Origin of the sequence: Mycobacterium sp., from assembly GCF_039583785.1 — a bacterium.
In the GTDB taxonomy this organism is placed as follows: Bacteria; Actinomycetota; Actinomycetes; order Mycobacteriales; family Mycobacteriaceae; genus Mycobacterium.
On sequence record NZ_JAVKSG010000003.1, the window covers coordinates 57,672 to 106,023 of the forward strand.

Below are 48,352 nucleotides of genomic sequence, written 5' to 3' on the forward strand. Positions count from 1 at the left end.
TCACCCGGGCCGCGGTGATCCTGGTGGGTCGAGCACTGGGTGCCGATCCGCGGGCGGGGGAGAGTCACTTGTACGCCCCGCAGCGTGATCGGCCGGCCACTTCGTCAACGACCACTGCGTGACCGCGCGGGCCGGGGTCCAGCCGGTGAACGACCCGACCGGCGCGGCGTGCTCGACGTGGATGCGGGTGAGCTCGCCGCCATGCTCGGCGTAGGCCGCGGCGAGCAGCCCCTCGGTCTGTACCGTCACCCCGTGCACGACGAGCCGCCCGCCGCTGGGCAGCGCGTCGAGGCAGCTCTGCACGACGCCGGGCCGACTGGCGCCACCGCCGACGAACACCGCGTCGGGAGAAGCCAAGTCGTGCAACGATTCCGGAGCTGTGCCGTAGACCACGTGCAGCGCGGGCACACCAAGCGTCCGCGCGTTGCGGGCGATCCGTTCGGCCCGCCGCGGATCGGCCTCCACGGCAACGGCCCGGCACGTCGGATGAGCGCGCATCCACTCGATGCCGACCGAGCCCGCACCGGCGCCGACGTCCCACAACAGCTGGCCGGGCGCGGGCAGCAGGCGGGCCAGGGCGGCGGCGCGCAGATCCCGCTTGGTGAGTTGACCGTCGTGCTCGAAGGCGTCGTCGGGCAAACCGGGCGCCCACCCCGTCAGCAGTGGTCCGTTCAGTTGCAGCGCAACGACATTGAGTCGCGGCGCGTCGCCGGCGAAGTCGCCGGCCGTCGACTCTGCGACCGCTTCGCCGTCGCAGCCGAGGTTGCCCAGCACGATGAACCGGCTCGCGCCGTATCCGCGAGCGACCAGCAACGCGGCAAGGGCCGCAGGGGTTTTCTCATCCGACGACAGCACCAGCACCCGGCGCCCGGGGGCCAGTTCCCGCAGCACCGCGTGCACGTCGCGGCCGACAACGCTGACCACCGCGGTGGATTCGGCGGACCAGCCGAGCCGCGCCCGGGCGAGCGTCACCGACGACAGATGCGCGATGACCGTGACCCGGTCGGCGCCCAACAGGTCGACCAGCGTGGTGCCGATGCCGCTGCACATCGGGTCGCCGGATGCCAGCGCGACCACCCGCCGGCCGGCGAATTGGGTCAGGAATTCCGGCAGCGCAGCGCTCAGCGGGGACGGCCATGGTTGGTGGTTCCGGCCGGCCGCGGCGGGCAGCAGACCCAGCTGACGCGGACCGCCCAGCACCACGTCCGCGGAGCCGATGACGGCCTGCGCGGCCGGCGTCAGGCCTGCCCACCCGTCGGCGCCGACGCCGACGACGGTTACCCGCAGGTCAGAGGTCGGCACGGCGGCGATGCTAGCGTAAACGCCTCGCAACCACGAGCGGAGTCGCACTGTGCCCCCTGCTAGTCCGCTGTACCCGTTTCCCGCCGTCGTCGGGGGCGACCCCGATGCCCCCGGTGGGCTCGACGACATGGCGCTGGCGCTTGTCCTCAGCGTCGTCGATCCCGGCATCGGCGGTGTGCTGGTGCGCGGCGAGAAGGGCACCGCGAAGTCGACCCTGGTGCGGGCGCTGACCCAGATCCTGCCGCCCATCGACGTCATTGCCGGGGACCGCTTTTCCACCGACCCGGCCCAGCCGAGTCCGGCCTCGCCGGATGGGACGTTCAGCGTCGACGCGCCGGTGCAGACCCGACCGGTGCGACTGGTCGAACTTCCGGTGGGCGCCACCGAGGACCGGGTGGCGGGATCGATCGACCTCAAGCAGGCGCTGAGCGACGGCGCGGTGCACTTCGAACCCGGCCTGCTGGCCAAGGCGCACCGCGGAATCCTCTACGTCGACGAAGTCAACCTGTTGCACGACCACCTGGTCGACCTGCTGCTCGACGCAGCCGCGATGGGCGCCGTCACCGTGGAACGCGACGGCATATCGGTGACGCATGCGGCGAAGTTCGTGCTCGTCGGCACGATGAATCCCGAAGAGGGTGAGCTGCGGCCACAACTGCTCGACCGCTTCGGCCTCACCGTCGAGGTCGCCGCGCCGCGGGACCCGGCACAGCGCGCCGAGGTGGTGCGCCGACGCCTGCAGTTCGACGCCGACCCGCAGGCCTTCCGCGCCCGATATGCGAATGCCGAAGAGCGGCTGCGCAATCGGATTCGGCAGGCGCAGTCGATCCTGCCCCGGATTCAGCTGACCGACGCGGCACTGCTCACCATCGCCGAAGTCTGCTCGGCCGCCGGCGTCGACGGCATGCGCGCCGACATCGTGATGGCGCGGGCGGCCGCCGCCCATGCGGCGTGGCACGACCGCGAACACCCGAACATCGACGACCTGCGGGCCGCCGCGAAACTCGCATTGCCACATCGCCGTCGGCGCAATCCCTTCGACACGCCCGGGCTCGACGACGACGAACTCGACCAGCTGCTGCCTCCCGACACCGGCCCAGGCCCCGAACCCGACACCGATCCCGACCACCCCGGCGGCGGGCAGGATCCCCGCGACGTCGAACCACACTCTGCCGGCGGCCGGCAGGGTCCGACATCGGCGCCACCCGTCGGAGCCGGCGAGCCCTACCGGACAACGCTTTTCGCGGTCCGCGGCGTGGGGGACGGGCATGCCGGTCGTCGGAGCCGCGCCCGGACGACGACGGGCCGGCGCACCGGGGCCAGTCCACGGTGCGAGTCGGGCATCCACCTGGTGGAGACCGTGCGGGCCGCCGCGCCGCATCAAGTCGCTCGCGGCCGCGGCGGCGGTCGGCTCCTCCTGCAGCCCGGCGATCTTCGTGGCGCCGTCCGCGAGGGACGCGAAGCCAACCTGGTGATGTTCGTCGTCGACACCTCCGGGTCGATGGCCGCCCGCGAGCGGATGCGTCAGGTCAAGACGGCCATCCTGTCGCTGTTGCTGGACGCCTACCGGCGTCGCGACCGGGTCGGTGTCATCACCTTCCGCGACCGGGCAGCCGAGATCGCTCTTCCGCCAACCGGTTCGGTCGACGTCGCGGCCAAGCGACTGGACGGGCTGCCGGCCGGTGGTCGGACACCGCTCGCCGAGGGGCTGATGAAGGCGGCCGAGGTGGTGCAACGCGAACGGCTGCGTGATCCGAGTCGGCGGCCGCTGCTCGTCGTCGTCACCGACGGCAGGGCCACCGCGGGCCAGGACCCGGTGGGTCGGGCTCAGCAGGCCGCGGCGCTGCTGGTGAACGACGGAGTCTCCAGCATCGTCGTCGACTGCGAAAGCGGCCGGATGCGAATGGGTCTGGCGGCCAACCTGGCTCGGCATCTGCGCGCCGAGCACGTGCCGCTTGCCCAGGTGAACGCGCAGGCGCTGGCGGACATCGTCCGCGGCGCGACAACCCCCGGGGCGGCGTGATGCCGCAGGGGCAAGTGTCGGCCGTACCCGACGACAAGCTCACGACACGCCAACGCCGCAACCGGCCGCTGCTGATGGTGCACACCGGCGACGGCAAGGGAAAGTCCACCGCCGCATTCGGATTGGCGTTGCGCGGCTGGAATCAGGGGTTTCGCATCGGGGTGTTCCAGTTCGTCAAGTCGGCCAAGTGGCGCATCGGCGAGCAGACCGTGCTGGAACGACTGGGCGCGCTGCACGCCGAGACCGGCGAGGGCGGTCCCGTCGAATGGCACAAGATGGGGTCGGGCTGGTCGTGGAGTCGCAAGGCGGGCACCGAGGTCGACCATGCGCAGGAAGCCGCGGCCGGCTGGGCCGAGATCAAGCGCCGCCTCGCCGCCGAAACCCACGACCTCTACGTGCTCGACGAATTCACCTACCCGATGACGTGGGGCTGGGTCGACATCGACGACGTCGTCGACACCCTCGCTACCCGGCCCGGCCACCAGCATGTCGTCATCACCGGCCGCAATGCCGACCCGAAGCTGATCGAGATCGCTGACCTGGTCACCGAGATGGCCAACGTGAAGCACCCGATGGACGCCGGCCAGAAAGGCCAGCGGGGCATCGAGTGGTAGCCGTCGCGCTTCCTCGCATCGTCGTCGCCGCGCCCGGATCCGGGCACGGAAAGACCACTGTCGCAACCGGGTTGATGGCCGCACTGGCTGCGCGCGGCTTGACGGTGTCCGGCCACAAGGTGGGGCCTGACTTCATCGACCCCGGCTACCATGCGCTGGCCACCGGGCGGCCGGGCCGCAATCTCGACCCGTTCCTGGTCGGCGAAGGCCGGATCGTCCCGCTGCTGCTGCACGGCGCACGGTCGGCCGACGTCGCCGTCATCGAGGGCGTGATGGGGCTTTTCGACGGGCGGTTGGGTACCGCCGGCGAGGCATCCACCGCCCACGTCGCCACGCTGACGAAATCTCCGGTGTTGCTGGTCGTCGACATCTCGCACGCGGCGCGCACGCACGCGGCGGCGATCGCCGGTATGGCGGCGTTCGACCCGTCGGTCCGCATCGCGGGCGTGATCCTCAACAAGGCGGGCAGCGCGCGACACGCCGACGAGGTCCGCGACGCCTTGGCCTCGACCGGGATTCCGGTGCTGGGCGTCCTGCCCCGCGACGACGGCATCGAAACGCCGTCCCGGCACCTGGGCCTGGTGCCCGCCGCCGAACGCGCCGAGTCCGGGCAGACCCTCAAACGGATGGCGGACGTGATTGCGGTGCATGTCGATATCGACGCGGTGCTGGGCCTCGCTCGTGCCGCCGCGGCGTTACCCGAGCCGCGGTGGGATCCGACGCGGGAAGTCCAGCCGCCCTCACCAGGCCGCCGTGTCGTCGCGATCGCCGGCGGACGCGCCTTCACCTTCCGCTACGCCGAAACCGAAGAACTGCTGCGGGCTGCCGGATGCGACGTGGTCGAATTCGACCCGCTGGTAGACGCGACTCTGCCCGCGGGCACCGCCGGCATCTACCTCGGTGGCGGTTTCCCCGAGGTGCACGCCGCCGAACTCGCCGGGAACCGTTGCCTGACAGCGGAATTACGGTCCGCTATTGCTTCGGGGGTGCCGACGGTCGCCGAGTGCGCCGGGCTGCTCTACCTGTGCCGCTCGCTGGACGGCACGCCGATGGTCGGTGCGGTGCCCGCCGATGCCGCGATGACGCCGCGGCTCACCCTCGGCTACCGCACCGCCGCCAGCCCGGCGGATTCGGTGCTCGCCGAAAAAGGCACGAAAGTCACCGGACACGAATTCCACCGCACGAAAACCTCCGCGGCGCAAGGCCGGCCGGCGTGGCAGCTGCCCGCGGGCCCCGACGGTTTCGGCACGCCGACACTGCACGCGGCCTACCTGCACACCCATTGGGCCGGCTATCCCGCGCTGGCGCAACGCTTCGCGCGGGCCGTGCACAACCTATCCGCGTAGCCAATGCACGGCGTCCTGGACACCGGACACCATCGGTACGCCCGCCGGAACCGCGGGCCGGCGCACCACGACGACCGGGATGCCCAACTCCTCGGCCGCCTGCATCTTCGGCCAGGTGTACTCACCACCAGAGTCCTTGGTGACCAACACATCCGCGCGATGCTCAGCCAGCAGCCCCAACTCGCCCGGCAGCGCGTAGGGCCCGCGATCGTGAATCAGCTGCCACGCCGGGGGCAGCGCGACGTCCGGTTCGTCCACGACGCGCGCCGCCACCGCCAACCCGCCGAGCGCACCGACGAAGGCCGCCAACTGCTGGCGGCCGACCGTCAGCAGCGGCCGGCTGCCCAGCCGTCGGGCCTCCTCGGCGGCCGCCGAGTGTGAGCTCACCCAATGCCAGGACGGCGTGGCCCGATCGGCCCAGCCGGGTCGTTGCAGGCGCAGCAGCGGCACCGCTTCGTCGGCGCAGGCTTGCACCGCGTTGGCGGAGATCGTCGTCGAGAAGGGATGGGTGGCGTCGACCACGACGTCGAAGTCGCGCAACGCCTTTCGCAGCCCGTCGACACCGCCGAACCCGCCGACCCGTACCTGACCGTCGGGCATCCTCGGCCGCGCGACCCGGCCGGCCAGTGAGCTCGTCACGTCGACCCCGTCGGCGACCAGTCGCGCGGCCAGCGCGCGCGCTTCCGCCGTCCCGCCCAGCAGCAGCACGCGGCGAGACATCAGCGCCGTCGCAGCAAGTAAATGTCCATTACGAAGCCGGCCGCGGCGCGAGCCTGCGAACGGGCGTCGGCAATCTGCCCGGTGACATCGCCGAGCCGCCCCGAAGCCAGACGCTCGCCCGCAGCTCCCAGATTGGCCGCCCACCACACCGACCAGTCGTCCAGACCGGTGAGGTCGAGCCGCTCCGGCGGCGGGTTGAGCATGGCGACAATGTTGTCCTGCCCGGCGGCGACGGCCTCCTGCAGCAGCCGGCCGGTGGTGAGGTGTACCGAGCGGCCCACCTCGTGCAATACGATGCCGTGCCGGGCAGCGAGCAGTTGCGGGGCGCTGATTCCCGGTAACACGTCGAATTCGACAGGCACACCCAAGGTTTGAATCTTCTCGACCACCCGGATGGTCGAGTCGTACAGCGACGGATCGCCCAGCACCAGGAACGCCGCGCTACCGCCGCGTGCCCGCAGCACCTCGGCGTAGGCAGTGGCGCGGGCATCGTGCCAGTCGGCCACCGCGCGCTGATAGCCTTCATCGGTCAGCCCGGTCGATCGATCACGCTCCGGATCAGGCACCGGCACAACGTCTACCGAGCCGTCGGTGTGCGCGTCGAGGATTGCCTGTCGCAGCGCCAGGAGTCCGTCGTCGGAGCCCTTGTCGGCGGCCAGCACGTAGTCGACCGACCGCAGCGCCTCGGCCACTTCCGGGGTGACGTGCGCCGGTCCCATGCCGACCCCCAGGATGCGCACCCGGATGCGTTCAGGCACCGGCGCGGTCCTCGATGTCGCCCTCCACCTCCAGGTAGGCCTGCCGCAACGCGGCGAGCGTGTCCGGCGACGGATCGGCCCACAGTCCGCGGTCGGCGGCCTCCTGCAGCCGCTCGACCATCCCGTGCAACGCCCACGGGTTGGATTTGTCGAGGAACTCCCGGGTCTGCGGGTCCAGAACGTAGGACTGCGCCAGCTTTTCGTACATCCAGTCGTGCACGACGCCCGCGGTGGCGTCGAAGCCGAACAGGTAGTCGACGGTGGCGGCGAGTTCGAAGGCGCCTTTGTAGCCGTGTCTGCGCATCGCCGAAATCCAGCGCGGGTTGACCACCCGGGCCCGGAACACCCGCGCGGTCTCCTCGGCCAGGCTGCGGGTGCGTACCGCATCGGGTGTGGTCGAATCACCCACGTAAGCCTTGGGATCAGACCCGGTCAACGCGCGCACCGTCGCGATCATGCCGCCGTGGTACTGGAAGTAGTCGTCGCTGTCCGCGATGTCGTGTTCGCGGGTGTCGATGTTCTTGGCCGCCACCTTGATTCGCGCGTAGTTGGTGCGCATGTCATCGGCAGCGGCGCTGCCGTTGAGGCCGCGTCCGTAGGCGAACCCGCCCCAGGCGGTGTAGACCTCGGCCAGGTCCTTGTCGTCGCGCCAGGTGCCCGCCTCGACGACCTGCAGGATGCCGGCTCCGTAGGAGCCCGGCTTGGAACCGAAAACCCTGGTGGTGGCGCGTCGCTCGTCACCGTGGTCGGCGAGATCGGTGCGCGCGTGGGCGGCCACGTAGTTGTCCTCGTCGGACTCGTCGAGCAGCGCCACCATCCGCACCGCGTCGTCGAGCATCGTCACCACGTGCGGAAAAGCGTCACGGAAGAAGCCGGAGATGCGGATCGTCACGTCGATGCGCGGGCGTCCGAGTTCGTCGAGCGGAATCACCTCCAGCCGGCTGACCCGCCGCGACGCCTCGTCCCACTCCGGCCGAACGCCCAGCAGCGCCAACACTTCCGCGATGTCGTCGCCAGAGGTGCGCATCGCGCTGGTGCCCCACACCGACAGCCCGACCGATTCGGGGTAGGTGGCGGTGTCGTCGAGGTAGCGCTGAAGTAGCGATTCGGCCATCGCCTGACCGGTCTGCCAGGCCAGTCGGGACGGCACTGCTCGCGGGTCGACGGTGTAGAAGTTGCGGCCGGTGGGCAGCACGTTGACCAGACCCCGCAGCGGTGAGCCGGACGGGCCGGGCCGCACGAAGCCACCTGCCAGAGCTTGCATGACGGCGTCCAACTCACCCGCCGTGCCCGACAGCCGCGGCACGACCTCGGTCGCGGCGAATCGCAGCGACGCCCGAACGTCCGGCGCCTCGTGTAGCGCGTCGACCGCGGCGGCGTCCCAGCCGGCGGCGTCCATCGCCTCGACCAAGGCGCGTGCGCGACTCTCGATCTCGTCGACCGCGGTGGTCTCGGCGCCGTCTTTCAGCCCGAGGGCGGTGCGCAAGCCGGGGACGGCATGGTCCTGGCCGCCCCAGACCTGGGCGGCCCGCAGGATGGCCAGCACCAGGTTGACCCGTGCGGGTCCGGTCGGCGCTTTGCCCAGTACGTGCAGCCCGTCGCGGATCTGGGCGTCCTTGATCTCGCACAGCCAGCCGTCGACGTGCAGCAGGAAGTCGTCGAACTCCTCGTCGTCGGGCCGGTCGTCGAGCCCGAGGTCGCGGTGCATCTCCGCGGCGCGCATCAGGTTCCAGATCTCGCCGCGGATGGCCGGCAGCTTGGCCGGGTCCATCGCCGCGATGTTGCCGTACTCGTCGAGCAACTGCTCGAGCCGGGCGATGTCGCCGTAGCTTTCGGCGCGGGCCATCGGCGGGATCAGATGGTCGACGATGGTGGCGTGCGCACGCCGCTTGGCCTGCGCGCCCTCGCCGGGATCGTTGACCAAAAACGGGTAGATCAGCGGCAGATTCCCCAGCACCGCATCGGTGGCGCAGGCCGCCGACAGCGCGGCGTTCTTGCCCGGCAGCCACTCCATCGAGCCGTGCTTGCCCAGATGCACCACCGCGTGCGCGCCGAAACCGTGTTCCAGCCACCGGTACGCCGCCAGGTAGTGATGGCTGGCCGGCAGGTCGGGGTCGTGGTAGATCGCCACCGGGTTTTCACCGAATCCGCGCGGCGGCTGGATCATCAGCACGACGTTGCCCGACCGCAGCGCGGCGATCACCAGATCGCCGGCGTCGTCGACGAACAACCGTCCCGGCGCCGGGCCCCACTTCTCGGCCATCGCATTGCGCAACTCGACGGGCAGGGCGGAAGTCCACTCGGCGTATTGCGCCGCCGTCACTTTCACCTGCGCGCCGTCGACCTGCCGGGTGGTCAGCCACTGCTCGTCCTGGCCGCCGGCGTCGATCAGCGTGTGCATCAGCCGGTCGCCGGCCTGCGTCTCGTCCTCGAGGCCCAGCACACCGAAGCCATCGCCGACGTCGTAGCCGTCCTGCCTGAGGCGCCGCAGCAGCCGGACCGCGGACGCGGGGGTGTCCAGGCCGACGGCGTTGCCGACCCGGGAATGCTTGGTGGGATAGGCCGACAGCACCAACGCGAGCTTCTTGTCCGCGTTGGGTATCCGCCGCAGTTTCGCGTGGTTGACCGCGATGGCGGCGACCCGCGCGCAGCGCTCCGCGTCGGCCACGTAGTGCGGGAGGCCGTCGTTGTCGATCTCCTTGAAGGAATACGGCGCGGTGATGATGCGCCCGTCGAACTCCGGGATCGCGATCTGTGTCGCCGAGTCGAGCGGGGTGACGCCCTCGTCGCCTGCCTCCCACTCCTCGCGGGACGACGTCAAGCACAGACCTTGCAGCACCGGGATGTTCATCGCGGCGATGCGCTCGATGTCCCATGAGGAGTCGTCTTCGCCCGCGCCGGCGGCGGCCGACTTCGACCCGCCGGCCGCCAACATGCTGACCACGACGGCATCCAGAGTGGCCAGCGCGCCGAACAATTCGTCGGGTGCATTGCGCAGCGAGGACGCGAAAATCGGGACGCCGACCGCGCTGCCGGTGGCATCGATCGCGTCGGCGAGCGCATGGGCGAAGCCGGAGTTGCCGCTGACCTCGTGGGCCCGGTAGTACAGCACGCCGACCCGCGCGCCGCCTGCAACGGTGGGCCGCTGGGCGTAGCCCCACTCGGGGATCACCACCGGCTCGTCGAATCCCTGGCCGGTCAGCAACACGGTGTCGCACAAAAACGCGTGGAGCGCAGCGAGATTGGCCGGTCCGCCTTCGGCAAGGTACGAGTGCGCTTGCGCCGCAAGCCCGATGGGGACCGTCGAGCATTCCATCAATTCGGCGCTGGGCGCGCGTTCGCCGCCGAGCACGATCAGCGGCAGACCGGTGGCCCGCAGGGCGGCGAGTTCTCCGGCCATCTCCGCCGAAGAGCCCAGCACCCGAAGCACCACCACCTCGGCGTCGCCGAGTGAGTCCTCGATGCTCTGACGCGCCGGGTTGCCCAGGTTGTAGGCGGCGAGCGACGCGCGCGCCGAGAGCAGGTCGGTGTCCGAGGTGGACAGCAACGCGATCCGATGATTCACGAGGTTCCGTTCCTGTTGCCACGACACGTGCGCGCATTAGCTTAGTGGCGATCGCAAGCGCAGCGGAGCTGCGTGCTGCGGGTCGTCGCGGATGAGCCCAGTGGCGATCGCAAGCGCAGCGGAGCTGCGTGCTGCGGGTCGTCGCGCATGAGCCCAGGCGAGCCGGTTGGAATCGCTGAGCGTGCCGAATAGGGTGAGCCCGATGAACGCGATCCTCAGCTGGTGGGACGGCGTCGAGCTGTGGCTGTCTGGCCTGGGGTTCGTCCTCCAGGCCATCGTGGTGATACCGGTGGTGCTGGCGTTGGCCTACGTGATCGCGGCGGGACTGGACGCGGCGTTGGGGCGCGGGATCACCCTGATGAAACGAGTGCGCCACAGCGAAGACGGGTCGGGATGAGCGCAAACACCGGAATGCCCCGATCGCGGGTCACCCTGATACTGGTTGCGCTGGTCGTATTGGTCCTCGTCGCCTGGTTGTTGACGCGCTGACCTGCATCGGCTTCGGCTGCTGGGGCACAGCATTCTGTTACGATGCGGCCATGCACGCAGCGTCCGGCAGTACCGAGTGCCACATCGTGGCACTGATTGCCGTGGGCGATTGCGCCGTCGCTGACGTGCATTGTTGTCGCTGACATTCTGCCCGCGCGCCGAAAATCACGTGATATTCGCAACGGGATCGCCGTCAGACGCCAAGCACACTTTCCGAAAGGTCGACCATTGTTCGACGACAACAACAAACCTCCTGCGTGGCGGCATGTTGTCGCGTTGACCCTCAGTGCTGGCCTGATCGTCGGGTGTCACGGAGGTGCCGGCGACGTCGTCGGCGGCGGCGGCACCGGTGCGAACACCAGCATCACGCTGGTCGCCTATTCGGTGCCCGAGCCCGGCTGGAGCAAGGTGATCCCGGCGTTCAACTCCTCGCCGGCAGGCAAGGACATCCAGGTGGTCGCCTCCTACGGCGCCGCAGGCGACCAGTCCCGCGGCGTTGTCGACGGCAAGCCGGCCGATATCGTCAACTTCTCGGTAGAACCCGACATCACCCGACTGGTCAAGGCGGGCAAGGTCGCCAAGGACTGGGACTCCGACGCAACTAAAGGAATCCCGTTCGGATCGGTCGTGACGCTGGTGGTGCGACCGGGAAACCCGAAGAACATCAAGGACTGGGACGACCTGCTACGGCCCGATGTCGATGTCGTCACGCCCAGCCCGCTGAGTTCCGGCTCGGCAAAGTGGAATCTGCTTGCGCCGTACGCCGTCAAAAGCGGCGGCGGCCGTGATCCGCAGGCAGGTCTCGACTTCGTCGACAAGCTGGTCAGCCGGCACGTCAAACTGCGCCCCGGGTCTGGACGCGAAGCCACCGACGTGTTCGTTCAGGGCAGCGGTGACGTGCTGATCAGTTACGAAAACGAGGCGATCACCGCCGAGCGGCAGGGAAAGCCGATCACCCACGTCAATCCGCCACAGACCATCAAGATCGAGAACCCGGTGGCCGTGGTGATCAGCAGCCAGCACCTGAATGCCGCTGTGGCATTCAAGAACTTCCAGTACACGGCGGACGCCCAAAAAATCTGGGCGGCCGCCGGCTTCCGACCGGTCGACCCCGCGGTTGCCGCCGACGTCCGCGATCAGTTCCCGGCACCGGAAAAGCTTTGGACCATCACCGATCTCGGCGGCTGGTCCTCGGTGGACGCGCAGCTGTTCGACAAGAAGACGGGCAGTATCACCAAGATCTACACGCAGGCCACCGGATGACGGCGGCGGTCATCGCCGGAACCGCCGGTCGCGGTAAACCGTTGGGCCGCAACAAACTTGTCAACAACGGCACGTCACTGCGGGTCGGGATTTCGGTGGTGTGGCTGTCGGTCATCGTGCTGCTGCCACTGGCTGCGATCTGTTGGCAGTCGGTCGGCGGCGGCTGGGACGCGTTCTGGCTGGCGGTCAGCTCGAACGCCGCCATCGAATCCTTCCGGGTGACGCTGACGATATCTGCGGGCGTCACCGTGCTGAACATGTTCTTCGGCCTGCTGATCGCCTGGGTCCTGGTGCGCGACGACTTTCCCGGAAAGCGGCTTGTCGACGTGATCATCGATCTGCCGTTCGCGTTGCCGACGATCGTGGCCAGCCTGGTGCTGTTGGCGCTCTATGGAAATCACAGTCCGGTCGGCCTGCATCTACAGCACACCGGATGGGGTGTGGGTGTGGCGTTGGCATTCGTGACGCTGCCGTTTGTGGTGCGGGCCGTGCAACCGGTGCTGCTCGAGATCGACCACGAGACCGAAGAAGCGGCCGCGTCACTGGGTGCCAACAACGCGACGATCTTCACCACCGTGGTGCTGCCGTCGCTGACACCGGTCCTGTTGACCGGTGCGGGGTTGACATTCGCGCGGGCTGTCGGCGAATTCGGCTCCGTCGTGCTGATCGGCGGCGCGGTGCCGGGTAAGACCGAAGTCTCCTCACAATGGATCCGTACCCTGATCGAAAACGACGACCGCACCGGCGCGGCTGCGATATCGCTTGTTCTGCTGTTGATCTCGTTTGTGGTCCTCTTCGTGCTGCGCACTTTTGGATCGCGTGCGGCCAAGCGTGAGGAGTTGTCGGCGTGAACCTCTCGCCCTCGGTTCGCTACCTGCTGCGGCTGCTGGCCCTTGCCTATGTGGCGGTGCTGCTGGTGGTTCCGGTCGGGCTGATCCTGTGGCGGACCTTCCAGCCCGGCATCGGCCAATTCTTCGACTGGATCAGCACGCCGGCGGCGGTATCGGCGCTGAACTTGTCTTTGCTGGTGGTGGCGATCGTAGTCCCGCTCAACGTGCTCTTCGGCATTCCGACCGCATTGATGCTGGCGCGCAACCGATTCCGCGGCAAGGGTGTGTTGCAGGCGATCATCGACCTGCCGTTCGCGGTGTCACCGGTGGTGGTCGGTGTGGCGTTGATCGTGTTGTGGGGATCGGCGGGACTATTCGGGTTCGTCGAAAAGGACTTCGGCTTCCGGATCATCTTCGGCTTGCCGGGCATCGTGCTGGCCAGCATTTTCGCGACGCTGCCGTTCGTCGTGCGCGAAGTCGAACCGGTGCTGCACGAGTTGGGTGACGACCAAGAGCAGGCCGCCGCGACGCTGGGTTCGAATTGGTGGCAGACGTTTTGGCGGATCACCCTGCCGTCGATCCGGTGGGGTCTGACCTACGGCGTCGTGTTGACGATCGCCCGCACGCTGGGCGAATACGGCGCGGTCATCATGGTGTCGTCGAACCTGCCGGGGCAATCGCAGACGCTGACGCTGCTGGTGGCCGACCGTTACAGCCGGGGCGCCGAGTACGGCGCGTACGCGCTTTCGACGCTGCTGATGATGGTTTCGGTATTGGTCCTGTTCGTTCAGGTGATTCTCGATGCTCGCCGCACCCGGACGGCCGAGCAGCCATGACAGGGGAGCAATGACTAACGCAATCACCGTGCGAGGCGCCAACAAACGCTACGGCGACTTCGTCGCACTGGACAACGTCGACTTCGACGTGCCGGCCGGCTCGTTGACCGCACTGCTCGGACCCAGCGGATCGGGTAAGTCGACCCTGCTGCGGGCCATAGCCGGACTCGATCAACCCGACAGCGGAACGGTCACGATCAACGGCCGCGACGTCACCGGGATCGCGCCGCAGCGCCGCGGAATCGGCTTTGTGTTCCAGCATTACGCCGCCTTCAAACACCTGAGCGTTCGCGACAACGTGGCCTTCGGGTTGAAGATCCGTCGTCGACCGAAGGCCGAGATTGCCGAGAAAGTCGACCATCTGCTCGAAGTGGTGGGGCTCAGCGGATTCCAAACCCGTTACCCCAGTCAGCTTTCCGGCGGTCAGCGCCAGCGGATGGCCCTGGCGCGCGCGCTGGCCGTCGACCCGCAGGTGCTGCTGCTCGACGAACCTTTCGGGGCCCTCGACGCAAAGGTTCGCGACGACCTGCGCGCCTGGTTGCGCCGGTTGCACGACGAGGTGCACGTCACCACCGTGCTGGTCACCCACGACCAGGCCGAGGCGCTGGATGTGGCGGACCGGATCGCGGTGCTCAAAGATGGACGCATCGAACAGATCGGATCGCCGCAGGCGGTGTACGACGCCCCGGCCAACGCGTTCGTGATGTCGTTTCTCGGTGCGGTCTCGTCGTTGAACGGCAGTCTTGTTCGACCGCACGACATCCGGGTGGGTCGCAGTCCGGATATGGCGATCGTGGCCGACGACGGCACGGCCGGATCCACCGGCGTCGTCCGGGCGACCATCGACCGGGTGGTGATGCTCGGCTTCGAGGTGCGGGTCGAGCTGACCAACGCCGCCACCGGAGGGCCGTTCACCGCTCAGATCACCCGTGGTGACGCCGAAGCGCTCGCTCTGAAGGACGGCGACACCGTCTACGTGCGTGCCACCCGGGTGCCGATCATCCCGGCAGATGCGTTGGCGCACAACAATGCCGAAGTTGACCAGATTACGGTGAGCTCCAGCTGAAAGCCGGTCGGAGTTTGATCGAGCCGACGCGGTCGGCAGTGAAGTGCGCCACTTCGTGCCCGGCGACCAGGCGTCCAGGTGTAACTGCGGGTCAGGCCGCGGCGCTCAGCGCGACCGCCGTGTCGAAGCGATCCAAAACCGCTTCCGCGACAAGGCGATGCCCACCGAGCGGCGCTGCCATCGGCATGCCTTCCGCCGCAGCGAACGCCGCGACCCGATCGGTCAGCCGGCCGTGCGCCAGGAACCACGGCGCGATGACCACCCGACGGGCGCCACGGCGGCGCAACTCTGCAGCAGCCTCGGCCGGTGTCGGCCCCTTCCCGGTAGCGAATGCCGTTGTCGCAGCAGCCCACTGAGTGCCCACAGCGAGCTTGTCTGCAACCGTCGCGGTCCGGGCGTTCGCCGCGGCGTGCGTCGAGCCGATCGCGACGACGGCCACACCCAACTCCGGGTCACACCTGTCGACGCCGAGTTCGGCAAGCCGCTCACGCAACACGGACACCAGACGGTCGTCCTCGCCGAGCACCTCGGCCTGCCGCACGGGCATACCGCAACTGGCGATCTGGTGCGGGATGTCGATCCGCGCGTGATGAGCATCGGCCAGCAGGAACGGCGTGACCACCGCGTCGGGGGTGAGCACGTCAGGCAGGCGAGGCGTGTTCAGGTCGCAGAACGCGACACGCACCCGCAGGCCGGGCCGCATGAAGCGGATCTGATTGGCCACGGCCCGCGCATTGGCGGCCGATCGCGGATCTGCGCTGCCATGCGCGGCCAGCACGAGGGTAGTCAGCGCCACTCCTCCTGCTCATTTCGGATCGCACTGCCCTGTCGATCGTCGCCGGCGCGGGTAGTCACGACGCGTGCAGCCCGCATTCGGTTTTCGCCAACCCCTGCCAACGCCCGCTACGCGGATCGGCGCCCTCGACCGGCTTGACCGTGCACGGCGCGCAACCGATCGACGGGTAACCCTCGTAGACAAGCGGATTGACCAGTACATCGTTGTCGTCGATGTAGGTCTGCACGTCGTCGTCAGACCAGGCGGCCAGCGGGTTGATCTTCACCAGCCCGAACGCCTCGTCGAAGCTGATCAACGGGGCGTTGGCCCGAGTCGGTGCCTCGACCCGCCGCAGACCGGTCACCCAGGCGGAGTAGCCGCGCAGCGCCTTACCCAGCGGCGCGACCTTGCGCATCCGGCAGCATTCGCTGGGCTTACGGGCGAACAGGTCTTTGCCGAACAAGTCGTCCTGCTCCGTCACGGAGTGCTCGGGCGTGACGTTGAGCACCCGGATGTCGTAAACCGCCTCCACCGCGTCGCGGGTGCCGATGGTCTCCACGAAGTGATATCCGGTGTCCAAGAACAGCACTGGCACCCCGGGACGGACCTTGGCCGCCAGGTCGACCAGCACGGCGTCCTGCATGTTGGAGGCCACCACGTAGTTGCAGGTGGCAGACGACCGGGGCCCGCCGACACCGCCGAAGTTCTCGTCAGTCCAGCGCAACAGATCGCGGGCGCTGGCGCCTTTCAGCTCTGCGGCCCCGTTTTCGGCCAGCTCGCGTAATTCTGCTTCGGTCGGGTTGGTCATCGCAGATCTGCCTCCTCGGCGCGCAGCGCCCAGTTCGCGAAACGCTCGTTACCGTCTCGTTGCTTGGCGAAGTTGCGCACCACGCGTTCGATATAGTCGCCCAGCTCGTCGCTGGTGACCTTGTGCTGCCGTAGTTTTCGCCCGAAACCACTGTCGAGCCCCAGGCTCCCGCCAAGATGAACCTGGAACCCCTCGACGGAATTCCCGTCGCCGTCGTCGACCATCTGGCCCTTGAATCCGATATCGGCAATCTGGATGCGAGCACACGAGTTCGGGCAGCCGTTGATGTTCACCGTGACCGGCACGTCGAGTTGCGCGTTGAGGTCTTCGAGTCGGTTCTCCAGTTCGGGCACCAGCGACTGAGAACGCACCCGGGTCTCGGCGAAAGATAGCTTGCAGTATTCGATTCCGGTGCAGGCCATCAAGTTTCGACGCCAGTGCGACGGCCGCGACGGCAACCCCAGCGCGTCCAGGCCGGCGATCAACGCGTCGAGCTTGTCGTCGGCGACATTGAGGACGATCAGCTTCTGGTACGGGGTGAAGCTCACCCGGTCCGATCCGGCCTGTTCGGCGAGGTCGGCGACCGCGGCCAGGATCGTGCCGGACACCCGGCCGGCGATCGGCGCGACGCCAACGGCGTTGAGCCCGTTCTTCAGTTTCTGCACGCCCACATGGTCGATCGGGCGGGCGAGCGGTTCAGGAGCTGGGCCGTCGATGAGTTTGCGCTTGAGGTATTCGGTTTCGAGCACTTCGCGGAATTTCTCGATGCCCCAGTCCTTGATCAGGAATTTGAGCCGCGCCTTGGCCCGTAGCCGTCGGTAACCGTAGTCACGGAACAGCGAGGTGACGGCCTCCCAGACATCGGGGACCTCGTCCAAGGGCACCCACGCGCCGACCCGTTGCGCCAGCATCGGATTCGTGGACAGGCCGCCGCCCACCCACAGGTCCAGTCCGGGACCATGCTCGGGATGGTTGACGCCGATGAAGGCAATGTCGTTGATCTCGTGTGCGACGTCCTGCAGGCCCGAGATCGCGGTCTTGTACTTGCGCGGCAGGTTCGAGAACTCCGGGTTGCCGATGTAACGGCGGACGATCTCGTCGACCGCCGGTGTCGGGTCGAGCACCTCGTCGAGCGACAGACCGGCCAGCGGCGAGCCCAACACCACCCGGGGGCAGTCGCCACATGCCTCGGTCGTCTGCAGTCCTACGGCGGCCAGCCGCTCCCAGATCGCGGGCACATCCTCGATTCGAATCCAGTGGTATTGCACGTTTTCCCGGTCGGAGATGTCGGCGGTGTCGCGGGCGAACTCGACCGAGATCTCGCCGAGGGTGCGCAGCGCCGCGGTCGAGATTGCCCCGCCGTCGCAACGCACCCGCATCATGAAGTACTTGGCCTCGAGCAGGTCGATGTTCTCGTCACCGGTGAAGCTGCCGTCGTACCCCTGCTCACGCTGGGTATAGAGCCCTGCCCACCGCATCCGCCCACGCAGATCGTTCTTGTCGATGCTGTCGAAGCCGGCTTCTGCGTAGTGGTTCACGATTCGGTCTCGCACATTGAGTGCGTCGTCGTCCTTCTTGAACTGCTCGTTGGAGTTGAGCGGTTCGCGCTCACCGAGCGCCCACTGCCCCTGGCTTTTGGTGGGACGGGGTGACGTCATGCGGCAGTCTCCTTGGACGGAGTAGGCGACACGGACTACGCAAACCACCGGTGGCTGTCCCGGCGGCGCAGATCCGGGAGCCAGCTGGAATCAGGTGGTCGGGTCTACGGAATCAAGCCAGACAGCGACAGCTGCAAACACGCTTGAAGTCGACGTGACGGCGCGCCACCAACGCGATACGGTTCTGTCGGAGGTGGGCAACGGTCACGCGCTCCATTGTGCCACGGATGTCGCTGGCCACAGCTAACAGGTGCGAATTTGACTCATACGTTCGACGCTACCGACCAAGCCTGAGTGTTGCCGCAATGCTTTCTCCGATTTTGCTGCACGGATCTCCGAGGCGGCCTGCCCTGGAGGTTGAACGCGAACTCCGGGATATTAGGAAGGCGTGACGCCATCCACTTCGCCGGTCGGTCTTCCCGATCTGCGGTTGACCACCGACGGGCCATTCGGCATCTATGTTCACGTGCCGTTCTGCTTTACCCGCTGCGGCTACTGCGACTTCAACACCTATACGCCGGCGGAGTTGGGCGGCGTCAACCCCGACGCGTGGTTGCAGGTGCTGGCCGCCGAGCTCGAGCTGGCCGCCGGGCGGCTCGACGGACCGACCGTGCAGACCGTCTTCATCGGCGGGGGGACACCGTCGCTGCTGGGCCCGCAGCGCCTGACCCAGTTGCTGCAGTCGGTGCGGGACAACTTCGAGCTGGCCACCGACGCGGAGGTGAGTACCGAGGCGAACCCCGAGTCGGCGTGGCCGGACTTTTTCGCGGCCGCCCGCGCGGCCGGCTGCACCAGGGTGTCGCTGGGCATGCAGTCGGTCGCGCCGCACGTGCTGGGCGTACTCGACCGGATCCACACGCCGAACCGGTCGGCGGCGGCGGCCCGCGAGGCGCTGGCCGAGGGATTCGAGCACGTCAGCCTCGACCTCATCTACGGCACGCCGGGGGAGACCGACGACGATCTGCTGCGCTCGGTCGACACTGCGATCGAGACCGGCGTCGATCATGTGTCTGCGTACGCCCTCGTCGTCGAAGACGGGACCGCGATGGCGCGCCGGGTACGCAGTGGCGAATTGGCCGCCCCGGATGACGACGTGCTCGCGCATCGCTACGAGCTGGCGGACGAGCGTCTCTCGAGGGCTGGGTTCGGGTGGTACGAGGTGTCGAACTGGAGTCGTCCCGGTGGGGAGTGCCGCCACAATCTGGGCTACTGGGACGGCGGGCAGTGGTGGGGCGCCGGCCCGGGCGCGCACAGCTTTGTCGGTGGCGCCCGCTGGTGGAATGTCAAGCACCCCAACGCATATGCGCAGCTTTTGGGCGATGCAACATTGCCGGTGGCTGGCTTCGAGCAACTGGACGCTGCCAGCCGGCACACCGAGGATGTGCTGCTGAGAATTCGGCTGCGTCAGGGACTGTCCACCGAATTGCTGGACGAGGCCGAGCGCGGGCGTGCGGACACCGCCATCCAGGACGGCTTGTTGGTGCGCGAAGGCGAGCGGTTGGTGCTCACCAATCGTGGGCGGCTGCTCGCCGACGGCGTCGTGCGTAATCTGCTCGGCTAGGTCGCATGCCGAGCTAGTGCGATACCAATGCGGGTTTCCATTTTGTTGATCGTGATCGTCGGGGCCCGCGGGGGTGCCGCCGACCGATATTGCGCACCGGATGGTGTACTGAATTGTGCTGTGTGCCTATGATTTTGGTCGGTATCTGGTACGACGCTCCAGCCATCGACCTGTTTGACGTAGTTGCATCGTTCGCACAGGCCCAGGCCGTTGCCGGCCGAGGTCTTCCCGCCATGAGCCCACGGTCGGGCGTGGTCGCGGTGGCGGATCGGTGCATCGCAGTAGGGCGTACGGCAGCGCTGATCGCGGAGCCCGATGAAGGCCGCCAACCCGCGAGGAAACAGCCGGGCTCGTGACTCCATCGCCACCAAGCCACCCGAAGCTGGATGGGTATAAAGCCGGCGCAGCGTGGCCCGGGATCGTGCGTCGGTGACGGCACCCGAGATCAGTCCGCGCGCGACGGCGGCCGGGATCGGGCCGTAGCCGCACATATCGCCGGGCTCAGTGCCGCCGCCCAGCAGCGTTTCGTCGGAGATCACCAGATTGACGGCGATCGGCGTCGGAGCCGCGGCGCTTCGCCCGGTAACGCGCTCGACCAGTGTGTCGGCCATTACCTGGCCCCGAGATCGCCCGTCGGCGCACCTATCGGCCTCCCGTCGCAGTGCCGCGTACACCGAGACACCCTGTGCTACCGGCAAAAGCGCAGTGAGGTAGGTCATCGTATCGGGCGCGGGCCGGATGCTCACCGTCCGTTCGTTTTCAGCTTTGGCGGCGCGGTCGACGACCGCGTGCGGATCGAGGCGGTAGGCGATGGCCTTGGCCGCCGCCGCCACCCGGGCATCGCCCATTCCGTCCAGGCCGGCTGGATCGCCGCATAATTCGGCGTCCAGTGACCGCCGGTCTTCGATGTCCAGGCCGGCGCTTTCGCGCACGATCAGGGTGGCCCGCCACTCCGACAGCTGACCTTGCTCCAAAGCGGCCAACGTATGTGGCATCTCATAGACCAGTGCCTTCGCGAAGCCGAGATGCCGACTGCCGCGGGCCGGCGAATCGCGTCGGGCCAGGGCGATTTCGCTGGCTACGCCGCGGCCCCGCTTCGCGGCCGGCACTCCGGCGCCAGTCTTAGCCGACATCGGCCTCGGGTGAGCGTTCGAGGTACTCGGCCAGAATCTTGCTGACCAACGACTCGATGGTCGTCTCGATCGACGACGCCAAGGTCGCGGTGACCGACGACACGGCCTGGGTCCGGAATCGCACCAACATCGTGATCAGCTCGGCGATTTCGGTGTCGGCCGGCAAGGCCTCCCCGGGTTTGATCCGGTCGGCGACGTGCTCGGCCCCGGCGCGCACCAGCATCTCGCTGATCTGGTCGATCAACGGTGAGATGTTCTCGTGCAGGTCGACGAGTGTCTCCATGGTCATGCCGTAGCCGCGGATCTCGTTGAACGCGTCGATCAGCTTCGGGCGGGTGATGGTGGCCTGCCCGTCGTCGACGTGGATCACCTGCAGAGTCACCAAACGGTCAAAGGCCTCGGTGTCGTTGATGAGTTGTTGCGCGTCGGCCAGCGGCATGGTCCGGGATTTTTGACTAGTCCAGTTTCCGACGATGGCTGTTTCCAGACCGAGGACATCGCCGAGATCCTTGCCCTCTTCCCACGCGCTGAGCATCTCCCGGACGTGAGCGATGGTGTAGCCGCGGTCGAGCATCGAGGTGATCAGCCGCAGCCGGGTCAGATGGGTGTCGTTGAACAGCGCGATCCGCCCGACCCGCAGCGGTGGCGGCAAGAGCCCGCGGTCGCGGTACACCCTGATGTTGCGGGTGGTGGTGCCGGCCAACCGGGCGAGATCTTCGATGCGATATTCCCGGGAACCGAGTGCACCGTGCGGGTAACGGACCGCCGCGTCGAACAACTGCGACACCGCATTTTCGACGACCTCCCGCGACTGGCGCCGGACGCGTTTGGGTGCGCGCCGCAGATTCGTCAAAATGCCGGCGATGGTGCCGGTTTCGGCGCGGGGTGGTCGGTCGGGGGCCATCGCGTCAGGCGGAGGAGCTCACGCGTACGGCGGTGCGCTCGACCGCGTCGTAGTCGGTGTACTGGAAATCGCGCATCTGTCGAAGATACTGGGTGGCGAATCCCGGGTACATCGACACGTTGCGTCCGTCCTTGGTCAAATACCAGCTGCTGCAACCCGACATCCAGGTCGTCTTGGTGAGCCGCTTCTGGATGCGTTCGTTGTAGCGCCGCTGCACGTCCTGGCGGACATCGAGGTAGCGCAGGTCGCTGTCCAAGATGGTTGTGATGCCGCGGACGACGTAGTCGAGTTGGCCTTCGATGAAGACCAGCAGCGAGTTGTGGCCGGGCCCCGAGTTCGGGCCGGTCATGAAGAACAGGTTCGGGTAGCCGTGCGCGCTGGCGCTCTTGTACGCCTGTGCGCCGTCGGTCCATTCGGCGCTCAGCGAGCGTCCACCCAGGCCGGTGACCGGGAACGGCGGGCCGGTCAGGTGCACGTCGTAACCGGTGGCGAACACCATGCAGTCCAGGTGATGCTCGATACCGTCGCTGGTGCGCAGGCCCACCGGGCTCATTGTCGCGATAGGCCAGTCGATCAGCTTGCAGTTCTCCCGCTGCAGGGCGGGGTAGTAGTCGCTGGACACCAGCATGCGCTTGCAGCCCGGGGTGAAGTCGGGGGTCAGCTGGCGGCGCAGCCACGGGTCTTTCACCTGCCGGCGCAGGTGCATCTTGCCCAGTCGGGCGACCACCGACGTCAGCGGCGTGTCCCACACCAGCGCGGTCGCGCTCGCCTCGTGTCCCCAGTACAGGGCCTGGCGCGCAAGCCGTTGTACCGCAGGCACTTTGGCGAAGACGGTCTGCACCGCGGGCGGCGTGGCGACGTCGAAGCGTGGCAGCACCCAACCCGGGGTGCGCTGGAACACCTTCACGAACTCGGCCTGCTTGACTAGTTCGGGGATGATCTGGACCGCGCTGGCACCGGTGCCGATGACACCGATCCGCTTGCCGGCGAAGTCGTAGTCGTTGTCCCATCGGGCGCTGTGAATCTTGTGGCCCTGGTAGGACTCGATGCCCCGGATGTCGGGGAAGCTCGAATCGGGCAGCGGCCCGGACGCCAGGATCACCGTGCGCGCGCGAAAACGCCTGGACCCGGCCGTGGTTGCAATCCACACCCCGGCGTCCTCGTCGAACGACAGTCCGGTGACTTCCTGGCCGAACTGAATGCGGCGACGAATGTCGAACCGGTCGGCCATCTCTTCGAGGTGGTCACGGATCTCGTGGGCCGGCGAGTAGGTCCGCGACCAGGTCGGGTTCCTGACGAACGAGAACGAGTACAGCAGTGACGGGATGTCGCAGCTGGCGCCGGGATAGCTGGTATCGCGCCAGGTTCCGCCGACGCGGTCGCTGCGCTCCAGGATGGCGACGTCGTCCGCCTTGTTGAGGCCGGCCTGGGCCAGCTTGATGGCGGCGCCGAGACCACTGAACCCGGCTCCGACGATCAGGGTCGCGTACGTGTGTGTTCTTGCCATGGTCACGCCGCCGGCTCGTGAGTGATTTCGCGAACCCAGGTGGGCACCGCGGGCAGCAGTGGACGCGGGTACCGGTCGGACAGCCACACCATCGAATTGGCCAGCAGGTGGTACGGGTGGCGCGGATTCGTCACCACTGCGGCGTAGCGCCGCAGGAACCGATACGTCGGTACCCGGCTGGTGTGTTTGCCGCGGTCGCCGAGCTCCTTGAATCGCTTGACGGCCTTATACAGCCGCTCAGGCTCCATGCCCATCGCGGTGATCTCGTTGGCGATCCGGTTGATCAGCGGTGCACCCATGATCGCGCCGATGATCACACCCGGGGTGGCGTGGTGGCCGACGAAGTCGATCAGCAACCGTCGGATCTTCGCCTGCCCGATCAGGTCGAGAACCTCGAAATCGACGACCAGATGCCGTGATTCGTCATTATTGATCTTCTCGAACACCTGGTGGCACACCGGGTCGTGCACCTCGTCGAGGAGGAACTTCAACAGGGCGCCGTCCAGCGCGACTTCGAGCATCGGGATGACGGTGCCGAGCAGCGACAGCGGCATGTCGTCGGCCCAGCGGTCCAGCCAGTCGATGGCCAGCCGGATGTTCACGTTCGGCTCGGGGACTTCACCGTCGTCGAGCATTCCCCAACGCTTCATCAGCGCCAGTTCGGCGTTGGCGTGGCGCTGCTCCTCGGCGTGGAAGTACCGGTAGATCTCACCGATGGTCGGGGTGGGCGCCTTCTTGGCCAGCGCCGCGAACCCGCGGGCACCGATGTTCTCGATCCAGCACAGGTCGGCCATGAACGCCTTGAGCTGTGGCCGCTGCTCGTCGGTGATCGTCTCGGCACCTGGTGCGTCCCAGTCGATGTCGGCCAGCGCCCATTGCCGGTCCTTGATCTTGGCCAGCATCGCTTCGAAATCGATACTCATCGGCGCCACTCCTCCTCATTGCTTTGCGCTGCATCGTCGTTGGCGCGACTCATTGCACATCCTCCTTGAGTTTGGTCTTGTCAGAGCGGGGCGACGCGGTTCAACAGACCGACCGCGCGGGTGTAGGTGCCGGGTGCGAGTCGCTTGATGTTCCAGCCGAACTTCGCTTCGAGCTGCGGCATGCAGTACAGGTCGCCGCGGTCATGGGCATCCAGGCAGGTCTTTGCGACCTTCTCCGCGGTGAATCCGGTCAACCCCATGACCCGGTTCGCGAGTTTGGTCGCGTTCGCCGACATGCGGCCCGATTCGATGATGTTGGTTTTGACGAAGGTCGGGCACAGCACGGTGACTTTGACTCCGCTGCCGGATAATTCGGCGGCGAGGGTTTCCGACAGCATCAGCACGCCCGCCTTGCTGACGTTGTAGGCGCCCATGCGGGGCGCCGCGCCGAACGCGGCTGCCGACGCGACGTTGATGATGCCCCGCGGCACATCGGAGTCGGCGGACCGCAGGATCGGCGCGAAGACGTGGCAACCGTGGATGGGACCCCACAGGTTGATGCCGAGCACCCACTGCCAGTCTTCAAGCGGCAGTTCACCGATCGGGGCGCCTCCGGAACCGACACCGGCGTTGTTGATCACCAGCGTGGGCGGGGCGCCGAACCACGATTGCGACTGGGTGGCCAGATCCTGGACTTCGCCGAAGTGGGTGACGTCGCAGGCGATTGCGACGGCATCACCGCCGCATTCACTGATCGCGGTGACGGTTCGCTTGGCGGCGGCCTCGTCGATGTCGCTGCAAACGATCCGGCTACCGCGCTTCGCGAGTTCGATTGCGAATGCGGCGCCGATGCCGCTGCCGGCGCCGGTGACGACCGCACGCGCGTGGTGGCTCACCTTGGGTGATTTGCCGAACGGCCCGATCATGCTCAGCCCACCTTTCCAGTGAGGTTCTCGATGTTGTTGTCGCGCAGCGCGGTGCCGATGAATGTCGCGGCCTGTGCCATCGCCTTGGCGGCTTCCGGTGTCAGTCGCGGCAAAGCCTGAAAAACATGCACCTGGTCCGGCCATACCTGAAGCGTGCACCGGCCGCCGCCGGTGCGGATGTCGGCGGCCAGGTGGCGTGCGTCGGCGAGCAGCATTTCCGCGCCGCCGGCCTGGATCAGTGTGGGTGGCAGCGTCGGACCGCCGGCGACGTCGAGTGTCAGCCGCTCGTGCGCGGGGTCGACACCTCGGCTGTAGAGCCGGACCAAGCGCGCGGCGTCGGCAGATCGGATCGCCGGGTCGCGGCGCAAATCCTCACGCGCCCGGGCAAGTTCGAGTGTGAGATCGATCAGCGGGGATAACAGGACCAGCGCGGCCGGGCCGTGGGCGGCGACGTCGGATTGCAGCAGCATGTCCACCGACAGGTGGCCGCCGGCTGAATCTCCGGCAACCACAACGCGTTCCGCGGGCACCTGGCTGGTGAGCCAATCCCAGCCGGACCGCACGTCGTCGGCGGCGGTGGGGAAGCGGTAGCGCGGCGCCAACCGGTAGTCGACGGTGAACACCGGCAATCCGGTCAGTCGCGACAGCCACGCCGTCAGCCGACGGTGCGTCCGCGGTGAGCACAACGCGAAGCCGCTGCCGTGCACGAAGTAGATGGCCCCCCGGCTCGTCGAGACGCCGGGGCCGCGCACCCACTCACCGACAACGCGACGCCCATCGTGATGCACGTCGATGTGCTCGATGCGGGTCCCGGCCAATGCAGGTCCGAAGGCATCCATGATGCCGGCGATGATCCGTCGCGATGCCCACAAACCCCAGGCCCGCTCGGGCGGCAGCACCGCGCTGAGCTGCCGCACTGTCGCCATGCTCACCAGCGCCGCCGAACGGGATCGCAGCGATCCGCGAGTCGGCATTGACTCCCTCATGTGGGAGAGTCAACACCCAATGGTGACATTGGTCAATGGCAACGTTGCTACGGGCGTGTCGGCGGTGTTGGTGGATCCGACGCCGTGCCACGTCACACCTATGGACACGTCCAGCGGCTGCGGGCCGAGCGCAGCTAGTCGCCCAACATTTGCGTGCCGAAGACAATTGCCAGCGAGAGCTTCTCGGCGTCCTCGGTATCGGGCTCGGCCCGACACGGTCAGCGCCGATGCTCGCATCGATTGCAATTGATGACCGCTGGGCGCATCTGCACGGCGGCGCTGGTGCGGTCAAAGAGAATGAACAAGGAGTGAGGCTATCTGCCAGCGACCTGGCTCGCGAATCACCGCTGTGGGACGGTACCGCCGAACTACGCGACGTGGAACGCTAAGAGGCCGTCTCCAAGACTCATGCTGGACGGCGACGCCAACGCCGCTCCTGCGCCGAAGATCGCGGCTCCGGTGGCCAACACCGAGAGAGTGATCGACATGACTGACCGCTTCGCCTCAACACGACCGTTTGCCGCTGGAGACTTGCTGTCAATGTTTGCTGCCATGGTCTTGAGGTTAGTAGCGAAAGGTAAGCAATCTCTGTCTGAACTCGGTGAATTTGGCGGCGAATCTTAAGACTGTAATTGCCTGGCGATCGCCTTCTTGTCGACCTTGCCGACCGGCGTGGTCGGCAGCGACGTCATGGCGTTCAGCACATCGGGTCGCGCATGCCGGGCCAACCCTCGTTGGTTGAGGTAGGCGTGGAGAACGGTCTCGCCGCCGCGATGAAGAACGTCCTTGGCCCGACCGGTCCGCGAGAACGTGGCCGCCGGAGACCCGAGCGACGTTTCGACCAATTCTGCCGTCAGCAACGCGACGCCGGCGAGTGGCGGATCCAGGCCGGTTGAGCTTGCGGCCGGACACGCCCGAGTAGGGTCGCCACGGAATGCGCGATGACCAGCAGAATAATTGCGGTATCCGACTCGAAGGGACAACCATGACCATGAAATTCTTCGCCACCGGGGTGACCGCCGTCGCCACCATCGGAGCGGCTGCGGCCGGGGCGGCCGCACTGACCTTCGGCGCCGCGCCGCAGGTAGCGCCCGTCGTCCTCAACGCACCGCTCGACCCGCCGCCTGCTCCCGGCCAGCCCCCCCTGCCCAGCCCCGGACAGCTGGCCGACCTATGCAACCGCGTCACCGACCCCGGTGTGGGATATGAGACCAAAGTCGGCCTGGTGCAGAACGGCATCCCGTCAGGCGAGGGCCACGTGGCCGACCACGACCTGCGCAAGGCCTACCGCAACGGCAACTTCCCGGAGCAGTTCAACGTCACCAACATCCAGCCGGTTCCGGGCAACGGGGCCAAGGCCGACGTCGCCATCAGCGGCCCGAAGTTCGCCGGGCCGGTCGAAAAGACACTCGTGTTCATCGACCAGGGCGGCACCTGGATACTGCAGCACGACTCCGCGCTCGCGCTGATCCAGGCGGCCACGGCCGTCAACTGATCCGCACGGCGGGCTAGCCGGTCACCGCGCTCAAGTCGACCCGCGCGACCCGCTCAGGATCGGCTAGCACGTCGATCGCGGTGATCCGCCCACCGCGGATCACGAAGCCCATGATCGCGGTCGGCTGACCGGCGATGACGATCACTGCGCCGGCGGCGCCGTTGACGACGGCGGGTCGGACCCCGCGTTCCGGTGCGGCGTAGCCCCTGGCCAGTTCGGCGACGTCGGCTGCTCCGCGCACCGAACGCTGTCCACCGGGACCGAAGTCCCCGCGCAGCGACACATCGTTGTGCAGCACGGCAACCAGTCGACCGAGCCCAGCATGCGGTAGGCCACCGCGCCCAGATGCGGACGAGCGGCCTGGAATCGCACTGCCAGCTCTGAGTCAGCGATCATCGCTGGCCAGGGTCGGGCAACGCGCACACCTGGCCCTCGCTGAAACCGGAGGCCCCGATACCCAACGCGATGTTGAACCGGCCGCGAAGGTTGGCGAGTGTGATGATATGTGTCAGCCCGACCAGTTCGGCGTCATCAAAATGCATTCGCAGACGGTCGAATAGGTCGTCACTCACCTCGACCGGCGTGCGGCTGACCGCCGTGGCGCCTCTGCCAGTTCGAGGCGGCCATATGCGTTAAGCAGTTTGGGGATATACGCATACATCTTTAGCGGCTCAAGCATTGTCGCGGTTTCCAGCCCCGTCATCTGCTTGAAGCGCCGTTTGGTGAAGAAGTAGGCGATCTTGGCGCCAAGGCCGGCGTCATGGTCGGATAGTCCGGTGATTCGTGGCATGGTGGGCTCCTTCAAGCTTTGCGGCGGTCTACCTACCTCGACACCGAACCGGCCGGAAACGTGACCGAAAGCGCTACGCCTGGTCGGCGTGCTGGGTGACCGCGTCGAGGTCGAGTAACCGCGCGTGTAGAACGGTGCGATTACGCAGCGCCGCCCGCACCGCGCGGTGCAGGCCGTCTTCCAGGTAGATGACCCCTTTCCACAGCACAGCGTGCGGGAAGAGGTCGCCGTAAAATGTGGAATCCTCGGACAGCAGGCGATCCAGGGCCAGCACCGTCGTGGTGGTGACGATTTCGTCCAGCCGGATCTGGCGCGGCGGAATCCGTGACCAGTCCCGGTAGGACAGGTTGTGCTCCGGGTACGGCTTGCCGTCGCGCACGCCCTTGAAGATCATCCGGGGCTCGTCCCCGAGGCGCGCCTCCCCGATGCGGCCATGCAGGACAGGTTAGTCGCTGGTGGTCCCCGTAAACTGATCGAGGTTAGGAGGGTTGATCGGACATGGGAACTGCCGACGAGCGCCGGCTTGAGGTGCTGCGCGCGATCGTCGCCGACTTCGTCTCGACCAAGGAGCCGATCGGCTCGAAGTCACTGGTGGACCGGCACAACCTCGGCGTCTCGTCGGCGACCGTGCGTAACGACATGGCCGTGCTCGAAGCCGAGGGCTACATCACCCAGCCGCACACCAGTTCCGGCCGGGTGCCGACGGAGAAGGGTTACCGCGAATTCGTCGACCGGCTCGACGACGTCAAGCCGCTATCGGCGGCCGAGCGGCGCGCGATTCAAGGCTTTCTGGAGTCCGGGGTCGACCTCGACGACGTGCTGCGACGCGCGGTGCGGCTGTTGGCGCAGCTGACTCGTCAGGTGGCTATCGTGCAGTACCCGACGTTGTCGACGTCGACGGTGCGGCACCTGGAAGTGATCGCGCTGACCCCGGCCCGGTTGTTGATGGTGGTGATCACCGACACCGGCCGGGTAGACCAGCGCATCGTCGAACTCGGCGACGTGATCGACGACCACCAGCTCGCACAGCTACGCGAGATGCTCAGCCAGGCGCTGGACGGCAAGAAGCTGTCCGCGGCATCGGTCGCGGTCGCCGACCTGGCCGCCCATCTGGACGGCCGCGGCGGCCAGTCCAAGAGCCTCAGTGACGCGGTCGGCCGCTCGGCCACGGTGCTGCTGGAGTCGCTGGTCGAGCACACCGAGGAGCGGCTGCTGCTGGGCGGGACCGCCAACCTGACCCGCAACACCGCCGACTTCGGCGGCTCGCTGCGCTCCATCCTGGAAGCGCTCGAGGAGCAGGTCGTCGTGCTGAAGCTGCTGGCCGCTCAGCAGGAAGCCGGCAAGGTCACGGTCCGCATCGGGCACGAGACCGAGGCCGAGCAGATGATGGGCACGTCAGTCGTGTCGACCACCTATGGCACCCTCGACACCGTCTACGGCGGCATGGGTGTGCTCGGGCCCACCCGAATGGACTATCCGGGAACTATCGCTAGTGTCGCTGCGGTTGCTCTCTACATCGGCGAAGTGCTGGGTACACGGTGAGCCCGCATTCCAGGCACAATTCATAGACGGCCGTTTTCACACGGCGGAACTGGGCCCATGAGCCCAGGAAAGATCAGGAAGGTCAAGCGTGGCACGCGACTATTACGGTCTGCTCGGAGTGGGCAAGAACGCGAGCGATACCGAGCTCAAGCGCGCGTATCGCAAGCTCGCCCGCGAACTGCACCCCGACGTCAACCCCGATGAGGCCGCGCAGGCGAAGTTCAAGGAGATCAGCGTCGCCTACGAGGTGTTGACCGACCCGGAGAAGCGGCGCATCGTCGACCTGGGCGGTGACCCGCTGGCCAACGCGGCCGCCGGTGGCGGTGGCTTCGGTGGGTTCGGCGGCCTGGGCGATGTGTTCGAGGCGTTCTTCGGCGGCGGCGCGACCGCGCGCGGGCCGGTCGGACGGGTCCGGCCGGGGTCGGATTCGCTGCTGCGGATGCGGCTCGACCTGACCGAATGCGCGACCGGTGTGGGCAAGCAGGTCACCGTCGACACCGCGGTGCTGTGTGACCGGTGCCAGGGCCGTGGCACCAACGGCGACTCGCAGCCGGTGTCGTGTGACACCTGCGGCGGTCGCGGCGAAGTGCAAACCGTCCAGCGGTCGCTGCTGGGCCAGGTGATGACGGCGCGTCCATGCCCGACCTGTCGCGGCGTGGGCGAGGTCATCCCCGACCCGTGCCACCAGTGCGGCGGCGACGGACGGGTGCAGGCCCGCCGGGATATCACCGTGAAGATTCCGGCCGGTGTTGGCGACGGCATGCGGGTCCGGCTCGCCGCCCAAGGTGAAGTGGGGCCCGGTGGGGGACCGGCCGGTGACCTGTATGTCGAGATTCACGAACAGCCGCACGACATCTTCGTGCGCGACGGCGACGATCTGCACTGCACGATCTCGGTGCCGATGGTCGACGCGGCGCTGGGCACCACGGTGACCATCGACGCGATCCTCGACGGATTGACCGAGATCACCATCCCCGCCGGGACGCAGCCCAGTTCGGTGACCGTCCGTCGGGGCCACGGCATGCCGCACCTGCGTTCCGGTGCCCGCGGCGACCTGCACGTGCACGTCGAGGTGGTGGTGCCCGAGCGGCTCGACCATCAGGACGCCGATCTGCTGCGCGAGTTCAAGAGCCGACGCAGCCGCGACGTCACCGAGGTCCGCTCGACCCACGCGCCCGCGACCAACGGCGGGCTGTTCAGCCGGCTGCGTGAATCCTTTACCGGCCGCTAATTGGCCGGCCTGTTCTACATCGACACGCTGCCCGAAAACGGTGAGCCGGTCGTCGTCGAGGGTGACGAGGGGTTCCATGCCGCCACCGTGCGACGCCTTCGTGTCGGCGAGGAGCTGGATCTCGGAGACGGCGACGGCGGTGTGGCCCGCTGTGTCGTCGAGAAGAGCTCACGCGACGGGCTGCGGGCCAGGGTGGTCGACCGCCGACTGGTTGCGCCCGTCCATCCGCCGGTGACCGTGGTTCAGGCGCTGCCCAAATCCGAGCGCTCCGAGCTGGCCGTCGAATTGGCCACCGAAGCTGGCGCCGACGCGCTGGTGGCCTGGCAGGCGGCCCACTGCGTGGCCCGCTGGGACGGCTCCCGCGCCGACAAGGGCCTGCGGCGCTGGCGTGCGGTTGCGCGCGCCGCGGCGCAGCAGTCCCGACGCGCCTACATCCCGTCCGTCGACGGTCTCTGGTCCACCGCGACGCTGACCGCGCGGATCGTCGACGTGGTGGCCTCCGGTGGCATCGTTCTCGCGCTGGACGCAGCGGCCGACGTGCGGTTGACGGATCTGGCCCTGGCGCAGGCGAAGTCGGTGATGTTGGTGGTCGGCCCCGAGGGCGGGATCGCTGCCGACGAAGTAGCCGCGCTCGTCGAGGCCGGTGCGACGTCAGTCCGGCTGGGCCCGACCGTGCTGCGCACCTCGACCGCGGCGGCCGTCGCGCTCGGTGCGCTGGGGGTGCTGACACCGCGCTGGGATGTGTCCGACGGCGGCTGACCGTTGGGCCGGCCCCACCGAGCGGCGGTAGACTTTCACCCTAACTCGCTGGATACACCGCAGAAAGCAGGCTTTAGGACCCACGTGACGCCCCGCGAAACCAACGCTGCTGATCCGTCGGTATCCGCGGCTCGCAGCAGCATCGACGTTCCGCCCGACTTCGTCATGGGCCTGCTCGGCTCCGCCGACGAAAATCTCCGCGCGCTCGAACGACTCCTTGCCGCGGACCTGCACGTGCGTGGCAACGCGGTGACGCTGTCGGGGCAGCCCGCCGACGTCGCGCTCGCCGAGCGGGTGCTCGCCGAACTCGTCGCGATCGTCGCCGGTGGCCAGCCGCTCACCCCGGACGGCGTGCGGCACAGCGTCGCGATGCTGATCGGCGCCGGCAACGAGTCACCGGCCGAGGTGCTGACGCTGGACATCCTGTCCCGTCGCGGCAAGACGATTCGGCCCAAGACGCTCAACCAGAAGTGCTACGTGGATGCGATCGACAACCACACCATCGTGTTCGGGATCGGCCCGGCCGGCACCGGCAAGACCTACCTGGCCATGGCCAAGGCGGTCGACGCGCTGCAGACCAAGCAGGTCAATCGCATCATCTTGACCCGGCCGGCGGTGGAAGCCGGTGAGCGCCTTGGCTTTCTGCCGGGCACGCTGAGCGAGAAGATCGACCCGTACCTTCGTCCGCTCTACGACGCGCTGCACGACATGATGGATCCGGACCTGATCCCGAAGCTGATGTCGTCCGGCGTGATCGAGGTTGCGCCGCTGGCGTACATGCGGGGTCGCTCGTTGAACGACGCGTTCATCATCCTCGACGAGGCACAGAACACCACCGCCGAACAGATGAAGATGTTCCTCACCCGGTTGGGGTTCGGTTCCAAAATCGTTGTCACCGGCGACGTTACGCAGATCGATCTGGGGGGCAACAGCCGATCGGGCCTGCGCGCGGCGGTTGACATCCTGGACGGCATCGAGGACATCCACATCTCGGAGCTCACCAGCGCCGACGTGGTACGCCACCGGCTGGTCTCCGAAATCGTGGACGCCTACGCGCGACACGAGCAGCCCGGGCTGGCGATGAACCGGGCCGCTCGACGTGCCCCAGGCCGCCGGTGATTCGATCGTGACCATCGAGGTGGCCAACGAATCCGGATTCGACGTGGCGGAATCCGAATTGATCAGTGTCGCAAAGTTTGTCATCACCGAGATGGATGTCAACCCGGCCGCGGAGTTGTCGATGGTGTTACTGGACACCGCCGCCATGGCGGATCTGCACATGCGCTGGATGGATCTGCCCGGGCCGACCGACGTGATGAGCTTCCCGATGGACGAGCTCGAGCCCGGTGGCCGCCCCGACGCGCCCGAGCCCGGGCCGGCCATGCTCGGCGACATTGTGCTGTGCCCCGAGTTCGCCGCCGAGCAGGCCGCGGCGGCCGGGCATTCGCTGGGACACGAGTTGGCGCTGTTGACAATTCACGGTGTCCTGCACCTGCTCGGCTACGACCACGCCGAGCCGGACGAGGAAAAAGAGATGTTCGGCCTGCAGCGGCGCCTGCTCGAGGAGTGGGTTGCCGATCAGGTGGAGTTCTACCGCCAACAGCGTCAGCAGGATCGCGATCAGCGGTTGCTGGACAAATCAAGGCATTTCGACAATTGAACCACTCCGCTTCGCTACTCGGCGTGATCGTGCTGATTTTTCTGGGCAGCGTGTTCGCGGCCATCGACGCGGCGATCAGCACGGTGTCGATGGCGCGGGTGCAGGAAATGGTGCGCGACGAACGCCCTGGCGCGGTGCGGCTGGCGAAGGTCATGGCCGACCGGCCTCGATACATCAACCTGGTGGTGCTGTTGCGCATCGTCTGCGAGATCAGCGCGACGGTCCTACTGGCTCAGTTTTTCTACCGGGCGGTCAGCCGCGACTGGGGCCTGTTCATCGCGGCGGTCGTCATGGTGGTGGTCAGCTTCGTGGTCATCGGTGTCGGTCCGAGAACGCGCGGCCGCCAGAACGCCTACTCGATCGCTCTGGGTTCGGCGTTTGCGCTGCAAGCGATTTCGGTGCTGCTGACCCCGGTCAGCCGGGTGCTGGTGGTCTTGGGAAACCTACTGACGCCCGGTCGTGGTTTCCGCAACGGCCCGTTCGCCTCCGAGATCGAGTTGCGCGAAGTTGTCGATCTCGCGCAACAGCTCGGCGTGGTCGCCGACGACGAGCGGCGGATGATCCAGTCGGTGTTCGAACTCGGCGACACGCCGGCCCGCGAGGTGATGGTGCCGCGCACCGAGATGATCTGGATCGAGAGCGACGAGTCCGCGGCCGCGGCGATGTCGCTCGCTGTGCGCAGCGGGCACTCCCGCATTCCGGTCATTGGCGAGAACATGGACGATATTGTCGGGGTGGTCTACCTGAAAGACTGTGTGCAGCAAGAATATTACTCTTCGACGAACGGCCGGGAGATGCCCGTGGCCGAGCTCATGCGGCCCGCCGTATTCGTGCCCGACTCCAAACCCCTGGATGATCTGCTGCGCGAAATGCAACGCGATCGCAACCACATGACGCTGCTGGTCGACGAATACGGCGCGATCGCCGGACTGGTGACGATCGAGGACGTGCTGGAGGAGATCGTCGGGGAAATCGCCGACGAGTACGACGCCGCCGAGGTGGCGCCGGTGGAAGACCTGGGCGACAACCGGTTCCGGGTGTCGGCACGGCTGCCGATCGAAGCCGTCGGGGAGCTCTACGGCGTGGAATTCGAGGAGGATCTCGACGTCGACACCGTCGGCGGGCTGTTGGCGTTGGAGTTGGGCCGGGTGCCGCTGCCCGGCTCCGAGGCGGTGTCGCACGGTCTGCGGTTACACGCCGAGGGCGGTTCGGACCACCGCGGGCGGGTCCGGATCGGCACCGTGCTGCTCAGCCACGCTGAAGTGGTGAGTGCGAGCGATGACTGAATTCCATTCCGGCTTCGTCTGTTTCCTCGGGCGGCCGAACACCGGCAAGTCGACCCTGACCAATGCGCTGGTCGGCTCGAAGGTGGCGATCACGTCCAACCGCCCACAGACCACCCGGCACACGATCCGGGGCATCGTGCACCGTGACGACTTCCAGATCGTCCTGGTCGACACCCCGGGGCTGCACCGACCGCGCACGCTGCTGGGTAAGCGGCTCAACGACCTGGTCCGCGACACCTACAGCGAGGTCGACGCGATCGGCCTGTGCATCCCGGCCGACGAGGCGATCGGGGCGGGGGACAGGTGGATCGTCGAGCAGATTCGATCCACCGCGCCCAGAACGACTGTGGTGGCCATCGTCACCAAGATCGACACGGTGTCCAAGGACAAGCTGGCCGCGCAGCTGGTCGCGGTCAGCGAGCTGGTCGGTGACTCCGCCGATGTGGTCCCGGTCTCGGCCGCCACCGGCGAGCAGGTCGACGTGCTGATCGGCGTGCTGGCCGCTGCGCTACCGCCCGGCCCGCCGTACTATCCGGACGGCGAGCTGACCGACGAGCCCGAAGAAGTTCTGATCGCCGAGTTCATCCGGGAAGCCGCACTGGAAGGTGTGCGCGACGAGCTGCCACATTCGCTGGCGGTGGTGATCGACGAGGTCAACCCGCGCGAGGGCCGCGACGACCTGATCGATGTGCATGCGCTGCTTTACGTCGAACGGGACAGCCAGAAAGGCATCGTGATCGGCAAGGGTGGGGAGCGGTTACGCGAAGTGGGCACCGTCGCCCGCGGCCAGATCGAGAAGCTGCTCGGCACCAAGGTGTACCTCGACCTGCGGGTCAAGGTCGCCAAGAACTGGCAGCGCGATCCGAAACAACTTGGCCGACTAGGCTTCTGAGCTACGCACGGCGGATAAGCCAGAAATGAGGGTCGCGAATCGCCGGCGACCGCAGCCGTGGCTTCTGTTTCGTGGAACCTAGCTACTCACCGCTTCGGTTTCGGGGTTCCACCACACGGCCGGCTGCTTGGCGGCCCAGCCGCCCAGCGCCTCGAGTTCGGCGGCCAGCGACACCAGGAGCGGCTCGCTGTTGGCCGGTCCCATCAGTTGCACACCGATCGGCAAGCCCTCGGAGGTGAAGCCGGCCGGAACGTTGATCGACGGCCAGCCCAGCACGTTCCACGGCCAGGTCACCGGGCAAGCGGCGATCATCGCGCGATCGGTGGCCATACCGCTGAGCCCGTCGAAGGCCTCGGTAAGCGGCGGCGGCAGCGCGGTCGTCGGCGCCAGCACCACATCCACGATGCGGAAAATCGAGCCCACCCGACGCTGATCGGCAGCTTCGTGTGCGCGCGCGGCGCGCAGGATCTGCTGCGAGAGCACCCGTCCCATCCGCATGTTGGACAGCGTCCGGTGATCCCAGTCGACACCGTCACCCAGTCGCTCGGCCCAGTCCAGTAGCCCAGATGTTGAGCGCGACAAGAAGTTCCACGACAGCCGCAACCCGTAGTCGGGATTGCCCTCGATCACTGAGTGCCCCAGGAGTCGAAGCTGATCGCCCACGGAGTCGAGCGCCGCCTCGATTTCCGGGTCGAGTCGGGCCGCAAAGGCGGTGAACGGGAATCGGGTCGACAGCGCGATCCGCAGCGAACCGGGCGCGAGCCCGACGTGATCGGACACCGTCACCGGCGGCGGCTTGTGCAGGTCGCCGTCGACGTTGCCGGACGCCGCGTCGAGCACCAGGGCCGCATCGGCGACGGTGCGAGCCAGCACGCCGTTGACCGTGATCCCGTTGAACGCCTCGCGCAGCGGCCACGTCGAGATGCGGCCGCGCTGCGGCTTGATGCCGACCAGGTGAGTCCAGGCCGCCGGAATACGAACGCTGCCCGCTCCGTCGGAGCCGATCGCCGCGGTGACCAGACCGGCGGCCACCGCGGCCGCGCTGCCGCCCGACGAACCGCCCGGTGTGTGCCGGCGTGACCACGGGTTGCGGGTGTGCCCGAATGCGGGCCCGCTGGTGAACGGCCATTGGCCCAGCTCGCAGGTGTTGGTCTTGCCGACGATCACCGCGCCGGCGGCCTTGAGGCGGCGCACCACCTCGGCGTCCTGGGTGGCCGGCTGGACGTAGCCGGACGTGCCGAAGTAGCTGGGCTGGCCGGCGATGTCAGTGTCGTCCTTGACCGCGATCGGCACCCCCAGCAGTGGCGCCCGGTCGCCGTCGGCGCGGCGCCGGTCGGCTTCGGCGGCGTCGGCCAGCGCCGACTCGGTGAGCACTACCCGAAAGGCGTTCAGGGTGGACTGGCTGGCGTTGATCGCGTGCAGGGAGCGGCGCACCAGTGCGTCCGACGTCACGGCCCGGCCGGCCAACTGATAGAGCAGCTCAGTCAGAGTAGGCAGGAGTTGGCTGCCGGACCCGGATGCGGATCCGGCGCCGGACCTCGAAGCGCCAACCACGGGTTAGAAGACTATCGGCGCGGATACCCGCGATGTCGCGGTGGGGTTGTTAACCGTTGTCTGCCGGTTGTATCCGCGTGCGGCCGGGAATTCGTCCTCAGCCAGCCAGCCGGATGGGGAGGTACTTCAACGAGTTGTTCAGGTTCGAGCGGACCCGGACCGGCTCGCCGATCAGCTCGATGGCGGCAAACGCCCCTAGCAGTTCCTGGAAAAATATTCGGCCCTCCAGCCTGGCCAGATGCACCCCGAGGCAGAAGTGGCTGCCGAACCCAAAAGACAGATGAGGATTGGGGTGGCGGTGGATGTCGAAGGCCTGCGGGTCGTCGAAGACCGCTTCATCCCGGTTTGCCGACGTGTAGTACATGGCCACCTTGTCGCCGGCGGAGATGCGGGTGCCGGCGAGCTCGGTGTCGACGAGCGCGGTGCGCCGGAAATAGTGCAGCGGATTGTCGTAGCGGATGATCTCCTCGACGGCGCCGGGCAGCAGCGACGGGTCGGACCGCAGCTCGGCCAGCTGGTCCGGATGCCGCAGAAGCGTGAGCAGGCCGGCGGACAGCATGCCCTTCGTCGTGTCGAAACCTGCGGTGACGAGTTGCACGAAGAATCCGCCGAAGTCGAGATCGCTCATCGGCTGACCGCCGAAGTCCGCGTGCAGGATCGCACTGGTCAGATCATCGTCGGGAGGACGACGGCGACGGGCGGCCGCGAACTCGACGGCGTAGGCGGCCATCTCGACGCCGCCGGTGGCGTTGTCCGCCTCCGGGCCGCCCAAATCCGGATCCTGGCTGGACGTATTGCGCTCCGCCAGCGTTTGCAGGTAATCCCAATCGTGCTGCGGCAGGCCGAAATACTCGCCGATCACGTGCATGGGCAGGTTCGCTGCCACGTCGTGGACGAACTCGACGTCCCGCTCTTCGCGAGCCGCGGCCAGGATGTGGCGACATATGTCGCGCACCCGGCTTTCCAGGCGCGCGATCGCCCGCGGCCGAAAATGCGGTGACAACGGTGCGCGATGGGTCGTGTGCCGGGGCGGGTCCATGGCCAGCAGCATGCTGCGCATCCTCGCCAGGGTGTCCGGCGGCGGGTTTTCGACGACCACGCCTCCCCGGTGGGATGAGAAGATCTCGGGGTGGCGGGCGACACGGATGACGTCGGCGTGCCGCAATACCGCCCAGAAGCCTTCCTCGTGTTCCATCGGCTGCCAGTGCACGGGCTCGGTGTGCCGCAACTGCGCCAGCGCGTCATGCGGCACGCCACGGACAAAGGTGTCCGGGCTGGCCAGGTCGACGGCGCCGGCTGAGGTGCTGGTCATGAGTCAGTCGGTCAGGACGTTGGGCCGGGGCAGCCCGGCCGCCTCGCACAGCGCGAGATAGGTCGCCAGAACGCTGGACGCGTCGAGGACGCTGTCGATGTTGCCGTCCGCGTCGAGGTTGAGGTTCGCGCCGTAGATGTGGAACCACACATGCGTGTCGTCTTCGAGAACCTGCAGGGTGTGGACCGAGCCGGCCGGTTCGTACAGGAATGAGCCGGCGCGGTTGATGTAGCCGTACTCCTTGTACTTCCACGCTCCCGTCGTGGTGTACGCGTAGACCGGACCGGTGTGTTTGTGGCGCTGCACCTCGTAGCCGGCCCGGAACACGTTTTCCACGATCCAGAGACCCTCGGCCTCCTTCACCTGGATCACCTTCAGCTTCGAGCCGTCACCGAGGTCGACGAACGGCAGCTCGTCGGCGCCGATGTGCACGGCGCTCGGAACGTCGACCATCGTCATAGAGATGCCTTTCTCGCAGCGATCGAGCAAAACGCCCTCAGCCTAAGCATGCAGCACGATTCACGAAATACACAACACCTAATCGCCGGAAAGTCGACCAGGAGCGCAGCTTCGGGGTCGGGCCGGTCAGGGGATCGGATAGCCGCGCAGCTGTTCGATGATCGCCCGCGTGACCTCGGCGGGGCGTTCCTGCACCAGCCAATGCCCGGCGTCGAGGTCGACGCGCCGGTAATCGGCGATCGGGATCGCCTCGCCCAGAGCGACGGCCAACGGCCCGGCGTAGGGCTCGTCGCGGCCCATGATCAGCAGGGTGGGCACCGCCACCGGTTCCGCAGCGGCCGACAGCATCCGGCGGTGCCCGTCCGACGCCCGGTACCAGGCAAGCGCGGCCGACAACGCGCCCGGCTGGTCGAGCACCGCGACCAGCTGTTCGTGTTCCGCGGCGCTGTGATGGGTCAGCAGTGCGCGGAAAGCGGCCAGCTGATCTTGCCCGAGGACACGCTCGGCCGCCCCGTCCGGCGCCAGCACCAACCCGAGGAAGCGCCGGTAGTCCTCGACGTCGGGGTCCGTCCAGGTAGCTTCCGCGAAGGCGTGGTAGTGCGGAATCGACAAGACGGTCAACGACGCCAGCCGCGATGGCGCGGCGATTGCGACGAGCCAGGCGATCGCCGCGCCCCAGTCGTGGGCCACCAGGTGAAAGCGGCTGAAGCCCAATGCATCTGCGAGCGCCACGACGTCGCCGACCAGCTCCTCGTGCCGGTAGGCCTGCACCTCGCGCGGCCGCGCCCCGGGGCTGTAGCCCCGCTGGTCCGGGGCGGCGCACCGGTAGCCTTCGCCGACCAACGAGGCCATCACTGCGGACCACATGGCGGAGGTTTCCGGGAAGCCGTGCAGCAGCAGCACCGGCTCGCCGGCCTGTCCCGCCCGCCGGACGGTGAAGTCCATGCCCCGGGCACTGATGATTGACTGCGTCATGAATGTCCTGGGTGTGCGTGGGTTGCGCGCGGCGCCCGCGGTGTGAGGTCGGCCAACCGTACCGCTGTCGCGCATCCGATTGACGGCGACTCATCGCATTTGCTTGTATGCGAGCTATGGCAAACCTGTGCGCCGGACGACGCACCGCGGCCGATCTTGTCGCCATCGCCCGGCGGCTACGGCTGCATGCCGTCACCGCCGTGCGCGGCAAGGGGGAAGGGTACGTCGGCCAGGCGTTGCAGTCGGCGGAGCTGTTCGCGGTGTTGTATTTCCATGAGATGCACTGGTCGCCAGCCGCTCTCGACGACGAGGCCCGCGACAGGTTGCTGCTGTCTGTGGGCCACTACGCGCTGTCGCATTACTGCGCCATGGCCGAACACGGCCTGCTCTCACAGGCCCAGCTGGAGACGTACGGCGCCGACGGAAGTCCGCTGACGCTGGGCGCCGAACCGGGTGACGTGCCGGGTGTGGAGTTTGCCGGCGGATCGTTGGGGCAGGGCCTCGGGGTCGCCGGCGGACTCGCTTGGGGCCTGCGCCACATCGGCAACCCGGCGCGGGTGTTCAACTACATGTCGGACGGCGAAACGCAGGAGGGCGCCACCTGGGAAGCCGCGATGTTCGCCGGCGACCGGCTCCTGGCCAATCTCACCTGCGTCGTCGATGTCAACCGGACCCAGGCCGACGGTGAACTGGTGCTCGAGGTCGAACCACTCGCGGAGAAATTCCGCGCGTTCGGGTGGTGGGCCGCCGACGTCGACGGCAACGACATCGACGCGCTGCTGAACGTCTTCACCGAGGCCCGCAACGACGGCGGTGACCGGCCGCGCGCCGTCATCGCTCACACCCGCCTCGCGCACGGGGCGGCCAGCCTGCAAGCCCGCCGAAACGCACACTTCGTGCGGATCCCGGCTGACCAGTGGTCTGCGGTGCAGCGCGAGATCGAGGCGGGCTTGTGACCGCTGCGTCGACGGGCGCCGCCGCGGCCATGGGCATGCAGGTCAAGGCCGGACCCTGGGGCCGCGCGCTGGTGGACGTCGCCGCGTGCCGCTCCGACATCGTCGCGGTGTCGGCGGATTTGAAGAAGTACACCGACCTGTCGGCGTTCGCCGCCGCGTTTCCGGACCGCTACATCGCTGTGGGGATGGCCGAGCAGAACCTGATGCTGACCGCCGCCGGCCTGGCCCGCGCCGGGCTGACCGTGGTCGCCACCTCGTTCGCGGCGTTTCTGGGCCGGCGCGCCGCGGACTTCGCGATCATGCAGATCGCCCTGCCGCGGGCCAACGTCAAAATCGTCGGCGCCACACCGGGCATCTCTGCGACGTTCGGCCCGTCGCACACCTCGATCGACGACCTGGCCGTGTGGCGGGCGGTCCCGCATATGGTGGTACTCGACCCCGCCGATCCCGTTGAGGCCGCGCAGGCGCTGACCGTGGCGCTCGACTACGACGGGCCGGTCTACCTGCGTCAGCCGTTCGACCGCGCCGGTTCGAGCCGGACAACGGATCTGCCGCCGTTCGAACTCGGCAAGGCCGCGGTGCTGCGCGGCGGCCCGGACGTCGGCATCGTCGCCAGCGGAGACCGGGTGCCCGAAGCGCTGACGGCGGCCGACACGCTGGCCGGCGACGGCATCGACGCGACGGTGCTGCGGGTCAGCACCATCAAGCCGTTCGACGGTGACGCGGTAGCCGAAGTCGCGGCGCGCACCGGACGGCTGGTCACCGCGGAGAACCATTCGATCATCGGCGGGTTGTTCTCGGCCACCGCCGAGGCGCTGGCACGCCGCGGACTCGGGGTGCCGGTCACGCCGATCGGCGTACCAGACACATTTCCCCCGTTCGGATCACCGGATTTCACCGCGGAGCTGCTCGGAATGACCGCTGGGCACATCGCCGACGCGGCACGGGCGGCGGTGTCACGTGGATAGCACGAGGCATCGCGGACGCGTGGTCGTCGTCACCGGCGGCGGCCACGGGATCGGCGCGGCCACCGTACGTCGTTTCCTGGCCGAAGGCGCGTCGGTGCTGGCCGCCGACGTCAACCCTAAAGGGCTGCAACGCTTTTCCTCCGAACTCGATGACCGGCTCGTCACCCGGCTCACCGACGTCACCGACGAGGCCGCGGTGCGCGATCTCGTCGACCACGCGGTGGCGGCTTTCGGACGGCTGGACACCATGGTCAACAATGCCGGCACGATCACCATGGGCACCGTCGTCGACGTCGACCCTGCCGACTGGCGCCGCATCATGGCGGTGAACCTGGATGCGGTCTACTTCGGATCGCGGGCGGCCATCCCGCATCTGACCGCCACCGGCGGCAACATCGTCAACACCGCCTCCATCTCCGGGTTGGCCGGCAACTACGGCCTGGTCGCCTACTGCGCCGCCAAGGGCGCCGTGGTCAACCTGACCCGCAACATGGCCATCGACCATGCGCGGCAAGGCATTCGAGTGAACTCGGTCTGCCCGGGGCCGGTGAACACTCACCCCGGCGGGATGATGGACCATCCGAACATGAAACCGGTGTACGAGCGCAACATCCCGATGGGGCGTGTCGGTGAGCCCGAGGAGATCGCCAGCGTGATCGCATTTCTGGCATCCGATGACGCCAGCTTCATCACCGGCCACAACCTGGTCGCCGACGGCGGGCTGACCGCGCACACCGGCGAGCCCAACTTCACCGACCTCTACGCCGACGAGTACTGGGCGGCCCAGCGGGCCCGGCAGCAGCGGTCGTCGTGAACTTCCAGCACGCCGACGTGGCGGCCAACGGCGCTCAATTGGTACCGCAACATCAACGCGCTGCCGACGGTGTTGGCGCCGTTCGCCGGTGCGACGATCCGCGCGCCGGCCACTGGATTCAGCGGGAGCGCGCGTTCGACGTGAACGCCGCGCTGGTCGGCTTCCTGGAATCGCTGTAGGCGATCGGGTGATCACCGCTCGATCGAATGGCGGGGCAACAGGATCGTGCGTCCGGCTGCGCTGCTGCGCGTCGATGTGCGTTCGGACTGGCGACCCAGAGAAATTTCACTCAGTTAATAATTAATAATATGAAGCATATACCTGGCCTTCGCGGTAGGCTCAGGCTTTGATGGATTCGATCAGATCGTTGAGCGTGCCGGGCTGGATGCCGTGACGAGGGCCGATGCGGTTGCCCCTCGGCCGAGTCTGATCGATGCACGCGCCGATTATGGGGCGGACTCCCAACAGCCCAACCCCGACGCGATGTGTCGTCGACCGCGCCGGTATCGCTCGGGTAGTGCAAGCGAGCGAGAAAGTAGGAGGCAAGGATGCTGGGAGCGATCGCAAGAGTGACCAAACAGCTGATCGAAGCGGGCGAGTCGATCGTCGGCGTGCGGCACGGCACCGAGGAGCCCGCCTACACCGTCGAGCAGCGAACCGATGGTGTGGAGATTCGCCGCTACGGACCGCGGATCGCCGCCGAAACCACCGTCACCGCCGACGAAGAAGCCGCGCGCAGCAAGGGGTTTCGTCGGCTTGCCGGCTACATCTTCGGCGGCAACCACACCGACACGAAGATTGCGATGACCGCGCCCGTCGCCCAGCAGTCCGGCGCCGCACGCGGCGAGAAGATCGCCATGACGGCCCCGGTGGCCCAGCAAGCCGAGGGTGACGACGAATGGGTAATTCGGTTCTTCATGCCCGCCGGCAAGACGATGGAGTCGCTGCCGCAACCCGACAACCCGGCCGTGCGGTTGGTGGCCGTCCCGGGGGAGACCATCGCGGTGCGTCGGTTTACCGGCAGCCGTAGCCGAAGCGCGATCGCGGCACAGACCGCGGCCCTGATGCGCACGCTGGGTGGGCTGAGCGTCCAACCAGTCGGCGAACCGGTGGCGTGGTTCTACGATCCGCCGTGGACCGTTCCGATGTTGCGCCGCAACGAAGTCGCCGTCCCGGTCAAGCCCAACCACTGACTCAAAGGAATTACATGCGTACCTCCACAATGCTCGCCACCGCAGCGTCAGTCATCGTCACCTCGGCTGTCGGTGGCCTGGCCACCGGGCCGGCGGTCGACTCGACGTGGTACCGGCGGCTACGCAAGCCGTCCTATCAGCCGCCACGACAAGTGTTTCCGGTGGTGTGGCCGGCACTATTTGCCGACATTGCGGTGGTCTCCGCGTCCACCATCGACCAGCTCAACGATGGCCACGACGAGGAGCGGGCCCGCAAGTACCAGGCGGCGCTTGCTCTGAACCTTGTGCTCAACGCCAGCTGGTCGTGGTTTTTCTTCAATCGTCACCATCTGGTCACGTCAGCGGCCGTCGCGGCGGCACTGACTGCAAGCAGCGCCGACTTGACCCGCCGGGCGATCACGGTGCGCGGCGTACGCGGCGCACCGCTGGCCCTCTACCCGGCCTGGTGTGCGTTCGCCACCGCACTGTCCACGCACATCTGGCTGCTCAACCGCCGTCATCGGCGGTTGTGACCTGGGCGGTCGATCCAGCTTCCACCCGGCCTCGGGTGCGGGCCGGCCCAACCCCGCTCGGCAGGACGCCCGCGCGAGCGTGTCACCGAAACACATGTAGCGGCAACGATGCGAAACTGTTCAGATGCAGCTGTACCGAGACCGTGCGGTGGTGTTGCGCCAGCACAAGCTCGGCGAAGCCGACCGGATCGTCACCTTGCTCACCCGCGACCACGGGCTGGTTCGCGCGGTGGCCAAGGGTGTGCGCCGAACCCGCAGCAAGTTCGGCGCGCGGCTGGAGCCGTTCGCGCACATCGATGTCCAGCTGCACCCGGGCCGCAACCTCGACATCGTCACGCAGGTGGTCTCGCTTGATGCGTTCGCCACCGACATCGTCAGCGACTACGGCCGTTACACCAGCGCGTGCGCGATGCTGGAAACCGCCGAGCGCCTCGCCGGCGAGGAGCGGGCACCCGCGCCGGAACTGCACCGCCTCACGGTCAGTGCGCTGCGGGCGGTCGCCGACGGCACCCGGCCCCGCGAACTGGTGCTGGACGCGTATCTGCTGCGGGCCATGGGCATCGCCGGATGGGCTCCGGCGCTGACCGAGTGCGCGCGCTGCGGCACGCCCGGCCCGCACCGAGCGTTTCACGTCGGCGCGGGCGGCAGCGTGTGCACCTACTGTCGCCCCGCCGGTGCGACGACACCGCCGCTGGGCGTACTCGATCTGATGGCCGCACTGCGTGACGGCGATTGGGAAGCCGCGGAGGGCGTGGCGCAGTCAGCCCGCAGCCACGCCAGCGGTTTGGTGGCCGCTCACCTGCAATGGCATCTGGAGCGGCAGTTGCGCACCTTGCCGTTGGTCGAACGGATCCGTCGGGTCGACGTGGTCGATCAGAACCTGCTCGACCGCCGGGTCGCTCTGGTCAGGCAGGATGTGGCCCATGGAGACGAGCCGGGTGAGCCGCTCAGAGCGCAGCGCTGAGCGCAAGCGGAAGTCCGGCTTCCCGCAGCTCGCCCCGGCGCCTGACGACTATCCGGTCTTTCCGGACACCTCGACATGGCCCGCGATTTTTCCGCCGTTGCCGCCCTCGCCGGACGGCGGCCCTCGCCGCCCGCCGCAGCACATCTCCAAGGCGGCCGCCCCGCAGATTCCGGCGGAGCAGTTGCCCAATCACGTCGCGATCGTGATGGACGGCAACGGCCGCTGGGCCACCCAGCGCGGCCTGCCACGGGTCGAAGGTCACAAGATGGGCGAGGCGGTTGTCATCGATATCGTCTGCGGCGCAATCGAAATGGGCATCAGGTGGCTCAGCCTCTACGCGTTCTCCACCGAGAACTGGAAGCGCTCCGCCGACGAAGTGCGCTTCCTGATGGGGTTCAACCGCGACGTGGTGCGACGCCGCCGCGTCAACCTCAACGAAATGGGCGTCAAGATCCGTTGGGTGGGCTCGCGTCCACGGCTGTGGCGCAGCGTGATCCACGAGTTGGCGGTCGCCGAGGAGTTGACCCGCAGCAACGACGTGATCACCGTGAACTACTGCGTCAACTACGGCGGACGCACCGAAATCGCAGAAGCTGCACGGGATATCGCGCGTGCAGCGGCGGCGGGCAAGCTCAACCCCGAACGGGTCAACGAGGCGACCATCGCCCGGCATCTGCACCGCCCGGACATTCCCGACGTGGACCTGCTGCTGCGGACGTCGGGGGAGCAGCGGACTAGCAACTTCATGCTCTGGCAAGCGGCCTACGCCGAGTACATCTTTCAGGACACGCTCTGGCCCGACTACGACCGCCGCCACCTGTGGGCGGCCTGCGAGGAGTACGCATTGCGAAACCGACGGTTCGGGACGGCGTGATGGATAACCGGCGTCTCGACGTGAGCCACTTCCGTCACACGAGTATCCGCTTTGGAGCACATGTCCTTTTGCCCGCCTCTCAGCGAATTTCGCAAATTTTCGCTCAGAGGCGGGCACATCGGTGGTCCCCGCCGGTCGGTGACGTACGTGGCAGGTGTGACTGATGGCGTCGCTACCGGAACGCTTGTTCACCGTGCTGTCCGAGGTGCTGCCCGCCGACCTGGAATCCGACGGCGCGCTGACCGTTCACCATGACGGGACGATCGCCTCGCTGCGGGTGGTGTCGATCACCGAGGATCTCGACCTGGTGGCTCTGACGCAGATAGTGGCGTGGGATCTGTTGGTGAGCAAGAAGATTCGCGATAGCGTGGCCGGGCAGGCGCACTCCACGCTGCTCGGGTCGGTGACGCTGGTCGAGAAGGCAGGCAAGTCCGCGGACGTGATGTTGCGCTACAACTTCCCGGGCAACGGCCTGAGCGACGAAGCGCTGCGCACGCTGATTTTGATGGTGCTCGACAAGGGCGCCGAAATCCGCAGAGCGGTAATGACTTAACGGCAGTCCGCGCAGGTGCCGTAGATCTCGATGGTGTGGCTGACGTCGGAGAACCCATGTTTGGCCGCGACTTCCGCCGCCCACGCTTCGACCTCGTGATCGCCGACTTCGACGGTTGATCCACAGCCGCGACAGACCAGGTGGTGGTGATGATGGTCGGAGCAACGGCGATACACCGACTCGCCGGTGTCGTTGCGCAACGTGTCAAGCAGGCCGGCTGCGGCCATCGATTGCAGCGTCCGGTAGACGGTGGTGAGTCCGATGTTCTCGCCACGCTGCCGCAGCTCGTCGTGTAATTCCTGGGCGGAGCGAAACTCGTCGAGGGTGTCCAGCAGGCCCGCGATCGCGGCCCGCTGCCGGGTGGCCCGCACGCCGGTCTGGGCCGTCACGGCTTGTCCTCCCCGGCATGCGCGACGGCGTCGACCACGATGTGCGCCAAGTGCTGGTCGGCCAGCCGGTAGAGCACCTCGCGGCCGGACCGCTCACCGGCGACCACGCCCGCGGCCTTGAGGATCTTCAGGTGCTGACTCACCAGCGGCTGCGGCACACCGAGCGCGTCGACCAGTTCATGCACGCAGCGCGCAGCCTCGTTCAGCTGCAGCACGATGGCAATCCGCACCGGCGCGGCCAGTGCGCGTAGCAACTCGCCGGCGGCGTCGAGGATCTCCCGCGACGGTGGCGCCGGAAGTTCCGCGGAATGGCCGTGTCGGTGCTCGCCGACCAGCTCATCGCCGTCAGCTGCGGGGGAGGGTGAGGCAGACATGCTGCCTCCACTTTCACATTAGCAACCACGCATGTCAAAGAGCGCCAGATGGATCGCTACGATGACGGATCGTCCCGCCTTTTACAAGAACACCGTTTCAACGACAGGAGTCCTCACCCCGTGGCGTCCGTCATCGACACTGTTGTCAACCTCGCCAAACGACGTGGCCTGGTCTATCCCGCCGGCGAGATCTACGGCGGCACCAAATCGGCGTGGGACTACGGGCCATTGGGCGTCGAGCTCAAGGAGAACATCAAGCGGCAGTGGTGGCGCGCGGTGGTGACCGGCCGCGATGACGTTGTCGGCCTGGACTCGTCGATCATCCTGCCGCGCGAGGTGTGGGTGGCCTCGGGCCACGTCGAGGTCTTCAACGACCCGTTGGTCGAATGCCTGAACTGCCACAAGCGGCACCGCCAGGACCACATGCAGGAGGCCTACGCCCTCAAAAAGGGCAAGGGCGAGCCGGCCGTCGATCCAGACTCAGTGCCGATGAGCGAGATCGTCTGCCCGGATTGCGGCACCAAAGGCCAATGGACCGAGCCGCGCGAATTCAACATGATGCTCAAGACGTACCTCGGCCCGATCGAGAGCGAAGAGGGTCTGCACTATCTGCGTCCGGAGACCGCGCAGGGCATCTTCGTCAACTTCGCCAACGTGGTGACCACGTCGCGCCGCAAGCCGCCGTTCGGCATCGGCCAGATCGGTAAGAGCTTCCGCAACGAAATCACACCGGGCAACTTCATCTTCCGCACCCGCGAGTTCGAGCAGATGGAGATGGAGTTCTTCGTCGAGCCGTCGACCGCGCCG

46 protein-coding genes and 6 pseudogenes (1 of these 52 running past the window's edge) are annotated in these 48,352 nt (G+C 67.4%); 29 read left to right on the forward strand and 23 right to left on the reverse strand.

The annotated features are described in order from the left end of the window. Positions 1 to 122: the final stretch of an SAM-dependent methyltransferase gene (locus ABDV69_RS03045; protein WP_343571940.1), read on the forward strand. 661 nt of this gene lie to the left of the window's left edge; 122 of the gene's 783 nt are visible here — the last part of the coding sequence; the start codon falls outside the window, past its left edge; the stop codon is at positions 120 to 122. Here ABDV69_RS03045 and cbiE read toward each other — a convergent pair. Further along, a pseudogene (gene cbiE, locus ABDV69_RS03050) lies at positions 103 to 1,302 on the reverse strand (precorrin-6y C5,15-methyltransferase (decarboxylating) subunit CbiE); the annotation flags it as partial. The gene ABDV69_RS03045 and the pseudogene cbiE overlap by 20 nt on opposite strands. 127 nt (positions 1,303 to 1,429) lie before the next feature. Between cbiE and ABDV69_RS03055 the strand changes: the two are divergent. From ABDV69_RS03055 to ABDV69_RS03065, 3 genes are read left to right on the forward strand one after another with little or no spacing between them, the layout of a single operon-like run. Next, a complete protein-coding gene (locus ABDV69_RS03055) occupies positions 1,430 to 3,325 on the forward strand; it encodes a VWA domain-containing protein (protein WP_343571941.1) in 1,896 nt (631 codons plus the stop codon). After that, entirely contained in the window at positions 3,325 to 3,939 is a 615-nt protein-coding gene (gene cobO, locus ABDV69_RS03060) for a cob(I)yrinic acid a,c-diamide adenosyltransferase (RefSeq protein ID WP_343571865.1), read from the forward strand. Before ABDV69_RS03055 ends, cobO begins: the two co-directional genes overlap by 1 nt. Next, on the forward strand, positions 3,933 to 5,285 hold the full coding sequence (locus ABDV69_RS03065) for a cobyrinate a,c-diamide synthase (protein WP_343571866.1): 1,353 nt from the start codon (positions 3,933 to 3,935) through the stop codon (positions 5,283 to 5,285). The genes cobO and ABDV69_RS03065 overlap by 7 nt, the downstream gene beginning before the upstream one ends. Here the strand turns inward: ABDV69_RS03065 and ABDV69_RS03070 are convergent. From ABDV69_RS03070 to cobN, 3 genes are read right to left on the reverse strand one after another with little or no spacing between them, the layout of a single operon-like run. Beyond that, positions 5,274 to 6,005, reverse strand: coding sequence for a cobalt-precorrin-6A reductase (locus tag ABDV69_RS03070; protein ID WP_343571867.1), 732 nt, complete (start codon positions 6,003 to 6,005; stop codon positions 5,274 to 5,276). The genes ABDV69_RS03065 and ABDV69_RS03070 overlap by 12 nt on opposite strands. Beyond that, positions 6,005 to 6,763 carry a precorrin-6A synthase (deacetylating) gene (gene cobF / locus ABDV69_RS03075; RefSeq protein ID WP_343571868.1) on the reverse strand — a complete coding sequence of 253 codons (759 nt, stop codon included), beginning with the start codon at positions 6,761 to 6,763 and terminating at the stop codon, positions 6,005 to 6,007. Before cobF ends, ABDV69_RS03070 begins: the two co-directional genes overlap by 1 nt. After that, a complete protein-coding gene (cobN, locus tag ABDV69_RS03080) occupies positions 6,756 to 10,328 on the reverse strand; it encodes a cobaltochelatase subunit CobN (protein WP_343571869.1) in 3,573 nt (1,190 codons plus the stop codon). The genes cobF and cobN overlap by 8 nt, the downstream gene beginning before the upstream one ends. A 202-nt stretch (positions 10,329 to 10,530) precedes the next feature. Between cobN and ABDV69_RS03085 the strand changes: the two genes are divergently transcribed. The 5 genes and pseudogenes from ABDV69_RS03085 (at position 10,531) to ABDV69_RS03105 (ending at position 14,812) form a co-directional block, all read left to right on the forward strand. Further along, positions 10,531 to 10,725 (forward strand): hypothetical protein, encoded by a 195-nt coding sequence (locus tag ABDV69_RS03085; protein WP_343571870.1) that lies wholly within the window; start codon positions 10,531 to 10,533, stop codon positions 10,723 to 10,725. Positions 10,726 to 11,045: 320 nt separating this feature from the next. Further along, positions 11,046 to 12,080, forward strand: coding sequence for a sulfate ABC transporter substrate-binding protein (locus ABDV69_RS03090; RefSeq protein ID WP_343571871.1), 1,035 nt, complete (start codon positions 11,046 to 11,048; stop codon positions 12,078 to 12,080). Between the two features lie 74 nt (positions 12,081 to 12,154). After that, positions 12,155 to 12,931, forward strand: a pseudogene (cysT, locus tag ABDV69_RS03095) (sulfate ABC transporter permease subunit CysT); the annotation flags it as partial. Further along, positions 12,928 to 13,746 carry a sulfate ABC transporter permease subunit CysW gene (gene cysW / locus ABDV69_RS03100; protein ID WP_343571872.1) on the forward strand — a complete coding sequence of 273 codons (819 nt, stop codon included), beginning with the start codon at positions 12,928 to 12,930 and terminating at the stop codon, positions 13,744 to 13,746. The pseudogene cysT and the gene cysW, both read left to right, overlap by 4 nt. Positions 13,747 to 13,756: 10 nt before the next feature. Continuing rightward, complete coding sequence (locus ABDV69_RS03105) at positions 13,757 to 14,812, forward strand: TOBE-like domain-containing protein (RefSeq protein ID WP_343571873.1); 1,056 nt, start codon at positions 13,757 to 13,759, stop codon at positions 14,810 to 14,812. Between the two features lie 91 nt (positions 14,813 to 14,903). On the opposite strand, the gene ABDV69_RS03110 is transcribed toward ABDV69_RS03105, so the two are convergent. The 3 genes from ABDV69_RS03110 to ABDV69_RS03120 all read right to left on the reverse strand — a co-directional run bounded on the left by ABDV69_RS03110 (position 14,904) and on the right by ABDV69_RS03120 (position 18,053). Then, on the reverse strand, positions 14,904 to 15,602 hold the full coding sequence (locus tag ABDV69_RS03110; protein WP_343571942.1) for a sirohydrochlorin chelatase: 699 nt from the start codon (positions 15,600 to 15,602) through the stop codon (positions 14,904 to 14,906). A gap of 61 nt (positions 15,603 to 15,663) precedes the next feature. Then, the gene (locus tag ABDV69_RS03115) at positions 15,664 to 16,395 is read right to left on the reverse strand and encodes a phosphoadenylyl-sulfate reductase (protein WP_343571874.1); all 732 of its coding nucleotides are present in this window, start codon (positions 16,393 to 16,395) and stop codon (positions 15,664 to 15,666) included. After that, complete coding sequence (locus tag ABDV69_RS03120) at positions 16,392 to 18,053, reverse strand: nitrite/sulfite reductase (protein WP_343571875.1); 1,662 nt, start codon at positions 18,051 to 18,053, stop codon at positions 16,392 to 16,394. Before ABDV69_RS03120 ends, ABDV69_RS03115 begins: the two co-directional genes overlap by 4 nt. 388 nt (positions 18,054 to 18,441) lie before the next feature. On the opposite strand from ABDV69_RS03120, the gene hemW reads away from it, so the two are divergent. Beyond that, positions 18,442 to 19,614 (forward strand): radical SAM family heme chaperone HemW, encoded by a 1,173-nt coding sequence (gene hemW / locus ABDV69_RS03125; protein ID WP_343571876.1) that lies wholly within the window; start codon positions 18,442 to 18,444, stop codon positions 19,612 to 19,614. Here hemW and ABDV69_RS03130 read toward each other — a convergent pair. The 6 genes and pseudogenes from ABDV69_RS03130 to ABDV69_RS03155 form a co-directional block, all read right to left on the reverse strand. After that, positions 19,611 to 20,744, reverse strand: a pseudogene (locus tag ABDV69_RS03130) (DUF222 domain-containing protein); the annotation flags it as partial. The gene hemW and the pseudogene ABDV69_RS03130 sit on opposite strands and share 4 nt — an antisense overlap. After that, entirely contained in the window at positions 20,737 to 21,651 is a 915-nt protein-coding gene (locus tag ABDV69_RS03135) for a MerR family transcriptional regulator (protein ID WP_343571877.1), read from the reverse strand. The gene ABDV69_RS03135 and the pseudogene ABDV69_RS03130, both read right to left, overlap by 8 nt. 4 nt (positions 21,652 to 21,655) lie before the next feature. Continuing rightward, entirely contained in the window at positions 21,656 to 23,164 is a 1,509-nt protein-coding gene (locus tag ABDV69_RS03140; protein ID WP_343571878.1) for an NAD(P)/FAD-dependent oxidoreductase, read from the reverse strand. Next, positions 23,161 to 24,081, reverse strand: coding sequence for a ferritin-like domain-containing protein (locus tag ABDV69_RS03145; protein ID WP_343571879.1), 921 nt, complete (start codon positions 24,079 to 24,081; stop codon positions 23,161 to 23,163). The genes ABDV69_RS03140 and ABDV69_RS03145 overlap by 4 nt, the downstream gene beginning before the upstream one ends. A gap of 80 nt (positions 24,082 to 24,161) precedes the next feature. Continuing rightward, positions 24,162 to 25,007, reverse strand: coding sequence for an SDR family NAD(P)-dependent oxidoreductase (locus ABDV69_RS03150; RefSeq protein WP_343571880.1), 846 nt, complete (start codon positions 25,005 to 25,007; stop codon positions 24,162 to 24,164). A gap of 2 nt (positions 25,008 to 25,009) precedes the next feature. Beyond that, on the reverse strand, positions 25,010 to 25,993 hold the full coding sequence (locus ABDV69_RS03155) for an alpha/beta hydrolase (RefSeq protein WP_343571881.1): 984 nt from the start codon (positions 25,991 to 25,993) through the stop codon (positions 25,010 to 25,012). A gap of 408 nt (positions 25,994 to 26,401) precedes the next feature. Between ABDV69_RS03155 and ABDV69_RS03160 the strand changes: the two genes are divergently transcribed. Next, positions 26,402 to 26,617, forward strand: coding sequence for a hypothetical protein (locus ABDV69_RS03160; protein WP_343571882.1), 216 nt, complete (start codon positions 26,402 to 26,404; stop codon positions 26,615 to 26,617). Here the strand turns inward: ABDV69_RS03160 and ABDV69_RS03165 are convergent. Further along, a pseudogene (locus tag ABDV69_RS03165) lies at positions 26,614 to 26,793 on the reverse strand ((2,3-dihydroxybenzoyl)adenylate synthase); the annotation flags it as partial. The gene ABDV69_RS03160 and the pseudogene ABDV69_RS03165 overlap by 4 nt on opposite strands. Before the next feature lie 185 nt (positions 26,794 to 26,978). Between ABDV69_RS03165 and ABDV69_RS03170 the strand changes: the two are divergent. Further along, positions 26,979 to 27,488 carry a hypothetical protein gene (locus tag ABDV69_RS03170; RefSeq protein ID WP_343571883.1) on the forward strand — a complete coding sequence of 170 codons (510 nt, stop codon included), beginning with the start codon at positions 26,979 to 26,981 and terminating at the stop codon, positions 27,486 to 27,488. A gap of 13 nt (positions 27,489 to 27,501) precedes the next feature. Here ABDV69_RS03170 and ABDV69_RS03175 read toward each other — a convergent pair. The 3 genes and pseudogenes from ABDV69_RS03175 to ABDV69_RS03185 all read right to left on the reverse strand — a co-directional run. Then, positions 27,502 to 27,798, reverse strand: a pseudogene (locus ABDV69_RS03175) (RNA polymerase subunit sigma-70); the annotation flags it as partial. A gap of 82 nt (positions 27,799 to 27,880) precedes the next feature. Further along, positions 27,881 to 28,278, reverse strand: a pseudogene (locus ABDV69_RS03180) (hypothetical protein). 73 nt (positions 28,279 to 28,351) lie between these two features. Then, entirely contained in the window at positions 28,352 to 28,672 is a 321-nt protein-coding gene (locus ABDV69_RS03185; RefSeq protein ID WP_343571884.1) for a type II toxin-antitoxin system VapB family antitoxin, read from the reverse strand. 104 nt (positions 28,673 to 28,776) lie between these two features. Here ABDV69_RS03185 and hrcA point away from each other — a divergent pair, with 104 nt between their 5' ends. The 7 genes from hrcA (at position 28,777) to era (ending at position 35,648) form a co-directional block, all read left to right on the forward strand. Continuing rightward, positions 28,777 to 29,820, forward strand: coding sequence for a heat-inducible transcriptional repressor HrcA (hrcA, locus tag ABDV69_RS03190; RefSeq protein WP_343571885.1), 1,044 nt, complete (start codon positions 28,777 to 28,779; stop codon positions 29,818 to 29,820). An 88-nt stretch (positions 29,821 to 29,908) separates the two neighbouring features. After that, positions 29,909 to 31,051, forward strand: a complete 1,143-nt coding sequence (dnaJ, locus tag ABDV69_RS03195) for a molecular chaperone DnaJ (protein WP_343571886.1) — start codon at positions 29,909 to 29,911, stop codon at positions 31,049 to 31,051. After that, positions 31,052 to 31,810, forward strand: a complete 759-nt coding sequence (locus tag ABDV69_RS03200; RefSeq protein ID WP_343571887.1) for a 16S rRNA (uracil(1498)-N(3))-methyltransferase — start codon at positions 31,052 to 31,054, stop codon at positions 31,808 to 31,810. A gap of 84 nt (positions 31,811 to 31,894) precedes the next feature. After that, on the forward strand, positions 31,895 to 32,929 hold the full coding sequence (locus ABDV69_RS03205; RefSeq protein ID WP_343571888.1) for a PhoH family protein: 1,035 nt from the start codon (positions 31,895 to 31,897) through the stop codon (positions 32,927 to 32,929). A gap of 7 nt (positions 32,930 to 32,936) precedes the next feature. Then, a complete protein-coding gene (gene ybeY / locus ABDV69_RS03210; RefSeq protein WP_343571889.1) occupies positions 32,937 to 33,470 on the forward strand; it encodes an rRNA maturation RNase YbeY in 534 nt (177 codons plus the stop codon). After that, positions 33,467 to 34,756, forward strand: coding sequence for a hemolysin family protein (locus tag ABDV69_RS03215; protein WP_343571890.1), 1,290 nt, complete (start codon positions 33,467 to 33,469; stop codon positions 34,754 to 34,756). The genes ybeY and ABDV69_RS03215 overlap by 4 nt, the downstream gene beginning before the upstream one ends. Further along, positions 34,749 to 35,648, forward strand: a complete 900-nt coding sequence (gene era / locus ABDV69_RS03220; protein ID WP_343571891.1) for a GTPase Era — start codon at positions 34,749 to 34,751, stop codon at positions 35,646 to 35,648. Before ABDV69_RS03215 ends, era begins: the two co-directional genes overlap by 8 nt. Before the next feature lie 78 nt (positions 35,649 to 35,726). Here the strand turns inward: era and ABDV69_RS03225 are convergent, their stop codons facing one another. From ABDV69_RS03225 to ABDV69_RS03240, 4 genes are all read right to left on the reverse strand, one after another. Continuing rightward, a complete protein-coding gene (locus tag ABDV69_RS03225; protein WP_343571892.1) occupies positions 35,727 to 37,202 on the reverse strand; it encodes an amidase in 1,476 nt (491 codons plus the stop codon). Between the two features lie 97 nt (positions 37,203 to 37,299). Then, entirely contained in the window at positions 37,300 to 38,514 is a 1,215-nt protein-coding gene (locus ABDV69_RS03230) for a cytochrome P450 (RefSeq protein WP_343571893.1), read from the reverse strand. Positions 38,515 to 38,517: 3 nt separating this feature from the next. Beyond that, positions 38,518 to 38,973, reverse strand: coding sequence for a 2,4'-dihydroxyacetophenone dioxygenase family protein (locus tag ABDV69_RS03235; protein WP_343571894.1), 456 nt, complete (start codon positions 38,971 to 38,973; stop codon positions 38,518 to 38,520). Between the two features lie 126 nt (positions 38,974 to 39,099). Beyond that, positions 39,100 to 39,948, reverse strand: a complete 849-nt coding sequence (locus ABDV69_RS03240; protein WP_343571895.1) for an alpha/beta fold hydrolase — start codon at positions 39,946 to 39,948, stop codon at positions 39,100 to 39,102. A gap of 107 nt (positions 39,949 to 40,055) precedes the next feature. On the opposite strand from ABDV69_RS03240, the gene ABDV69_RS03245 reads away from it, so the two are divergent. From ABDV69_RS03245 to ABDV69_RS03285, 9 genes are all read left to right on the forward strand, one after another. Next, on the forward strand, positions 40,056 to 40,904 hold the full coding sequence (locus ABDV69_RS03245; RefSeq protein WP_343571896.1) for a transketolase: 849 nt from the start codon (positions 40,056 to 40,058) through the stop codon (positions 40,902 to 40,904). After that, a complete protein-coding gene (locus ABDV69_RS03250; protein WP_343571897.1) occupies positions 40,901 to 41,872 on the forward strand; it encodes a transketolase C-terminal domain-containing protein in 972 nt (323 codons plus the stop codon). Before ABDV69_RS03245 ends, ABDV69_RS03250 begins: the two co-directional genes overlap by 4 nt. Beyond that, entirely contained in the window at positions 41,865 to 42,686 is an 822-nt protein-coding gene (locus tag ABDV69_RS03255; RefSeq protein WP_343571898.1) for an SDR family oxidoreductase, read from the forward strand. The genes ABDV69_RS03250 and ABDV69_RS03255 overlap by 8 nt, the downstream gene beginning before the upstream one ends. Beyond that, positions 42,683 to 42,865, forward strand: a complete 183-nt coding sequence (locus ABDV69_RS03260) for a hypothetical protein (protein ID WP_343571899.1) — start codon at positions 42,683 to 42,685, stop codon at positions 42,863 to 42,865. The genes ABDV69_RS03255 and ABDV69_RS03260 overlap by 4 nt, the downstream gene beginning before the upstream one ends. A gap of 369 nt (positions 42,866 to 43,234) precedes the next feature. Next, positions 43,235 to 43,879 (forward strand): heme-binding protein, encoded by a 645-nt coding sequence (locus tag ABDV69_RS03265; RefSeq protein ID WP_343571900.1) that lies wholly within the window; start codon positions 43,235 to 43,237, stop codon positions 43,877 to 43,879. Between the two features lie 14 nt (positions 43,880 to 43,893). Further along, complete coding sequence (locus ABDV69_RS03270; RefSeq protein ID WP_343571901.1) at positions 43,894 to 44,391, forward strand: TspO/MBR family protein; 498 nt, start codon at positions 43,894 to 43,896, stop codon at positions 44,389 to 44,391. Positions 44,392 to 44,515: 124 nt separating this feature from the next. Beyond that, positions 44,516 to 45,355: a DNA repair protein RecO gene (gene recO, locus ABDV69_RS03275; protein ID WP_343571902.1), complete on the forward strand. Its 840-nt coding sequence runs from the start codon at positions 44,516 to 44,518 to the stop codon at positions 45,353 to 45,355. Beyond that, complete coding sequence (locus tag ABDV69_RS03280; protein WP_343571903.1) at positions 45,315 to 46,229, forward strand: decaprenyl diphosphate synthase; 915 nt, start codon at positions 45,315 to 45,317, stop codon at positions 46,227 to 46,229. The genes recO and ABDV69_RS03280 overlap by 41 nt, the downstream gene beginning before the upstream one ends. A 163-nt stretch (positions 46,230 to 46,392) precedes the next feature. Further along, positions 46,393 to 46,782 (forward strand): hypothetical protein, encoded by a 390-nt coding sequence (locus ABDV69_RS03285; protein WP_343571904.1) that lies wholly within the window; start codon positions 46,393 to 46,395, stop codon positions 46,780 to 46,782. On the opposite strand, the gene ABDV69_RS03290 is transcribed toward ABDV69_RS03285, so the two are convergent. Both ABDV69_RS03290 and ABDV69_RS03295 read right to left on the reverse strand, forming a co-directional pair. Then, entirely contained in the window at positions 46,779 to 47,171 is a 393-nt protein-coding gene (locus ABDV69_RS03290; protein ID WP_343571905.1) for a Fur family transcriptional regulator, read from the reverse strand. The two genes, ABDV69_RS03285 and ABDV69_RS03290, sit on opposite strands and share 4 nt — an antisense overlap. Continuing rightward, the gene (locus ABDV69_RS03295; RefSeq protein ID WP_343571906.1) at positions 47,168 to 47,545 is read right to left on the reverse strand and encodes a metalloregulator ArsR/SmtB family transcription factor; all 378 of its coding nucleotides are present in this window, start codon (positions 47,543 to 47,545) and stop codon (positions 47,168 to 47,170) included. The genes ABDV69_RS03290 and ABDV69_RS03295 overlap by 4 nt, the downstream gene beginning before the upstream one ends. A 120-nt stretch (positions 47,546 to 47,665) precedes the next feature. Between ABDV69_RS03295 and ABDV69_RS03300 the strand changes: the two genes are divergently transcribed. Then, the coding region (locus ABDV69_RS03300) for a glycine--tRNA ligase (protein WP_343571907.1) at positions 47,666 to 48,352 on the forward strand (687 nt) is incomplete at its 3' end.

What these genes read in the sequence shown, in the direction of transcription:
- ABDV69_RS03270 (WP_343571901.1), top strand. Translation starts at nt 43,894, where the DNA reads ATGCGTACCTCCACAATGCTCGCCACCGCAGCGTCAGTCATCGTCACC.
- ABDV69_RS03245 (WP_343571896.1), top strand. Translation starts at nt 40,056, where the DNA reads ATGCGAGCTATGGCAAACCTGTGCGCCGGACGACGCACCGCGGCCGAT.
- ABDV69_RS03285 (WP_343571904.1), top strand. Translation starts at nt 46,393, where the DNA reads ATGGCGTCGCTACCGGAACGCTTGTTCACCGTGCTGTCCGAGGTGCTG.
- ABDV69_RS03150 (WP_343571880.1), bottom strand. Translation starts at nt 25,007, where the DNA reads ATGATCGGGCCGTTCGGCAAATCACCCAAGGTGAGCCACCACGCGCGT.
- hrcA (WP_343571885.1), top strand. Translation starts at nt 28,777, where the DNA reads ATGGGAACTGCCGACGAGCGCCGGCTTGAGGTGCTGCGCGCGATCGTC.
- recO (WP_343571902.1), top strand. Translation starts at nt 44,516, where the DNA reads ATGCAGCTGTACCGAGACCGTGCGGTGGTGTTGCGCCAGCACAAGCTC.
- ABDV69_RS03055 (WP_343571941.1), top strand. Translation starts at nt 1,430, where the DNA reads ATGGCGCTGGCGCTTGTCCTCAGCGTCGTCGATCCCGGCATCGGCGGT.
- ABDV69_RS03120 (WP_343571875.1), bottom strand. Translation starts at nt 18,053, where the DNA reads ATGACGTCACCCCGTCCCACCAAAAGCCAGGGGCAGTGGGCGCTCGGT.
- ABDV69_RS03235 (WP_343571894.1), bottom strand. Translation starts at nt 38,973, where the DNA reads ATGACGATGGTCGACGTTCCGAGCGCCGTGCACATCGGCGCCGACGAG.
- cobO (WP_343571865.1), top strand. Translation starts at nt 3,325, where the DNA reads ATGCCGCAGGGGCAAGTGTCGGCCGTACCCGACGACAAGCTCACGACA.
- ABDV69_RS03085 (WP_343571870.1), top strand. Translation starts at nt 10,531, where the DNA reads ATGAACGCGATCCTCAGCTGGTGGGACGGCGTCGAGCTGTGGCTGTCT.
- ABDV69_RS03230 (WP_343571893.1), bottom strand. Translation starts at nt 38,514, where the DNA reads ATGACCAGCACCTCAGCCGGCGCCGTCGACCTGGCCAGCCCGGACACC.
- ABDV69_RS03115 (WP_343571874.1), bottom strand. Translation starts at nt 16,395, where the DNA reads ATGACCAACCCGACCGAAGCAGAATTACGCGAGCTGGCCGAAAACGGG.
- era (WP_343571891.1), top strand. Translation starts at nt 34,749, where the DNA reads ATGACTGAATTCCATTCCGGCTTCGTCTGTTTCCTCGGGCGGCCGAAC.
- ABDV69_RS03185 (WP_343571884.1), bottom strand. Translation starts at nt 28,672, where the DNA reads ATGATCTTCAAGGGCGTGCGCGACGGCAAGCCGTACCCGGAGCACAAC.
- ABDV69_RS03145 (WP_343571879.1), bottom strand. Translation starts at nt 24,081, where the DNA reads ATGAGTATCGATTTCGAAGCGATGCTGGCCAAGATCAAGGACCGGCAA.
- ABDV69_RS03280 (WP_343571903.1), top strand. Translation starts at nt 45,315, where the DNA reads ATGGAGACGAGCCGGGTGAGCCGCTCAGAGCGCAGCGCTGAGCGCAAG.
- ABDV69_RS03105 (WP_343571873.1), top strand. Translation starts at nt 13,757, where the DNA reads ATGACTAACGCAATCACCGTGCGAGGCGCCAACAAACGCTACGGCGAC.
- ABDV69_RS03240 (WP_343571895.1), bottom strand. Translation starts at nt 39,948, where the DNA reads ATGACGCAGTCAATCATCAGTGCCCGGGGCATGGACTTCACCGTCCGG.
- ABDV69_RS03170 (WP_343571883.1), top strand. Translation starts at nt 26,979, where the DNA reads ATGACCATGAAATTCTTCGCCACCGGGGTGACCGCCGTCGCCACCATC.
- ABDV69_RS03155 (WP_343571881.1), bottom strand. Translation starts at nt 25,993, where the DNA reads ATGAGGGAGTCAATGCCGACTCGCGGATCGCTGCGATCCCGTTCGGCG.
- ABDV69_RS03265 (WP_343571900.1), top strand. Translation starts at nt 43,235, where the DNA reads ATGCTGGGAGCGATCGCAAGAGTGACCAAACAGCTGATCGAAGCGGGC.
- ABDV69_RS03160 (WP_343571882.1), top strand. Translation starts at nt 26,402, where the DNA reads ATGCTGGACGGCGACGCCAACGCCGCTCCTGCGCCGAAGATCGCGGCT.
- ABDV69_RS03135 (WP_343571877.1), bottom strand. Translation starts at nt 21,651, where the DNA reads ATGGCCCCCGACCGACCACCCCGCGCCGAAACCGGCACCATCGCCGGC.
- ABDV69_RS03295 (WP_343571906.1), bottom strand. Translation starts at nt 47,545, where the DNA reads ATGTCTGCCTCACCCTCCCCCGCAGCTGACGGCGATGAGCTGGTCGGC.
- ABDV69_RS03070 (WP_343571867.1), bottom strand. Translation starts at nt 6,005, where the DNA reads ATGTCTCGCCGCGTGCTGCTGCTGGGCGGGACGGCGGAAGCGCGCGCG.